This is a genomic window from Arthrobacter sp. Y3221048 (genome assembly GCF_059092685.1).
In genome coordinates this window covers 170,357-226,595 of sequence record NZ_JBNHHX010000006.1, presented here as the reverse complement: position 1 = coordinate 226,595, position 56,239 = coordinate 170,357, and the positions used below count along the sequence as shown (strand labels likewise).

50 protein-coding genes, 1 tRNA gene and 1 pseudogene (2 of these 52 cut by a window edge) are annotated in these 56,239 nt (G+C 68.6%); 31 read left to right on the top strand and 21 right to left on the bottom strand.

Annotation, left to right across the window (positions count from 1 at the left end; all coding sequences use genetic code 11):
* From AC5RVS_RS16920 to AC5RVS_RS16900, 5 genes are all read right to left on the bottom strand, one after another.
* Positions 1–2,457 carry the 5' portion of an ATP-binding protein gene (locus tag AC5RVS_RS16920; protein WP_494108984.1) on the bottom strand. The gene continues 870 nt to the left of window position 1, outside the view, so 2,457 of the gene's 3,327 nt are visible here — the first part of the coding sequence; it begins with the start codon at positions 2,455–2,457; its stop codon lies off the left edge, out of view.
* Position 2,458: 1 nt separating this feature from the next.
* Positions 2,459–3,259: a DUF4194 domain-containing protein gene (locus AC5RVS_RS16915; RefSeq protein WP_494108983.1), complete on the bottom strand. Its 801-nt coding sequence runs from the start codon at positions 3,257–3,259 to the stop codon at positions 2,459–2,461.
* Complete coding sequence (locus tag AC5RVS_RS16910; protein WP_494108982.1) at positions 3,256–4,719, bottom strand: DUF3375 domain-containing protein; 1,464 nt, start codon at positions 4,717–4,719, stop codon at positions 3,256–3,258. Before AC5RVS_RS16910 ends, AC5RVS_RS16915 begins: the two co-directional genes overlap by 4 nt.
* Positions 4,720–4,957: 238 nt before the next feature.
* Positions 4,958–7,069, bottom strand: coding sequence for an acyl-CoA dehydrogenase family protein (locus AC5RVS_RS16905; protein WP_494108981.1), 2,112 nt, complete (start codon positions 7,067–7,069; stop codon positions 4,958–4,960).
* A 94-nt stretch (positions 7,070–7,163) separates the two neighbouring features.
* Positions 7,164–7,949 carry a TetR family transcriptional regulator gene (locus AC5RVS_RS16900; protein WP_494108980.1) on the bottom strand — a complete coding sequence of 262 codons (786 nt, stop codon included), beginning with the start codon at positions 7,947–7,949 and terminating at the stop codon, positions 7,164–7,166.
* 79 nt (positions 7,950–8,028) lie between these two features.
* On the opposite strand from AC5RVS_RS16900, the gene AC5RVS_RS16895 reads away from it, so the two are divergent.
* The 3 genes from AC5RVS_RS16895 to AC5RVS_RS16885 are packed head-to-tail and all read left to right on the top strand — an operon-like array spanning position 8,029 to position 11,599.
* Positions 8,029–9,366, top strand: a complete 1,338-nt coding sequence (locus AC5RVS_RS16895) for an acetyl-CoA C-acetyltransferase (RefSeq protein ID WP_494108979.1) — start codon at positions 8,029–8,031, stop codon at positions 9,364–9,366.
* A complete protein-coding gene (locus AC5RVS_RS16890) occupies positions 9,366–10,706 on the top strand; it encodes a 3-oxoacyl-ACP reductase (RefSeq protein WP_494108978.1) in 1,341 nt (446 codons plus the stop codon). Before AC5RVS_RS16895 ends, AC5RVS_RS16890 begins: the two co-directional genes overlap by 1 nt.
* Positions 10,703–11,599 carry a MaoC family dehydratase gene (locus tag AC5RVS_RS16885; protein WP_494108977.1) on the top strand — a complete coding sequence of 299 codons (897 nt, stop codon included), beginning with the start codon at positions 10,703–10,705 and terminating at the stop codon, positions 11,597–11,599. The genes AC5RVS_RS16890 and AC5RVS_RS16885 overlap by 4 nt, the downstream gene beginning before the upstream one ends.
* Positions 11,600–11,619: 20 nt before the next feature.
* On the opposite strand, the pseudogene AC5RVS_RS16880 reads toward AC5RVS_RS16885, so the two are convergent.
* Together AC5RVS_RS16880 and AC5RVS_RS16875 are read right to left on the bottom strand one after the other, a co-directional pair.
* Positions 11,620–12,929, bottom strand: a pseudogene (locus tag AC5RVS_RS16880) (RNA polymerase sigma factor).
* A complete protein-coding gene (locus AC5RVS_RS16875) occupies positions 12,887–13,330 on the bottom strand; it encodes a YciI family protein (RefSeq protein ID WP_493987236.1) in 444 nt (147 codons plus the stop codon). The pseudogene AC5RVS_RS16880 and the gene AC5RVS_RS16875 overlap by 43 nt, the downstream one beginning before the upstream one ends.
* Before the next feature lie 153 nt (positions 13,331–13,483).
* Between AC5RVS_RS16875 and AC5RVS_RS16870 the strand changes: the two genes are divergently transcribed.
* Complete coding sequence (locus AC5RVS_RS16870; RefSeq protein WP_494108976.1) at positions 13,484–14,713, top strand: kynureninase; 1,230 nt, start codon at positions 13,484–13,486, stop codon at positions 14,711–14,713.
* Here AC5RVS_RS16870 and AC5RVS_RS16865 read toward each other — a convergent pair.
* From AC5RVS_RS16865 to AC5RVS_RS16845, 5 genes are all read right to left on the bottom strand, one after another.
* Positions 14,710–15,222, bottom strand: a complete 513-nt coding sequence (locus tag AC5RVS_RS16865; RefSeq protein WP_494108975.1) for a GNAT family N-acetyltransferase — start codon at positions 15,220–15,222, stop codon at positions 14,710–14,712. The genes AC5RVS_RS16870 and AC5RVS_RS16865 overlap by 4 nt on opposite strands.
* Before the next feature lie 58 nt (positions 15,223–15,280).
* Positions 15,281–16,513, bottom strand: a complete 1,233-nt coding sequence (gene mshA, locus AC5RVS_RS16860) for a D-inositol-3-phosphate glycosyltransferase (RefSeq protein ID WP_494108974.1) — start codon at positions 16,511–16,513, stop codon at positions 15,281–15,283.
* Positions 16,514–16,629: 116 nt separating this feature from the next.
* Complete coding sequence (locus tag AC5RVS_RS16855) at positions 16,630–17,877, bottom strand: FAD-dependent oxidoreductase (RefSeq protein WP_494108973.1); 1,248 nt, start codon at positions 17,875–17,877, stop codon at positions 16,630–16,632.
* On the bottom strand, positions 17,870–18,595 hold the full coding sequence (locus tag AC5RVS_RS16850) for a class I SAM-dependent methyltransferase (RefSeq protein WP_494108972.1): 726 nt from the start codon (positions 18,593–18,595) through the stop codon (positions 17,870–17,872). The genes AC5RVS_RS16855 and AC5RVS_RS16850 overlap by 8 nt, the downstream gene beginning before the upstream one ends.
* A gap of 17 nt (positions 18,596–18,612) precedes the next feature.
* Positions 18,613–19,788 carry a type III polyketide synthase gene (locus AC5RVS_RS16845; protein WP_493987230.1) on the bottom strand — a complete coding sequence of 392 codons (1,176 nt, stop codon included), beginning with the start codon at positions 19,786–19,788 and terminating at the stop codon, positions 18,613–18,615.
* A gap of 131 nt (positions 19,789–19,919) precedes the next feature.
* Here AC5RVS_RS16845 and AC5RVS_RS16840 point away from each other — a divergent pair, with 131 nt between their 5' ends.
* A complete protein-coding gene (locus AC5RVS_RS16840) occupies positions 19,920–20,426 on the top strand; it encodes a hypothetical protein (RefSeq protein WP_493987229.1) in 507 nt (168 codons plus the stop codon).
* 27 nt (positions 20,427–20,453) lie between these two features.
* Here the strand turns inward: AC5RVS_RS16840 and AC5RVS_RS16835 are convergent, their stop codons facing one another.
* Positions 20,454–21,005, bottom strand: coding sequence for a flavin reductase family protein (locus AC5RVS_RS16835; RefSeq protein ID WP_493987228.1), 552 nt, complete (start codon positions 21,003–21,005; stop codon positions 20,454–20,456).
* A gap of 122 nt (positions 21,006–21,127) precedes the next feature.
* Between AC5RVS_RS16835 and AC5RVS_RS16830 the strand changes: the two genes are divergently transcribed.
* Both AC5RVS_RS16830 and AC5RVS_RS16825 read left to right on the top strand, forming a co-directional pair.
* On the top strand, positions 21,128–22,951 hold the full coding sequence (locus AC5RVS_RS16830) for a thiamine pyrophosphate-requiring protein (protein WP_493987227.1): 1,824 nt from the start codon (positions 21,128–21,130) through the stop codon (positions 22,949–22,951).
* Between the two features lie 16 nt (positions 22,952–22,967).
* Positions 22,968–23,594 (top strand): DNA alkylation repair protein, encoded by a 627-nt coding sequence (locus tag AC5RVS_RS16825; RefSeq protein WP_494108971.1) that lies wholly within the window; start codon positions 22,968–22,970, stop codon positions 23,592–23,594.
* Between the two features lie 80 nt (positions 23,595–23,674).
* Here the strand turns inward: AC5RVS_RS16825 and AC5RVS_RS16820 are convergent.
* Positions 23,675–23,758: transfer RNA gene (locus AC5RVS_RS16820), tRNA-Leu, on the bottom strand.
* Between the two features lie 239 nt (positions 23,759–23,997).
* Here AC5RVS_RS16820 and AC5RVS_RS16815 point away from each other — a divergent pair.
* Entirely contained in the window at positions 23,998–25,302 is a 1,305-nt protein-coding gene (locus tag AC5RVS_RS16815) for a M20/M25/M40 family metallo-hydrolase (protein ID WP_493987225.1), read from the top strand.
* Positions 25,303–25,350: 48 nt separating this feature from the next.
* Positions 25,351–26,508 (top strand): acyl-CoA dehydrogenase family protein, encoded by a 1,158-nt coding sequence (locus tag AC5RVS_RS16810; RefSeq protein ID WP_494108970.1) that lies wholly within the window; start codon positions 25,351–25,353, stop codon positions 26,506–26,508.
* A 27-nt stretch (positions 26,509–26,535) separates the two neighbouring features.
* On the opposite strand, the gene AC5RVS_RS16805 is transcribed toward AC5RVS_RS16810, so the two are convergent.
* Positions 26,536–26,769: a DUF5703 family protein gene (locus AC5RVS_RS16805; protein ID WP_493978464.1), complete on the bottom strand. Its 234-nt coding sequence runs from the start codon at positions 26,767–26,769 to the stop codon at positions 26,536–26,538.
* 52 nt (positions 26,770–26,821) lie between these two features.
* Here AC5RVS_RS16805 and AC5RVS_RS16800 point away from each other — a divergent pair, with 52 nt between their 5' ends.
* Positions 26,822–27,100: a hypothetical protein gene (locus AC5RVS_RS16800; RefSeq protein WP_493987223.1), complete on the top strand. Its 279-nt coding sequence runs from the start codon at positions 26,822–26,824 to the stop codon at positions 27,098–27,100.
* A 7-nt stretch (positions 27,101–27,107) separates the two neighbouring features.
* Here the strand turns inward: AC5RVS_RS16800 and AC5RVS_RS16795 are convergent, their stop codons facing one another.
* The gene (locus AC5RVS_RS16795) at positions 27,108–28,043 is read right to left on the bottom strand and encodes an aldo/keto reductase (protein ID WP_493987222.1); all 936 of its coding nucleotides are present in this window, start codon (positions 28,041–28,043) and stop codon (positions 27,108–27,110) included.
* 131 nt (positions 28,044–28,174) lie between these two features.
* On the opposite strand from AC5RVS_RS16795, the gene AC5RVS_RS16790 reads away from it, so the two are divergent.
* Complete coding sequence (locus AC5RVS_RS16790) at positions 28,175–28,999, top strand: undecaprenyl-diphosphate phosphatase (RefSeq protein ID WP_494108969.1); 825 nt, start codon at positions 28,175–28,177, stop codon at positions 28,997–28,999.
* 110 nt (positions 29,000–29,109) lie between these two features.
* Positions 29,110–30,372, top strand: coding sequence for a cysteine--1-D-myo-inosityl 2-amino-2-deoxy-alpha-D-glucopyranoside ligase (gene mshC / locus AC5RVS_RS16785; protein ID WP_494108968.1), 1,263 nt, complete (start codon positions 29,110–29,112; stop codon positions 30,370–30,372).
* 123 nt (positions 30,373–30,495) lie between these two features.
* On the opposite strand, the gene AC5RVS_RS16780 is transcribed toward mshC, so the two are convergent.
* The gene (locus AC5RVS_RS16780) at positions 30,496–31,356 is read right to left on the bottom strand and encodes a PAC2 family protein (protein WP_494108999.1); all 861 of its coding nucleotides are present in this window, start codon (positions 31,354–31,356) and stop codon (positions 30,496–30,498) included.
* A gap of 211 nt (positions 31,357–31,567) precedes the next feature.
* Between AC5RVS_RS16780 and AC5RVS_RS16775 the strand changes: the two genes are divergently transcribed.
* From AC5RVS_RS16775 to AC5RVS_RS16690, 18 genes are all read left to right on the top strand, one after another.
* The gene (locus AC5RVS_RS16775) at positions 31,568–32,296 is read left to right on the top strand and encodes an HAD family hydrolase (protein WP_494108967.1); all 729 of its coding nucleotides are present in this window, start codon (positions 31,568–31,570) and stop codon (positions 32,294–32,296) included.
* Entirely contained in the window at positions 32,293–33,450 is a 1,158-nt protein-coding gene (locus AC5RVS_RS16770; RefSeq protein ID WP_494108966.1) for a site-2 protease family protein, read from the top strand. Before AC5RVS_RS16775 ends, AC5RVS_RS16770 begins: the two co-directional genes overlap by 4 nt.
* 112 nt (positions 33,451–33,562) lie before the next feature.
* Positions 33,563–34,603, top strand: a complete 1,041-nt coding sequence (locus tag AC5RVS_RS16765) for a tRNA (adenine-N1)-methyltransferase (protein WP_494108965.1) — start codon at positions 33,563–33,565, stop codon at positions 34,601–34,603.
* Positions 34,604–34,808: 205 nt separating this feature from the next.
* Positions 34,809–36,497: a proteasome ATPase gene (arc, locus tag AC5RVS_RS16760; protein ID WP_493987534.1), complete on the top strand. Its 1,689-nt coding sequence runs from the start codon at positions 34,809–34,811 to the stop codon at positions 36,495–36,497.
* A gap of 14 nt (positions 36,498–36,511) precedes the next feature.
* Positions 36,512–38,110 (top strand): depupylase/deamidase Dop, encoded by a 1,599-nt coding sequence (gene dop / locus AC5RVS_RS16755; protein ID WP_493987533.1) that lies wholly within the window; start codon positions 36,512–36,514, stop codon positions 38,108–38,110.
* A gap of 42 nt (positions 38,111–38,152) precedes the next feature.
* Complete coding sequence (locus AC5RVS_RS16750; RefSeq protein ID WP_493978456.1) at positions 38,153–38,356, top strand: ubiquitin-like protein Pup; 204 nt, start codon at positions 38,153–38,155, stop codon at positions 38,354–38,356.
* Between the two features lie 3 nt (positions 38,357–38,359).
* Positions 38,360–39,196, top strand: coding sequence for a proteasome subunit beta (gene prcB, locus AC5RVS_RS16745; RefSeq protein WP_493987216.1), 837 nt, complete (start codon positions 38,360–38,362; stop codon positions 39,194–39,196).
* 2 nt (positions 39,197–39,198) lie between these two features.
* A complete protein-coding gene (gene prcA, locus AC5RVS_RS16740; RefSeq protein WP_494108964.1) occupies positions 39,199–39,930 on the top strand; it encodes a proteasome subunit alpha in 732 nt (243 codons plus the stop codon).
* A gap of 2 nt (positions 39,931–39,932) precedes the next feature.
* Positions 39,933–41,294 carry a Pup--protein ligase gene (pafA, locus tag AC5RVS_RS16735; RefSeq protein ID WP_494108963.1) on the top strand — a complete coding sequence of 454 codons (1,362 nt, stop codon included), beginning with the start codon at positions 39,933–39,935 and terminating at the stop codon, positions 41,292–41,294.
* 85 nt (positions 41,295–41,379) lie between these two features.
* Positions 41,380–42,288 (top strand): FKBP-type peptidyl-prolyl cis-trans isomerase, encoded by a 909-nt coding sequence (locus AC5RVS_RS16730; RefSeq protein WP_494108962.1) that lies wholly within the window; start codon positions 41,380–41,382, stop codon positions 42,286–42,288.
* Between the two features lie 73 nt (positions 42,289–42,361).
* Positions 42,362–42,757: an FKBP-type peptidyl-prolyl cis-trans isomerase gene (locus AC5RVS_RS16725; protein WP_493978452.1), complete on the top strand. Its 396-nt coding sequence runs from the start codon at positions 42,362–42,364 to the stop codon at positions 42,755–42,757.
* Positions 42,758–42,868: 111 nt separating this feature from the next.
* Complete coding sequence (locus tag AC5RVS_RS16720; protein WP_494108961.1) at positions 42,869–44,866, top strand: helix-turn-helix transcriptional regulator; 1,998 nt, start codon at positions 42,869–42,871, stop codon at positions 44,864–44,866.
* Between the two features lie 10 nt (positions 44,867–44,876).
* Positions 44,877–45,212, top strand: a complete 336-nt coding sequence (locus tag AC5RVS_RS16715; RefSeq protein ID WP_494108960.1) for a hypothetical protein — start codon at positions 44,877–44,879, stop codon at positions 45,210–45,212.
* A 42-nt stretch (positions 45,213–45,254) separates the two neighbouring features.
* Positions 45,255–45,539 carry a Sec-independent protein translocase subunit TatA gene (gene tatA, locus AC5RVS_RS16710; protein ID WP_493987210.1) on the top strand — a complete coding sequence of 95 codons (285 nt, stop codon included), beginning with the start codon at positions 45,255–45,257 and terminating at the stop codon, positions 45,537–45,539.
* Between the two features lie 5 nt (positions 45,540–45,544).
* Positions 45,545–46,405, top strand: coding sequence for a twin-arginine translocase subunit TatC (gene tatC / locus AC5RVS_RS16705; RefSeq protein ID WP_493987209.1), 861 nt, complete (start codon positions 45,545–45,547; stop codon positions 46,403–46,405).
* Positions 46,406–46,470: 65 nt separating this feature from the next.
* A complete protein-coding gene (locus AC5RVS_RS16700; RefSeq protein WP_494108959.1) occupies positions 46,471–49,290 on the top strand; it encodes a DEAD/DEAH box helicase in 2,820 nt (939 codons plus the stop codon).
* A 74-nt stretch (positions 49,291–49,364) separates the two neighbouring features.
* A complete protein-coding gene (locus AC5RVS_RS16695; RefSeq protein ID WP_493987207.1) occupies positions 49,365–50,999 on the top strand; it encodes an amidohydrolase in 1,635 nt (544 codons plus the stop codon).
* Positions 51,000–51,507: 508 nt separating this feature from the next.
* On the top strand, positions 51,508–52,239 hold the full coding sequence (locus AC5RVS_RS16690; protein ID WP_493987206.1) for a polyprenol monophosphomannose synthase: 732 nt from the start codon (positions 51,508–51,510) through the stop codon (positions 52,237–52,239).
* 96 nt (positions 52,240–52,335) lie between these two features.
* Here AC5RVS_RS16690 and AC5RVS_RS16685 read toward each other — a convergent pair whose 3' ends face one another.
* The 3 genes from AC5RVS_RS16685 to AC5RVS_RS16675 all read right to left on the bottom strand — a co-directional run bounded on the left by AC5RVS_RS16685 (position 52,336) and on the right by AC5RVS_RS16675 (position 54,423).
* Positions 52,336–52,683 (bottom strand): RNA polymerase-binding protein RbpA, encoded by a 348-nt coding sequence (locus tag AC5RVS_RS16685; protein WP_493987205.1) that lies wholly within the window; start codon positions 52,681–52,683, stop codon positions 52,336–52,338.
* Between the two features lie 272 nt (positions 52,684–52,955).
* On the bottom strand, positions 52,956–53,888 hold the full coding sequence (locus AC5RVS_RS16680) for an SPFH domain-containing protein (RefSeq protein ID WP_493987204.1): 933 nt from the start codon (positions 53,886–53,888) through the stop codon (positions 52,956–52,958).
* Positions 53,889–53,949: 61 nt separating this feature from the next.
* Positions 53,950–54,423, bottom strand: a complete 474-nt coding sequence (locus AC5RVS_RS16675) for an NfeD family protein (protein ID WP_493987203.1) — start codon at positions 54,421–54,423, stop codon at positions 53,950–53,952.
* A gap of 267 nt (positions 54,424–54,690) precedes the next feature.
* Between AC5RVS_RS16675 and yczE the strand changes: the two genes are divergently transcribed.
* Positions 54,691–55,335 (top strand): membrane protein YczE, encoded by a 645-nt coding sequence (gene yczE, locus AC5RVS_RS16670; RefSeq protein ID WP_493987202.1) that lies wholly within the window; start codon positions 54,691–54,693, stop codon positions 55,333–55,335.
* Here yczE and AC5RVS_RS16665 read toward each other — a convergent pair.
* Positions 55,332–56,239, bottom strand: partial view of a methyltransferase domain-containing protein gene (locus tag AC5RVS_RS16665; protein WP_493987201.1) — the 3' portion only. It continues 4 nt past the right edge of the window; 908 of the gene's 912 nt are visible here — the last part of the coding sequence; its start codon lies off the right edge, out of view; the stop codon is at positions 55,332–55,334. The two genes, yczE and AC5RVS_RS16665, sit on opposite strands and share 4 nt — an antisense overlap.

Genomic DNA, 56,239 nt, shown 5'->3' with positions numbered 1-56,239 from the left:
GATCTTTACCAGCTGGTTGCCGGCCTCCAGTTGGGTCCGCTCCAGCACGCCGCGGGAGGTCAGGAGTGTGCGCTCCACCCGGGTGCAGACGTCCCCCAGGAAGGCCAGGTCGGTGATCTCCCCGTACGGGGCAAAGAGGGCGTCCAGCTCGGCGGCCAGTTCGTCCGTCAGCTGTCCGGCGGTTCCGCCGGTGGCGGCCAGGGCGTCGCGGCGCCCGCGCGCGGCATCCAGCTCCGCGGACAGCCGGGCGGCGTCGCCCTTGAGCACACCGATCTTCTCCGTGGCGGCGGTGAGGTCCAGTTCGGCCGTCTCCAGTTCGAACCGCAACTGCTCCAGGTCCGCGTTGGCGTCCCGGGCGTGCTCCAGGCGTTCCGCTGCCGCGGCCACGGCGGCGGCGTGTGCTTCGGCGGAAACCTCCTCCCAGTCGCGGGTCTCGGCCGCCACGGACTTGGCTGCGGCCAGCCTGCGGCCCAGATCCTGCTGCTCGCGGGCCCGTTCGGCGGATTCGGCATCCGCCGTGCCGTACGTCTCGCGCAGTTCCAACAACCGGGCGGCGAGGGCGGCGATCTTGTCCTGGTTGTCGAAGCCGAGCAGATAATCGGACGCCCCGGTGTGCCGGTCGTCCTTTTCCGTGGTGCTGCTGCTGCGCTTTACCGCGCCGCCCAAGGTGACGCCGCGGGCGACGTGTGCCAGCTGGTCCGGGTCGTCGACGCAGACGTAGTCGTAGTGCGCCGTGATCTTGCGCCGGACCCAGTGCCCCATGGCGGTGTCCTTGGTGACCAGCTTGGTGACCAGGTCGTCGTCGCCGGCTTCGGCCTTTCCGTCCAGCGGGGCGCTGACGTCAATGATCCGCAGGAAGCCACGGATATTGTGCTCGTTCAGGTAGCGGGTGACCGCTGTCATCCGGTCGCCCGGAACCAGCATCGCCGAGGCCAGCGACCGCAGCGCGCGTTCGGCGGCCGGACGCCAGCGGGCCTCGGCGGCGACCATGTCGATCAGCTCGCCGGCAAACGGAAGTTCCTCTTCCGCGATGCCCGTGGCGGCACAGATGTGCCGGCGGCGCTCCAAACTGTCGGGACGGATGTTGCTGGTGCGGCGGCGGAAGGACTCGATCTCTTCCTCCAGCGCACGGATCCCGCCCTTGAGGGTCCAGGCCTCGCCCTGGGCGTCGTTGCTGCGTTCGCGGGCCGACTCGGCTTCCTTGGCCAGATCCCTGGCCAGCACGGCGGCACGGCTGCGCGCGGCAGCGAGCCCGGCGGGACTGAAATCGGCCTCAATCCCTGCGGCCGCCATCTCGCCCCGGACGGCATCTTCGACGGACTGGCGGGCCCGCAGCTCGGCCTGGGCCGCGGCAAGCTCCCGTTCCAAGGTCGCGACGGCGGAGCCTCCTTCGCTGCCGTACCGCGCCCGCAATGCCGCCGCCTTCTCCCTGAGGCCGTCCCGTGCTGCTTCAGCCGCTGCCAGCGCAGCCGCCGCTGCCGTTGCTTCCGCTTCCAGCCGGTCGATCTGCCGGCCGTGGCAGTCCAGCGCCAGGCGGCGCCGGTAGAGCGGCAGGGCCTGGTCCGCCAACACGCGGTTGTGCTCCAGTTCGGACTGCGTCTGCTGCAGCTCCTGATGCAGCTGTGGGACGGGGGCCAACAGGTCCCGCTGCTGCCGCGCGCGCTCCAGTTGCCGCCTGATGCTGCTGAGGTGGCTGAAGTCTTCCACGGCCTCCTCGGCGGCGGCCAGCGTCCGAGGCGTGTCCAGCACGTGGTTGCGGAAGAAGTCGTTCACGGTGCCGCCCAGGCCCCTGCCCGTCTGCAGCGTCCGTAGCAGGCCGAAAGCCTTGTCCTGGTCGATGCCCAGCGCTTGCCGGAAACGCTCCGCGAACGCCTTGTGCGAATCGAAGACCTGGCTGCCCGGCAGCAGCGCCTCCAGCGACGTCTTGCTGAACCGGCCGAGCATGCCGGCCTCCAGCGCGGGAATGTCCAGCGCCTTGTTGTGCAGCGCGTAGAAGCGGCCCACGTTGTGTTCGGTGCCGTTGGCCGGCAGGTCCAGGAGCACGGACAGGCTGGTGGTCTGGCCCAGGGCGTTGTCGAAGGTCAGGCAGACCGCCGACCAGGTGGCACCGGGACGCTGGTAGAACGTGGCGGTCCGTGAGCCGTCGCCGTCCGCCGGCGTGGCGCCCAGCCGCCCGCGCATGTAGCTGAACGCGGTCCGCCGTTCCTCGGCGGCGCTGCCGGCGCTGGTTTGGGCCGCCTCGTTCATCTTTGGCCGGGCGTCCAGCACCTGGAGCATGCCGTCGAAGATGGTCGACTTGCCCACGCCGGAGCCTCCGGTCAGCAACGTTCCGGCACGGTCCACGCGGATGGTGTGCGCTCCGTCGAAGGTACCCCAGTTGACCAGCTGCACGCGGCTGAGGCGGTGCTGGCCGGGATTCAGCAGCCCGTCCATGGGAAGGATCGTTTCGATGCTCATGTCAGGCCTCCTCGCCGTCGAAAGCCGACTGGTCCGTCTCCGGTGCCTCGCCCGCCTGCGGGAGCGTGCCGGCCAGCGAACCGATCACCGCCGGTATGTCGCCGATGTTCTCGAAGGGCAAGGCCAGCGGCAGCGCCGGGGAAATGACCCACACGTCGGGAAGTTCGGTGGCTTCCAGCAGCCGGCGCTCGTTGGACAGCTTGCGGATGGAGGCGTCGGCCAGATCCTCCACGTGCTTGGCGTCGCGCTGTTCCGGGTCCACGTAGTCCTGCAGTACGTCGATCACGTCGGCCCGGCTGATCAGCGGCTCCGTCCCGGTGCCGGCATGCCGGTCCTGGATGAGCCGCATGCGCAGCAGCAGCAGGGTCTCTTCGCGCGTCATTTCCCGCTGCCGCTGCAGGGCGTTGGTGTGGGGCTCGGCCATGGGGACCGGCCGCAGCATGGCGACCTTGCGGTCTTCGTCGATGACCAGTTGCAGGAACAACTCGCTGAGCCGGGAGGCGAGGACACGGCGGTGTTCCACCACGGTGTCGTAGACGCGGTCGGTGGAGCCGCCGTGCAGGTAGGGGCCGCGCAGCAGCCGGATCAGGGCCTGGCGCAGTTTCAGGGGCAGCTTGCCGGTATCGCCGTCGAAGAGTTCCGGCCCGTCCACGATCTCGTCGCGGGCGGGCTCCTCCCAAGCCTCGTCGGGATTCGATTCTTCCAGCGGGCCGTGTTCTTCTTCCGGCGCAGCCGCCTCGTCCGGCCCTGCGGGCGATGCGAGGAAAACCTCGGCCACCTCGTCCTCGGTCAACTCGTTCATGAATCTGCAGCTTTCGTGAAGGTAACGGCAGGCAGCACTGCTGTGCGTTCGCTGCCGTCGATTTGGATCAGGGTGACGCTCTCGGTCGCGTCCGGATCGAGCACGCCGCCGGAATTCAAGGCCCGGTGCAGCAGCCAGCGCAGGCTGTTCAGGTGCCGGTGTTCCGGTTCAAGCTGGTCATAGACCGCCGACAACGGCGCCGGCCCGCGGGACTCGACGGCGGTGCGCACCGCACGGGAGAGCACCGCGGCGTCTGCTTGCGGTGTGCGGGCCACGTGGCGGATGTCCGCCTCGGTGAACTCCGGCGGTGGCGGCAACTTGGCCGGCGCCTGGTGATCCTGCGGATCGTAGAGCCGGATCATGCTCACCGATTCAAAGCCGGAGCCGTAGAGCTGGGGCGCCGGTACCACCGCCCGCCGGCCAGGCAGGCCGTGCCGGGACTTGAAGATGGCTGCCTCGGCCGCCCGGATCGCTTGGCGCAGCTGGACCGATTCGCGGTAGTCGTCCGACTGCACGAAGGTGTGCATGCTCTCCGAGAGCCGCCCGTAGATGCGGTGGATCTCGGCCGATTGGGCCCGCAGCTGGGGCATGAGCTGCTGCAGGGCCTTCCGGTCCTCCGGCTCCAGGCCGTCGGCGAAGTCCCGCTCGAGCACGTCGGCGATGGCCTGCCGGAAGCGCTGCTGCTGGTCTTCGTCGTTCAGGAACGCCGTGAAGCTCTCGTACGTCCGGCCTTCGCTGGTGCCGCGCAGCCGCTTGTCCGCGTCGAGCAGCTCGCCCATGGTGATGCCTTTGGTGGCATTCGACTCGACGATTTCGGCGCGCAGCGTGTGCAGCATGCGCTCCAACCCGTCGCGCATCCGCTTGAAGTCCGCCGGCAACCCGGCCGCCAACGCCAGGATGTCGCGTGCGGCCTCCGCGGCCGCGGCCTCGGGCAACGACGCCGGCGCGTCGCCGTCTTCCAGCGCTCGGATCTTTTCCTGCCGTTCGGCGATTTCGGCCCGCAGCACACCGATGCGCGCCTCGGGATCCGGATCGGTCTCATGGGCCAGGGCCTCGACCCGGGTGAGCAGTGTGGCCAGGCGGGAGCTGTTCAGGGAGGAGGAAGCCCCGGTCAGGCCGTCCAGGTACTCCAGGAACCGCACCGTTGCTTCGGTGGGCTCGTAGACGAACCGGCCTCCCTCGCGCAGGCGGGACAGGAACCTGCGGGCCACCCAGTCGTCGGCGTACTGGCGGGCGGACCAGTCCTCGCGCAGCGGTGCTCCGGCGCGCCGCAGCTCGGCCAGGAACGAGTCGGTGTTCCGATGGAACTCCTCTAGCGGCAGCTGCGGCCGGGAGCGGGTGAAAGCGGTCCGGAACAGCGCCGGCACCCAGGGGCTGGCGGCGGCGAGCTTGAGGCCCGGCGTCGCGGACAGAGCCTGCAGCTCTTGCCAGCGGGCAAGGGCATTCTGGGTGAAGGACATGCTTTGCTTTCCGCCCGCGGAAGGGAAGAGCGGGCCCAGAAAATCTTAGCCGCTCCCGCTCCGCTGCCGCGGCGGTGCCCGCCACGGGTGCGCCGTGTCGCCCGGGCTTCACCCGCTGACGACGGCGGTGTGCCCGCCACGGGTGCGCCGCCTCGCCCGGGCTTCACCCGCTGACGACGGCGGTCCCCGCCGTGGCGATCCGGATCGACACCCCCGGCTGGGCCCCGCCGTCGTGCTCCTAGCTGTTTGCCGGCAGCTTCCGGCGGTTCCGGGCGAGCTTTTCGGCGGCTTTCCGGCGGGCGACGAGCACCTTCTCGTCCACCGGGGCATCGCCGCTGGCCCGCCGCGACCGGGCATAGGCCATGGCTTCGGCCTGGCGTTCCTGCTCGGCGCCGGTGGCAATCTTCGCGCGCAGATGCTCGGGCCCATAGCCGAAGGCGTCCACCAGGTCGCGGGCGTGCGGGCGCAACCGGGATAGCAGGCGGTTGATGTACCCGCCGAGGATGCGGGCGCGCTGGGTGGAAAGCCGGCCGTACGTGAGATACCAGCCCAGGTTCTTCTCCACCAGCGACAGGCCGAACAAGTCCCGCAGCCAGGTCAGCACCTGGCGGGTACCGTCGTCGTCGATCTGCGCGAGTGCGGCGGTGAAGGCTTCCCACTGCAGCAGTTCCGCATGTGCGCGGGCGGCCTCGATCAGCTCATGCTGGTGTTCGTTGAACAGCGCCGCGGCCTCGGCTTGCGGCAGCCTGGTGGCGTTGCGGAGCGCGCCGCCGATGCCGGCGACCATGGTGGAAACCCGGTCGGTGAGCAGTTGTCGCTGTGACTCCGGATCCTTGAGGTAGTTGGCGCTCTTGCGCTCCGAACCGGTGTCCGCGAAGGTCTGGGCCACCTGGCGCAGGCCGGTGCGGTGGAAGGTGGCGTCGGCCGCCTGATGGGCAACCCACCGGGCCATCACGCCGAAGTCTGCGTGGCGGAATTCCCTGGCGTAATCCGCCAGCAGCCGCTTGGCAACCAGCTGCAGCAGCACCGTGTTGTCGCCTTCGAAGGTCGCGTAGATGTCCAGGTCGGCGCGCAGTGCCGCGAAGCGGTTTTCGGCCAGGAAACCCGCCCCGCCGGTGGCCTCGCGGCACTCCTGCAGCGTGTCCAGCGCGTGCCAGGTGCTGAGCGACTTCAGGGCGGCAGCCAGGGTTTCCAGATCCTGCCGGTCCTCGTCGGTGTCGTGGGCGCCGGAGAAGACGTCGTCGAACTTCTCCAGCAGTTGTTCGTGCGCGAAGGACGCCGCGTAGGTGGTGGCCAGCCGGGGCAACAGGCGCCGTTGATGACGCTGGTAGTCCAGCAGTACCTCTTCGGCGGTGTCGGAAGACGCGTTGAACTGCCGGCGTTCGGTGCCATAGCGCACGGCGATGGCCAGGGCTACCTTGCTGGCGGCCACGGCGGCGCCGTCCAGCGAAACGCGGCCCTGCACCAGGGTGCCGAGCATGGTGAAGAAGCGGCGGCCCGGGCTGGCGATGGGGGAGGAGTAGGTGCCGTCCCCGGCCACGTCGCCATACCTGTTCAGCAGGTTGGTGCGCGGGACGCGGACGTGGTCGAAGTGCAGCCGGCCGTTGTCGATGCCGTTGAGGCCGCCCTTGTAGCCGTCGTCTTCGCCGCCGATGCCGGGCAGGAAGTCATGTTGTTCGTCCCGGATGGGCACATAGAACGCGTGGACGCCGTGGTCGACGCCCTGGGTGATGAGGTGGGCGAACACCACGGCGGCGAGGCCGTCGTTGGCGGCGTTCCCCAGGTAGTCCTTCCACGCGGCCCGGAAAGGCGTGTGGATGACGAATTCCTCCGTGCCCGGATCGTAGGTGGCGGTGGTGGCGATGCTGGCCACGTCGGATCCGTGGCCGGTCTCGGTCATGGCGAAGGCGCCGGGAGTCTTCAGGCTCATGATGTCCGGCAGCCACCGGTCATGGTGTTCCCGAGTGCCCAGGTGCAGCACCGCCGCGCCGAACAGGCCCCATTGCACACCGGCCTTGATCTGCAGCGAGGGGTCGGCGGTGACGAGTTCCTCGAAACCGGCCACGTTGCCGCCGTGATTGTCTTCGCCGCCGAGCCGTGCGGGGAAGGCCCGGTGCACGGCGCCCGTGTCCACGAGGTACTTCAGCTGTCCGGAGACCCGCTGCCGGTGCTCCTCCATCGTCAGGCCGTCGATGCGGTGGAGTTCCGGGCGGCCGGCCAGGTCACGGGCCGCCTGGCGGATGTCGGCCCAGCGGCCCAGCAAGAGCCGGCCGAGTTCGGCCACATCAACGGCGGCTCCGTGGTCTTCAACCGGTTCCGGGGTTTCCAGGGCGGGCGGCGTATACGTCATCGGATGTTCCTTCGGTCGTCAGGTGTGAGTCGGGTGGCCGGGGGAGGGGGCGGCCGGGGGAGGGGGCGGCCGGGCGGCCGGGTGCAGGGCCGGTTCAGTCCTTGCCGGTGGTCGTGTCGGCCCGGCCGGGTGGCCCGGAGCCCGCTGCGGGGGCGCTGTGGCCCGGGGCGACGCCGCCCAGCAGCCATTGGGTGAGCAGGCCCGTCATGAGCTCGCGGCTTGGTTTGGTTTCATCGTCGGGAGCCGCCAGCCAGCATTCCCCGGCGGCCCGCACCATGCCGATGGCGGCGCGGGGCCAGTAGGATGCGGCCGCCAGTTCTGCGGTACTGCCCGCTGCCGCGGCCAGGTGGCCGCGCAGGGGCGCCTCGATCATGGCGGTGACGTTGGCGAAAAAGTCGTGGAGGACGGCGGAACTTCCGTCCTCGGGTGCGGCGTCCGGCCGGGCCCCCTTCGCGCCTGGCTGCTGCGCAACCGGTGGCTCGGACGGTGCGTTGCGGGTGACGAACGCGTACACGTGCGGCGAGGATTCGGCCATCTGCAGGTAGACCGAAACCATGGCGTGCAGGCCTTCCCGGGCTGTAGTCGCGGTCGCGGCGGCCTCCTGGAGCCGGGCCTGCATCCGGCCGATCACCACCTCGCCCATGGCCTGCTGCAGCCCCGCCTTGTCGCCGAAGTAGCGGTAGAAGACGGGCTTGGACGTCCCAGACGCTGCCGCGATCTCCTCCATGGAAGCATCGGGGCCAAGCCGGTGCACCGCGTGGCGCGCAGCCCGGATCAGCTCCCGGCGGCGTTCCGTCCGGTGACGGTCCCAGCGGGCGGAGCGGCCGTCCGCCGGCGTCGCCGGATTCGATGCGGCCTGGCGGCCTGTGGCGGTGTTCACGTAACTCAGCGTATCAGGTACGCTTGGTTACGGTAACTGTCTTTGTCCCGTCCGCACCCGAACCACGAGGAGAGCCCACATGGCCACTTCATCTGACGCCACCGGCACCCGCTCCGCCAACGGACTGCGCAGGGCAGTAGTCGTCGGCGGCAACCGCATTCCCTTTGCCCGCGCGAACGGGGCCTACACGCAGGCAAGCAACCAGGACATGCTCACCGCGGCCTTGGACGGGCTGGTGGCACGGTTCGGGCTGCAGGACGAACGCATCGGCGAGGTGGCCGCCGGCGCTGTCCTCAAGCACTCGCGCGACTTCAACCTCACCCGCGAGGCGGTGCTCGGTTCCGCGCTTTCGCCTCAAACGCCGGCCTACGACCTGCAGCAGGCGTGCGCCACCGGTTTGGAAACCGTGATGGGCCTGGCCAATAAGATCAAACTGGGGCAAATCGACTCCGCCATCGCCGGCGGCGTGGACTCTGCCTCCGACGCACCGATCGCGGTCAGCGAAGGACTCCGGTCGGTACTCCTGGAACTGAACCGCGCCAAGAGCATGCAGCAGAAGCTGACCGCCGTCGCCAAGCTGCGTCCCAAGGACCTGGCACCCAACGCGCCGGGCACGGCCGAACCGCGGACCGGGCTGTCGATGGGCGAGCATCAGGCGCTGACCACCGCCGCCTGGAACATCACCCGCGATGCGCAGGACGAACTCGCCCTGGCCAGCCACCACAACCTTGCGGCAGCGTACGAGCGCGGGTTCTTCGATGACCTCATGACGCCCTACCGCGGCCTGGCCAAGGACTCCAACCTGCGCGCCGACACCACCCTGGAGAAGCTGGGCAAGCTGCAGCCGGTGTTTGGCAAGAACCTCGGCGCCGAGGCGACCATGACGGCCGGCAACTCCACGCCGCTGACCGACGGCGCCTCCACCGTGCTGCTGAGCTCGGAAGAATACGCCCGGAGCAATGACCTGCCGGTGCTGGCAGAGGTGGTGGACTCCGAAGCCGCGGCCGTTGATTTTGTGCACGGCAAGGAAGGACTGCTGATGGCGCCGGCCTACGCGGTGCCCCGGCTGCTGGCCCGGCAGGCCCTGACCTTCGCCGATTTCGATTTCTTCGAAATCCACGAGGCCTTCGCCGGAACCGTGCTGTGCCACCTGGCGGCGTGGGAAAGCGAGGAGTTCTGCCGCAACAAGCTGGGCCTCGAGAAGCCGCTGGGCGCCATCGACCGCACCCGCCTTAACATCAACGGCTCCTCGCTGGCGACCGGCCACCCGTTTGCGGCGACCGGCGGGCGGCTGGTGGCCAGCCTGGCCAAGATGCTGCGTGAGAAGGCCGACGCCGAGTCCCGCACCACCCGCGGCCTGATTTCCGTCTGCGCCGCTGGCGGCATGGGCGTCGTCGCCATCCTGGAGGCGAACTGATGGCCCACCGGTACCTGGATTTGGTTAATGCCGGACCGGTGAAGAGCCTGGCCAAGAAGCTGGGGCTGCCGCAGCCTGCCGTTCTGCGCCGCTACCGGCCCGGCGCACCGTTGCTGCCCGGACCTGTCCTGGTGCTCGGTGCGGGCGCCGGCGCCGACACCGTGGCCAAGGAAATGCTCGGGTGGGACCTGGACGTCCGCCGGCATGCGGCACCGAAGGAACGCCTCGGCGGCATCGTGCTGGTGCTCGACGAACTGGCCGCGCCCGAGGACCTTTCGGGTCCGCTGCTCGGCGCCGGCGCCAGCCTGCGGGATCTGGCGCCGGGCGGCCGGGTCATCACCGTCTCCCGCCCGGCCGCCGGCGCCGCCCGGCCTGCGCAGGCCGCCGCCCGCCAAGCCGTGGACGGGTCGTTGCGGTCGCTGGCGCACGAGCTGCGCGGCGGTGCCACCGCCAATGGCATCCTCCTCGGGGAAGGCGTTGACGCCGGTGCGCCGGCCGTCCTCGGGCCCCTGCGTTTCCTGCTCTCGGCCAGGAGCGCCTACGTCAACGGCCAGTTCCTGCTGGTTGGCTCCGACGAGGGCTTGCTCCCCGCGGATCCGGACCGTCCGCTGGCCGGCAAGGTCGCCGTCGTCACCGGCGCCGCGCGCGGCATCGGCGCTGCCATCGCCGAGACCCTGCACCGCGACGGCGCACAGCTCATCGTCGTCGATGTCCCCGCGGCCGGGGAGCAGCTGGCACAGGTCGCGAACCGGGTGGGCGGCACCGCCCTGCAGCTGGACATCACCGCGGCCGATGCCGGCGCGAAAATCGCGGCCCACGCCGTGGAGCGGCACCACGGGCTGGACATCGTGATCCACAATGCCGGCATCACCCGGGACAAGCTGCTGGCCAACATGGATCAGGCCAAATGGGACTCCGTGATCGCCGTCAACCTCTCGTCCCAGCTGAGGATGAACGGGCAGCTGTTGGCCTCCGGTGCCTTCCGCGGGCGGCCGCGCGTGGTTTCGCTGGCCTCTGTCAGCGGCATTGCGGGCAACCGCGGGCAGACCAATTACGCTGCGTCCAAGGCGGGAATCATCGGCATGGTCCGGGCATCGGCTGCCGAACTCGCCGAGGCCGGCGGCAGCATCAACGCCGTCGCGCCGGGCTTCATCGAGACGGACATGACCGCCCGGATGCCGTTCGTGACCCGGGAAGTGGCACGCCGGCTCTCCTCGCTGCAACAGGGCGGACAGCCGCGCGACGTCGCCGAGGCCGTCTCCTTCCTGGCCAGCGATGCCGCGGGCGGCATCAACGGGCAGACCCTGCGGGTCTGCGGGCAAAGCATGGTCGGCGCATGAACGAGGTGATCCTGGGGGAGATGCCCACGCTCTCGCGCCTCTACCTGACGGCCGCGTCGACTGCCGCGCGGCATAAGCTGGGCGTGGGCCAGCACGCCGAGCAGGTCCCGCCGGTACGGCATACCCTGGACGGGGTGCAGATCACCCCTGAGCGGATCAGCGGGTTCCAGCAGCTGGTCAACGGCACCGTCCGGGATACCTTGCCCTCCGTGTTCCTGCACTCGGTCGCGTTCCCCGTGGCCATGAGCGTGATGACGCGGCCGGACTTTCCGCTGCCGCTGCTCGGCATGGTCCACCTGGCCAACCGGGTGCGGCATTTGCGGCCGGTCCACTTCGCCGAGCCCCTGACCGTGACCGCCTGGGCCGAGGGCCTCCGCGGCCACCACGCGGGTACGCAGGTCGAACTGCATACCCGGATCGAGGCCGGCGGCGACGCCGTGTGGGAAGGCGTCTCGGACTACCTGGCCAAGGCGGTCTACCTGCCCGGGCTGGACAAGGCGTCCCGGCCTGAACGCGTCGATTTCACGCCGCCGCAGCCGACGGCCCGCTGGCGGCTCGGGCCGGAGGCCGGGCGCGAGTACGCCGGGGTCTCCGGCGACTTCAACCCGATCCACCTGAGCGCGGTATCCGCCAAAATGCTGGGGCTCAAGCGGTCCATCGCCCACGGCATGTACCTGGCGTCCCGGGTCCTGACCAGTGTGGAAGCAACGGCCAGCGAACCCTTCAGCTGGCGCATCGACTTCGCCGCTCCGGTCTTCCTGCCCGCCACGGTGGCCGTCAGGATCCATGACACGGAACGCGACGGGTCGTGGGAAGCTTCCGAATTCACCGGCTGGGGGGAGCGCAGCCACCGGCTGCACTTCACCGGCAGCGTCCATACACTCGCCGGCTGACCGGCGCCTGGTCGGACCGGTCAGGCGGTGGCGGCCCGGCGTTCGAGTACCTCCCGTTCGCGCTCGTTCTTCGCCAGGGCGGCGGCGGCGGCGAACTCGGCGCGGGCCTCGTCCGCCCGGCCGAGCCGGGCCAGCAGCTCGCCGCGGACGCTGGGGAGCAGGTGGGAGCCGCTGAGGGCGCCCTCCGAGACCAGGCGGTCCACGATGGCCAGGGCCGTGGCGGGCCCGGTGGCCATGGACACGGCCACAGCACGGTTGAGCTCCACCACCGGGCTCGGCGCCACCCGGCCCAGCGCATCGTAGAGCAGCACGATCTGCGCCCAGTCGGTGCCGGCGACGCTGGGGGCGGCCGCATGGCATTCGGCGATGGCTGCCTGCAGGGCGTAGCTGCCCCGGCCCCGGCCCAGCGCGTCGGCCCTGGCCAGTGCGGCGCGGCCGCGTTCAATCTGGGCGGGTCCCAGCGCGTCCGGTCCTGGTCGGCGAGCAGGACCGGACTGCCGTCGGACCCGGTGCGGGCGCCGAAACGCGAGGCCTGGAACTCCATCAGGGCCACCAGCGCGTGCGCTTCGGGCTCCCGGGGCACCAGTGAAACCAGGACGCGTCCGATCCGCAGGGCTTCGCCGGCCAGGTCGGGCCGGATCCAACGGTTCCCGGAGGTCGCCGCGTACCCTTCCGTGAACAGGAGGTAGACCACCCGCAGGACGCCGCCCAGCCGCGGGCCCCACTCATTGGGTTCGGGAACTTCGAAGGGCACCTTCGCCGCAGCCAGGGTTTTCTTGGCCCGGACGATGCGCTGTTGAACCGTTGCGACCGGAATCACGAACAGCCTGCCGATCTCCTCGGCGGAAAGGCCGGCGACAATCCGCAGCGTCAGGCACACCTGCGCTTCCCGCGAGAGCACCGGGTGGCAGGCGGTGAAGACGAGCCGGAGCACGTCGTCGGGTACGGGGTCCCAGTCCACGCCGTCTGCGTCCCGCAGCCCGCGAGCCAGCACCTGGTAACGGTCCTCCAGTCGTTCGGCACGCCGCCAGGCGTCAATCGCCCGGCGCTTGGCCACCGTGGTCAGCCACGCCGCCGGGTTGCGGGGGACACCGGTGCGCGGCCACTGGACCAGCGCATCGGCCACGGCTTCCTGCGCGATGTCCTCGGCGAACCCGACATCCCCGGTGGCACGGGCCACGGCGGCGACAATCCGGGCGCCTTCGATCCGCCACAACGCATCGATCCGGCGCCGGATTGCCGCTTGGGCTTGGGCGCCCGTTACCGCGGGCTCCTGCGCTCCGGGGGTCAGGCGTTCTCCGAGCGGAGCTTCGCCTCTTCCTCGCGCCATCCTTCTTCCTTCCGGATGTACTCGTTGTCGGCAAACTCCGCGAAATCGGCGGCCTCGGTCACGCGGCGGACCTCCAGCTTCGAGCCCGGTCCCAGCGGGCAGCGGCTGGCCCACTCCGCGGCTTCCTCCTTGGATGCCACCTGGACAATCCAGAAACCGTTGAACAGCTCGTGGGTCTCGCCGTACGGGCCGTCGGTCACGATCGGCGGTTCCTCCGAGAAGTCCACAACGAAGCCGCTGCCGTCGGAAAGATCCGCCAGGCCCTCTCCCGCCAGCATGACGCCGGCGTTGATCATCGCCTCGTTGTAGGCGCCCATTTTGTTGATCATTTCTTCGAACGGCATGGATTTGGACGCCTCAAGGGCTTCATCCGTGGACCGCATGATGAACATGTACTTCATGGCTTTCTCCTTCTGAGTACGAGGACGCGGGCGTGCGCCTTCTACTATGCCGTCGAATGGCGGGGGTGGATATCGACAGCCACGGAGTATTTTTTTCGGAATCTTCGCGCCGCGGTTCGGCGGCGCCGCGGCAGCCGCCTCTATGCTTGCCGTATGACCAACGACGATCAGTTGCGTGACCGCGCCCGGATGCTCGACGCCGCAGACCCGCTGGCCGGATACCGTACCCGGTTTCTGGGCCACGACGACGGCTCCGTCGTGGCCTACCTGGACGGCAATTCGCTGGGCCGGCCGCTGGCCGCCAGCGTCGAGCGGGTCCGGGACGTCATGACGCGGCAGTGGGGCGGCCGGCTGATCCGTGCCTGGGACGAGGTCTGGCTCCAGTTGCCGGAGCAGATCGGCGACGAGCTCGGACGGGTCGTGCTGGGAGCCGCCCCCGGCCAATGCGTGGTCGCGGACTCCACCACGGTGCTGCTGTACAAACTGGCCCGCGCCGCGATCGCCGCCCGCCCGGGCCGCCGGCGCATCCTGGTGGACCGGGACAATTTCCCCTCCGACCGCTTCATCGTAGAAGGCATCGCCGCCGAGTGCGGGCTGGAGCTGGACTGGCTCGAGCCCCCGCACGCCGGGGGAGTGACGGCCGAGGCGGCCCGGGCCGCCGTCGGGCCCGACACTGCGCTCGTGTTGCTCAGCCACGTGGCCTACCGCTCCGGCTATGTTGCGGACATCCCGGCCATCACTGCCGCGGCGCACGACGCCGGTGCCCTGGTTTTGTGGGATCTGTGCCATTCCGCCGGGGTGCTGCCCGTGGAACTGGACCGCTGGGGCGTTGACCTGGCCACCGGCTGCAGCTACAAGTACCTCAACGGCGGGCCCGGCGCCCCGGCCTGGGCCTACGTGCGGACCGAGCACCAGCACCTCAGCCAGCCGATCCAAGGCTGGCTGGGCAGTGCCAAACCCTTCGAGATGGGTCAGGGGTACCAGCCGGCCGGCGGCATCCGCCGGTTCACGTCGGGTACTCCGCCGATCATCGGCATGACCGCCCTGCAGGACATGGTCGCCCTGATCGACGAGGCCGGGCTGGCAGCGGTCCGGGAAAAGTCGATCGCCCTGACCGGGTTTGCCGTCGAAGCCGTGCAGGAGGCGTTGGGCGGGTTCGGCGTCGCCATCGCCTCGCCGCTCGATCCGGCCGAACGCGGCGGCCACGTCACCATCGACCACCCGGACTTCAAGCAGATCACCGGCAGGCTCTGGGAGCAGGGCGTGATACCGGACTTCCGCGAGCCCGACGGCCTCCGGCTGGGGCTCTCGCCGCTGTCCACCAGCTTCCAGGAAGTGTGGCGCGGCATCGCCGCCATTCGCGCCGAGCTGGAACGGGTCTAACCGCCCCGCCTGACCATCCGGATCTCGTACAGGCCCTCCCACAGGCCGGTCAGCGGCTCGCGGCGCCCGTCCGGACCGAATCCGTTCTTGCGGTAGAACGCCTGGGCGCGCGGGTTGTCCTCGAGGACCCAGAGCAGCGCCGGCCCGCCGCCGATCGCCGCCTCCAGCAGCCGCTGGCCGAGCCCGGTCCCGTGGGCCTCCGCCAGCACATAGAGCATCTGCAGTTCGTGCGGCACTCCGGCGTCGGCGTCGTCGTGCTGCACGGGGCCGCCGCCCGAGCATCCGATGATCCGCCCGCCGGGATCTTCGGCCACCCACAGCTCGGCGCCAGCCGCCAGCCCGCGCGTCCACCAGTCGATCTGCTGCTCCCGCCGGGCCTCTTCGGCGGCGAAGAAGCTCTCGGGACGCTGGGATGCGTAGGTTTCCCGCCAGGCGGCGAGCTTCATGTCGAGCGTGGCGGGGATGTCGTCGCGGGTGGCGCGGCGGATGCGGAAATCATGAAGTGGCACCCATGAATCCTAGCCGTGCGGCTGCCCGATCCCTTGTCCCGCCGGCCCCGGCAGGCTCTCAGCGGCGGAAGTGGTCGACCGCCAGCTGGTAGCTGTGCGCCGTCAGCGCGGCGGTCTGCTCCCAGCCGAAGGACGAGGCGTGCACCGCCGCATTTGCGCCGAGGCGCTGGCGGAACTCCGGATATTCATGCAGCTCGCGGAGGGCACCCGCCCACCGGGCCGGGTCGTGACCATCCACCAGCAGGCCGGTGAGCCCGTGGCTGACCGCCACCGGCAGCCCGCCCACGTTGGTGGCAACGACGGGCGTACCGCACGCCTGCGCTTCCAAGGCGACCAAGCCGAAGGATTCGCTGAAGGACGGCACCGCCACCACATCGGCGCTGCGGAAGGTGGCCGCCAGTTCGCGCGGCTCCACCGGCGGCGAGAGCGCCACCATGTCATCCAGCCCCAGCTCGCTGGCAAGCGCCGGCAGGTCCAGCCCTGCGGCTCCGCTGATCTCGCCGATGATGGACACCCGCAGCCGGATGTCGGGCCGTTGCCGGCGCAGTTCCGCCGCGGCGGCCAGCAACACCTGCGGTCCTTTCAGCACCTGGAGGCGGCCGGCGAACACCAGGTGGAAGGTATCCGGACCGATTCCCGCCGCCTCCCGGTCCGCGCGCCGGCCGTCGGGGCGGAAGGTGTGCAGGTCGACGCCGGGCGGGATCACGTCGACCGTCCCCTCGTCCGCGCCGTAGAGATCGACCAACTCGGCCGCCTCGGTCAGGGTGTTGGCGATCAGCCGGCCGGATCCGGAGGCTATGGCTTGTTCCCCGCGGATCCGGGAGTCCGGCTCGGGCGGTTCGCCGGGCTGCAGGTGCAGGTTCTTGACCAGCCCCATCGTGTGCATCGAATGCACCAGCGGAATGTGCCAGTCGTGTTGCAGCCGCAGCCCCACTGCACCCGAGAGCCAATAGTGCGAGTGCAGCACGTCATACCGTGCCCCGTCCCGCTGCGTGAACTGCCGCAGCGAGGCCTCCAGCGCGTCCAGCCGCTGCGGCAGGTCTTCCTTTGCCACCGTGTCGGCCGGGGCCCCGTCGAGGTGGATCACGCGGACGCCGGCGCGGGGATGTTCCACGGGTTCCTGCCCGTCATGCAGGGAGCGGGTGAAAACGTCGACGGCGGTGCCCAGCGCCGCCTGTTCGCGCGCCAAGGCGCGCACATAGACGTTCATGCCGCCGGCATCGCCTCCACCGGGGAGGGCCAGCGGCGAGGTATGCAGCGACAGCACGGCGATGCGGTCCGCGCCGACCATGCCCACCTCCAAACCGTGCCGCCGGGACGTCTCCGGCTTGGGAAAATCGACGTGCTGCCGAATTTGTCTAGAGCCACTTTAGCCGTCCGGATAAGCCGCAGCCGCTTGATGACGGATCAGTGCATGGTGAAGCGGCTGGCCACGGTGTCCTGCACGCCGGGCACGCGGGTGAGCGTGCTGAACAGGCGGTTGCGGGCGGCGAGCACCGGCGCCGGCAGGGGCCGGCCCAAGGCCATGTTCAGGTGCGCCTGCCAGATGGCGGTGTTGGCCGCCCGCCGCCGGTCCGCCTCGAACCTGCGCAGCGCCGTGCCGGTCGGTTCGCCCGCCAGGGCTGCGGCCACGATTGGAGCCAAGGCGGCCGCGTCCAGCCAGCCCAGGTTCATGCCCTGCCCGCCGATCGGACTGACCTGGTGTGCTGCGTCGCCGATCAGCGCGATGCGCCCGGCTATCAGCCGCCGTGGCATCCGGGAGCTGACGGAGAAGGCGCTGAGCATGGAACAGCTGCCGGGGTCCGGCCCGGTGCCGGTGCGTCGCGCGACCAGGGAGGCGAGGCCGCCAGCGGTCGGGTGGCTGACCACGCCGGGCATCCTGGCCACCCAGCGCCGGGTACCGCCGGGGAGCGGAAAGGATTCGACGATTCCGCCCGCCTCCAGATAGAGCACGGCGGTGCTGCCGTCGCCGGTGGTGTCGGCGAAGTCTCCCATCAGGTAGGCGTCGGGATACACCCGGGTCCGCACCCCGACGCCGAGTTGATGGCGCAAGGCGGAATATGCGCCGTCGGCCGCCACCACGAGCCGGGCCCGCACCGTGGCCGCACCCGCCGCCGGGTCAGGTCCCGCGTCCACGCCCCGCGCCGGCGCCGTGCCCGCACCCGCGCCCGCGCCCACGCGACAGGACAACGTTACGGCAGCTGCGTCGTCGTGCGCCGCCTGCACCGCCACTGCACGCCGCAGGGCCCCGGGACGCAGCGCCTCCAGCCGTTCTTCCAGCAGCCGTTCGGTGATGACCTGCGGCACGGCCAGCACATAGGGATGCGCATCGGGAATGGCATCAAACGACAGCGACGCGACTTCCCGGCCGCGGCTGCGGGCCACCCCCCGGCGGATGCGGATGCCGGCCGCCAACAGCTCCGGGCCCACCCCGGCGTCGTCGAGCACGGCCAAGGCCGGCGGATGGATCCCGATCGCCCGGGAGTGGCTGCTGCGTGCCCGGCGCCGCTCCAGGACCGCCACGTCCACTCCGCGCCGGGCCAGCAGGATGCCCATTAACAGTCCCACCGGGCCGCCGCCGACCACCGCGACATCGAGCACGCGGTCCCCGGGCGCTTCGTCGGGCCGGCTCTCGGGGAGCGCTGCCTCAGGCATTGGTCTCATGGATCAACAGCTGCCGGAAGCGTGAATCAGGCAGCACCCGCCAGCCGGGCGGGACGGCGGCGCGCAGCTCGTCCGGGGTGTAGCTGCGCCGGATGGAGGTCAGGCCGTCCCGGCGGATGAAGGAGCGGTGGAAAAACGGCAGCGTCCCGGCGGCGAACAGCACGTACGCCGTCCGGCTGCGGATGATGTCGCTGTGCACTGCGAGGGTGCGGGACAACCGCTGCGAGTCGGCCAGCAACCCGGCCAGCTCGGGGGCGGTCAGGTGGTGGAGCAAGTGGTTGGACACCACGGCGTCGAAGCTGCGTCCTTCGGCGACCAGCTCCGAGCTGAAGGCCTGCCGGAACTCCAGGCCGGGCGACTGCGGCCGGGACACGGCGAAGGCATGCGCGCGCGGGTCGGGGTCGATGGCGGTGATCCGCAGGTCCAGGCCGTCCCGGGCCGCCAAGCGGGCGAGCAGCCGGGGAACGTCGCCGCCGCCGGAGCCGATATCCAGCAGGGTGGGGGCCTCGATGCCGGCCAGGCGCGGGCGAAGCAGGCGCCGGTAGATGCCGTGCCAACCGGACACCGCCCGGTTGATCAGCGGAAACTGGGCATAGGTGCGCCGCAGCATGGCGGGATCGCAATCCGGCCTGTCCATTTCCTCCACGGCGTCCGTGGCGCGGCGGGCCAGGAACGTTGACGCATTGCGTGCCGGTGGGCGTGCGGCCACGGCGGTCCGTTCCCGCCCTACACCGCCGCTGCCGCGGGGACCTGGCGGGCCTGGAGGGTCGCGGCCGGCACGGTCTTGGTGAACAGCCCGGTTTCCACTGTCAGGCCCGGGCCGAACGCCATCGAGCAGATCCGCTCCTCGGCGGACCCGGCCGGCTGTTCCAGGATGTGCTTGAGCACAAACATCACGGTGGCGCTGGACATGTTCCCGTACCGCCGCAGCGTTTCCCGGGCCGGCACGAGCTGTTCCCCGGTCAGCTCCAGCTTGGCCTCGACCTTGTCCAGAATGCTGCGGCCGCCCGGATGGATCGCCCAGTGTTCAATGTCGCGGTACGGTTTGGCGGCCAGGGCCGGTTCACGGGCCAAGAGGGGTTCAAGGGCGCCAACGATGTGATCGTCGATGATGTGCGGCACATAGGTCCCCAGGACCATTTCGAAGCCTTCGTCGCCGATGTTCCAGGCCATGGATTCCTCGCCAACCGGGGTCAGCACGGTTTCGAAGTGGTCCAGCCGGATGGCCGGTCCGGTCTCTGCCAGGCCGCGCGCGGTGATGATCGCGGCCGCCGCCCCGTCCGCGAACAGCGAGGACCCCACGATGGTGTCCGGGTCGTTGGACGTACGCACGTGCAGGGTGCAGAGTTCGGCCGATACCACCATCACCACGGCGTCCGGATCCGCGTCGCAGAACGACTTGGCCGCGCGCAGGGCCGGGAACGCCGCGTAGCAGCCCATGAAGCCAAGGTGGTAGCGCTGGACGGCAGGATTGAGCCCGAGTGCGCGCACGATCTTGTAGTCCGGGCCGGGGTTGAAGAAGCCGGTGCAGGAGACGGTGATGAGATGCGTGATGTCCGCCGGGCCGATCCCCTCGCAGGAGGCCAGCGCCTTGCCGGCGGCCTCGATGAACAGCGGGGTAGCCTTGTCCGCGAACACGTCGTTCCGCACCTTGGTGCTCGGCGAGAGCAGCCGCCGGGAATCGGCGTCGAAAAACACCGGGTTGTCCGTTCGCCTGGCCATCGTGAGTTCGTCGACGGCGGTGTACCGGGTGTCGATGCCTGACTGGTCGAACGATGTGGTCACCAGGCGCTGCCCCAGGCGCGTCAAGCCCGGCTGCGTGGAAAACACGTCCCGCACCTCCGACTGGATCAGGATGGTATCCGGAACAGCGGTTTCGAGGGACCTCAGCGTGACCGTCATAGTCCATTCATAGAGCAGGCGGCTGGGTAAGACAATGGACCGGCGGCCGGACGCCCGGCTGAACCGCAACGTCAGGCGGACGCGTCTTACCGGGTGATGGGCCATGCCTGGAACACAAGGAGCGGATCCCGGTGGAGTACGAAATCAATTCCCTGCCGCTGCACGTGCTCCTGGTCCACGCCACCGTCGTGTTCGTTCCGCTCGCCGCGCTGTGCGTTGCGCTCACCCTGCTCTGGCCGGCGGCGCGGCGCCGCCTGGGGATTGCCACCCCGCTGATCGCCCTGCTGGCCCTGGTGCTGGTGCCGGTCACCCAGCAGGCCGGCCATTGGTTGTTCCTGAGGATCGACCAGACGCCGCAGGCCGTCGAACACATGCGGTTGGGCGACATGATGCTGCCCTGGGTGGCCGGCCTTTTCGCCGCGGCGCTGGGGCTTTGGCTGTGGTTCCGCTACGGAACGACGGCGGCCGCCGCCTCGCGGCGCAAGCTAGGCGCCGGGTACCGCATCATCGCGGCGGTGGTCGCCGTTGCCGTGCTGGCCGTGTGTGCCGGCGCCACGGTGGCGGTGGTGCTGACCGGTGAATCCGGATCGCGGGCCGTCTGGGAAGGCGCCTATTCCGAGCCGCCGGCGCTGCCCTAGCTTGGCGCTCACGGGTCCGGCCCCCTCCTACCGGCCCAGGCGCTGGTAGGAGGAGGCGAAGTGGATGAGCGGATCGGCGCTTTCCGAACCGGCGGCGTCCCGGCCCATGGCCAGCACCTCGCCGACGATCAGCAGGTGGGTGGCCGCCGGGTGCACCGCCGTCGTCTTCAGCTCAAACCACGCCGGGGCTCCGGCGATCACCGCGGTACCGGTGGCAGGGCCGCGCCGGTACGGCACCTGGTTGAGCAGGCCTTCCACCGGATTGCCCGGGCTCGCCAGCCAGTTCGCCGTGCCCTGGTGCTGCGACGCCAGCAGGCTCAGGGCCCAGGTCCCCGAGTTGGCCACGGCGTCGCAAATCCTCGACTCCTCGAAGAGGCTGACCAGCATGGTGGGCGGATCGTAGGACACCGAGAGATAACCGCTGACGGTCGCCGCGTAGTCCCGGTTCCGCCATCGCGTCGACACCACCGCCACACCGGCAGCGATGTCGGCGCTCAGCGTGCGGTACAGGTCGATGTCCCGCTGAACCACCGCACCCTGCTGGATGGGATGGGCCGCCAGTTCTCCGTCCAGTTCCATGCCGCCATCCTTGCATGCCGGCCGCAGGGCGGCGGTAGGCTCCGGGAAGGGTTCAAAACGCCGGCAGCGGATGATAGGGATGAGAGACAGTAAGCACCCTGGCTATTGCGAGTGGAGTGGACATGGCCCAGCGGCTCGTTGCAGACCTTATCGTCGATCGGCTTCGCGCCTGGCGGGTCCCGCGGATCTTCGGCTACAGCGGGGACGGCATCAACACGTTCATGGGCGCGCTGCGGCGCGCGGGGACGATCGAATTCATCCAGGCCCGGCACGAGGAAAATGCCGCCTTCATGGCGGTGGGGCACGCCAAGTACACGGGCGGGGTGGGGGTGGTCACGGCCACCCAGGGCCCCGGTGCCGTGCACCTGCTCAACGGCCTGTACGACGCCAAACTGGACAGCGTTCCGGTCGTGGCCATCGTCGGGCAGCAGTCGCGCACCGCGCTCGGCTCCGGGTACATGCAGGAAGTGGATCTGGCCAACCTCACCAAGGACGTCGCCACCTTCCGGCAGCAGGTCAGCACCCCGGAGCAGGTTCCGCTGGTACTGGACCGGGCCTTCAAATCGGCCCTGTCCGGCCGCGGCCCCGCCGTGGTGATCATTCCGCACGACATCCAGAAACTGCCCGCTCCCGAACTCGAGCACACCCACGGCGTGGTGGCCACCGCGCCGATCTGGCGCCCCGCGCACGTGGTCCCGGACCCGGACGACCTGCGCGCCGCCGCGGACGTGCTCAACGCCGGGCAGCGGATTGCCCTGCTGGTGGGACAGGGAGCGCGGGACGCCCGCGGGCAGGTGGTGGCGGTGGCAGAGAAGCTCGGGGCCGGCATTGCCACCAGCCTGTTGGGCAAACCCTATGTGGACGAGTCGCTGCCCTTCGCGGCCGGAACGATGGGGCATCTGGGCACCGCCGCCAGCGGCCAATTGCTGGCAAACTGCGACACCTTGCTGATCGTTGGCTCCAATGATCCCTGGACAGAGTTCTACCCGCCGCCCGGCGCTGCCCGGGCGGTGCAGGTGGACAACGATTCCGGTGCCATCGGCAACCGGTATCCGGTCGAGGCGGCGCTCACCGGCGACGCCGCGACCACCTTGGAGTCGCTGCTGCCGCTGCTTGAGGACCGCCCGGCGGGCCCATGGCGGGCGCAGGTGGAGGGCTGGGTCCGGCAGTCGCGCGAGCTGTCGCGGCAGCGGGCGATGACCCCGGCTCAACCGGTCAACCCCGAACGGGTGGTCTCTGAGCTCAGCGAAAGATTTCCGCCGGACGGCCTGCTCGCCGTCGATGTAGGCAGTTCCGTTTACTGGTATGCCCGGCAGCTGCGGCTGCCGGCCGGCGCCCAGGCGCACCTCTCCAGCACCCTGGCAAGCATGGGCTGTTCCTTGCCGTACGGCATTGCCGCCAAGCTGGCCGCCCCGGAACGGGTTGTTGTCGCCCTCACCGGGGACGGGGCCATGCAGATGAGCGGCCTGGCCGAACTGATCACCGTCGGCCGGCTCTGGCAGCGGTGGATGGACCCGCGTTTTGTGGTCTGCGTGCTGAACAACCGGGAACTCGCCGAGGTGACCTGGGAACAGCGGGAGATGGAGGCCGAGCCGCGTTTCGCGGACAGCCAGGCCCTGCCCGATGTCGACTACGCGGGCTATGCACGCCTGCTGGGACTGCACGGGAAGCGGGTTGAGGACCCCGAGCAGCTCGGCACCGCGTGGGAGGAGGCACTGGCCGCCGACCGGCCGTATCTCATCGAGGTGCTCACCGATCCCGATGTTCCGCTCCTCCCGCCGTTCCCCGCCGGCCGGGAAAACGCCGAAACCATGCAGCGGTCACTGGACCAGGAAGGCCCGGCCGCCGACGGCGCGAAGGACCTCTTGCGCACCTACACCGGGCAGGAAGAAGCCGGTAACGACCCGGCACCCGGGCAGGGGGAGTCCGGCCGGGACACCGAGTAAATGAAAGAATCAATGGATGAGTGCGGTGGCAGAATTCATCGACTTCACTCTGCAGCGGGAAGCCTCCTGGGAACGGGCGGAAGCGCAGAATGCGGCCGGCGAAGGATTGCGCTATTACGGTGCGTCGGTGGGCGCGGTCAGGGGTACGGTCCGGGACGCCGGGCGGAAGTTCCGGCCGCTCTCGCACGACGACGTAACCGCGCTCAGCTCCGAACTATGGGCCCCGCCGGTCTTCGAGCGGCGCCTGGCCGCCGTGGTGCTGCTGCAGTCGAACCAAGGCCTCTTGCGGAGCTCGGACCTGACGCGGCTGGAAGGTTTCCTGCGGGACGCGCGCACGGCGGCCTTGGCGGACCCGCTCGCCGTTGACGTCGTCGGCCCCTTGATTCAGGGGCTGACCGGCCAGCCCCGCTCGCGCGGCGAAGCGATCCTCGATCGCTGGGCGGAAGAAGAGACTCCCTGGCTGCGCAGGGCTGCCCTCCTGGCACCCTTGCGGGCGGTGCGTGCCGGCCGGGGCGATACCGGCGCTTTCATCCGCCGGGCCCGTGCGGCGGAGGACGACGACAGCGGCATTGTCCGGGAGGCGGCCGCCGTGGTGCGCGCCGAATCGTTCGCGATCGGTCAGGGGTGGATGCCGTCTCCCTAGGGCGCGGCGGCCAGAGCCGCCCGGTGGCCTGCCGCGCTGCGAGGGCACAAAAAAGCCCCGGATTACCGGGGCTTTCTCTGTGCGCAGGAAGGGACTCGAACCCTCACCCTCAATAAGAGGACTAGCACCTCAAGCTAGCGCGTCTACCATTCCGCCACCCGCGCAGGTGGACTTTCGCAGGATCTCCGGAGGCCCTCAGGCGAACCGATTCCGTCGAAAGCAGCGAGAAAAACTCTAACATGTTTTGCCCGAACTGTTGAATCGTGCCCGCCGCCGGCCCGACGGCGCCGGCGGCGGGCACGGATCCGTCCGCGCCCTGCCGCGGCGCCTCCGCGGAACAACTGCTGCCTTCGGCCGCTCCCGCTCGTTAGGCTGGGAGAGACATCGATTTCGAGGAGCCTTCATGACTGTACCGAGCCCGCACGAAGAAGTGGTCGAGATCTGCCGGCAATTGATCCGGATCGACACCTCCAACTACGGCAGCAACGACGGGCCGGGGGAGAGGCTGGCCGCCGAGTATGCGGCCGGACTGCTGGAAGAGGCCGGACTGGCGACCGAAGTGTTCGAGTCCGCGCCGGGCCGGGCATCCGTCGTCACGAGGATGGCCGGCACGGACCCCTCGGCTCCGGCGCTGGTGGTGCACGGGCACCTCGACGTGGTGCCGGCACAAGCCGATGACTGGCAGGTGGATCCGTTCAGCGGCGAGGAGCGGGACGGCCTCATCTGGGGCCGGGGCGCCGTGGACATGAAGGACATGGACGCGATGATCCTCTCGGTGGCGCGGCACATGGCCCGCAGCGGCATCCAGCCGCGCCGGGACATCGTCTTCGCGTTCTTCGCCGACGAAGAGGCCGGCGGCACGTACGGGGCGCGCTGGGCGGTGGAGAACCGTCCCGAGCTTTTCGACGGCGCCACCGAAGCCATCTCGGAAGTGGGCGGCTTCTCGGCCACCATTGGCGGCCGCCGCGCCTACCTGCTCCAGACCGCGGAGAAGGGGATCGCGTGGCTGCGGCTCGCAGTCGCCGGCCGGGCCGGGCACGGTTCCCAGATCAACACGGACAACGCGGTGACCACGCTGGCGGCCGCCGTTGCCCGGATCGGGGCCCACCAGTGGCCGATCGAGCTGACGGACACCACCCGCCAATTCCTCGACGGCGTGACCGAGCTGACCGGCGTCGAATTCGATCCGGACAATCCGGAGATCCTGCTCAAGGAACTGGGCACCCTGGCCCGCTTTGTGGGCGCCACCCTGCAGAACACGTCCAACCCGACGGTGTTGAAGGCCGGCTACAAAGAAAACGTGATCCCCGGCCTGGCCGAGGCGCGGATCGACGCGCGGACACTGCCCGGACAGGAAGAGCTGGTGCTGGCCACCATCCGCGAACTGGCCGGCCCCGATGTCCAGGTCAGCTACGTGCACCAGGACAGGTCGCTGGAGGTGCCGTTCGCCGGCAACCTGGTGGACGCCATGATCGACTCGCTCGCACATGAGGATCCTGACGCCGTGGTGCTGCCGTACACACTCTCCGGCGGGACGGACAACAAGGCGCTGGCCCGGCTGGGCATCACCGGCTACGGCTTCGCTCCGCTGCGGCTGCCCGACGACCTGGATTTCACCGGGATGTTCCACGGTGTGGACGAACGGGTTCCGGTGGAGTCGCTGCAATTCGGCACCCGCGTCCTGCAGCGCCTGCTTACCACCTACTGACTTCTTGGACGACCTGACTTCTTGGACGACGACGAAAGGACCACAGGCATGCCCGCCAGTGTTGAAGAACTGCTCCCGGACGACCTGCTCGAGACCATCAGGGGCCGGGCCGCAGGCTACGACGAAGCGAACAGCTTCTTCCATGAAGACTTCGCCGATCTCGTCGAGGCTGGCTACTTGAAAATGTTCGTCCCGGAGGAAGACGGGGGCCTGGGCTACACGCTGGAAGAGGTGGCCAGGGCGCAGATGCGGCTCGCCACGGCAGCGCCGGCCACGGCGCTGGCGGTCAACATGCACCTGGTCTGGACCGGCGTCGCCCGGGTCCTCAAGGCCCGCGGCGACGACTCCATGGACTACGTCCTGGCCGAGGCCGGCCGCGGCGAAGTCTTCGGCTTCGGCGTCTCCGAGGCCGGCAACGACCAGGTCCTCTTCGATTCGCGCACCGTCGCCGCACCCCGCGGGGACGGCGGTTATGAGTTCACCGGTACGAAGGTGTTCACCAGCCTCTCGCCCGCCTGGACGCGGCTCGGCGTCTTTGGCCGCGACGAGTCCGGCACCGAACCGCAGCTGGTGTGGGGGTTCATCGACCGGGACAAGCCCGGCTACCGGATCAAGGACGACTGGAACACCCTGGGCATGCGCGCCAGCCAGTCCAACACCACGGTGCTGGAAGGTGCGGTTGCCGCGCCGGAGAGGGTCTTTCGGAAACTGCCGGTGGGACCCCATCCGGATCCGTTGATCTTCGGCATCTTCGCGTGCTTCGAAATCCTGCTCTCGTCGGTCTACGCGGGGATCGGCACGCGCGCCCTGGACCTTGCGGTGGAAGCCGTGCACCGCCGTCGTTCGCTGAAAACGGGCAAGAGCTACGCGCAGGATCCGGACATCCGCTGGCGGGTGGCCGATGCCGCCCTGGCCATGGACGGGCTGTATCCGCAGCTGGCGTCCATTGCCCGCGACGTGGACACGCTGGCCGACCACGGTAAGTTCTGGTTCGCCAAACTGTCCGGCATCAAGATCAGGGCCACCGAGACCGCCAAGGACGTGGTGGAGAAGGCGGTACGCGTCTCCGGCGGCGGCGGATACTTCCGCGGCCGCGAACTGGAGCGGCTGTACCGCGACGTGCTGGCCGGGCTGTACCACCCCTCGGACGACGAGTCCGCGCACAGCACCGTGGCAACGGCCTGGCTGGGGCCGTTGGAGGACTGACGCGGGCCGCGCGCCGCCTGCCGGGGGTCAGGCGGTGCGTTCGACCTTGAGCACCCTGCGGCGGAGCCAGTACTTGCGGCTGCCGCCCAGGTACAGCCGGGTACGGACCAGATCCCACTTGCCGTACTCGGCGTGCTCGGTCAGCGCGCGGCGGGCTTCGCCCACGGATTCGTCTTTATTCACGGTCAGGACCAGGTATTCGTACTGCCGGGCGTAGTCGCGTTCGCGGGTGACGGCGGCACCCAGAAATTGTTCTCTCATTGCCCTCCTGTTCTCTTCACTTATTCTCCACATTGCGGCTAACGTCTACAGCATGAGCATTGATCCGCGCGTCGCACTTGAGTCATTGGTTTCCGCCCTGCAGGAGCATCTGGCCGCCGCCTCCAGCCGCCGGGGTGATGACGATCCTGCCGTGGAAGCAGCGTTCTCGTCCATCATGGAATCGTTCGAGACCTACGAGGACGCGCTCTACGATGCTTACGGCGAAGTGACGCCGCTGGTCATTTACGACGAGTCGGACGACGAGGCCCTGGACGAACCCGACGACGTGGTGGACCCGTTCGACGACGATCTGGAGATCGAAGAAAAGTAGCACGCGTTCAGGGCGTGGAAATCTCGTCCAGCGCTTGGGCGATCGCGGCGGGCAGGGCGTCCAGCGGAGCCCGCAGAATGTCTTCCAGCTGTGCGGGAGTGCGGGGCCCCACCACTGCCGTGCCGACGGCGGGCCGCTGCAGCACCCAGCTCAGCGCCAGGTCCAGCGGCCGCACGTCCAGGCCGCGCGCCGCCGTGGCCAGGGCATCCACGATCCGGGCCGGCCGGCCGCTCAGGTACGGCTCCACGTAGCGGGCGTGCTGCTCCGAGGCGGCCCGGGAATCGGCAGGTATGCCGGTACGGTACTTGCCGGTCAGGACGCCGCGCCCCAGCGGCGACCAGGCCATCAAGCCCGGCCCGAGGGCGCGGGCAGCCGGAATGACCTCGTGTTCGGGCCGGCGGTGCAGCAGCGAGTATTCGTTCTGCACCGCGACCAGCGGAACCGGGCTGGTCGAGACCGCACGGGCCAACTGCCAGCCCGAGTAGTTGGACACTCCCACGTAGCGGGCACGGCCCGACGACACCGCGTATTCGAGGGCCGACAGGGTTTCTTCCAACGGCGCCCCGCCGTCGTCCCAGAGATGGACCAGCCACAGGTCCAGGTAGTCCGTGCCCAGCCGCGCCAGGCTGGCGTCCAGGCTGCGCAGCATGGCGCCGCGCGACGTGTCCACCTCGCGCCGGCCCTCGCTGCGCGTCACGCCCGCCTTGGAGACCACCAGCACTTCCTGCCGGGGGACCAACTCGCCCAGGAACGCGCCCAGCATGGCCTCGCTGCGGCCTTCGGCGTAGGGCGCGGCGGTGTCCAGCAGCGTGCCGCCGGCGTCCAGGTAGGCGCGCAGCATGGTGCCGGCCGCCTCCTCGTCCGTTTCCTCTCCCCACGTCATCGTTCCCAGCGACAGCTGCGGGACCTTCAGCCCGCTGTGACCCAAGCGATTGTGCTCCATAAAGCCAGCTTATGGCCTGCGGCGCCGCGCCCCTGGCAGCGGCCCGCCGTCCTCATGCCGTGGTCGGATCTTCGCCGCCGCGGCTGTGTCCGTTTCCGTTCCGCGGGCCTGCGTGCCATAAGGTCGAGGATGTGAATTGGCTAGAAGCAATCATCCTGGGGCTCGTGCAGGGCCTGACCGAGTTCCTCCCGATCTCGTCCAGCGCCCACCTGCGCATCGTCGGAGAGATCCTGCCCGGCGCCGCCGATCCCGGAGCTGCTTTTACCGCCATCACCCAGCTGGGCACGGAGACCGCCGTCGTCGTCTATTTTTGGCGCGATATCGTCAACATCATCAAGGCCTGGTTCGGCTCGCTCACCGGCAAGGTGCCGCGGAATGACCCGGACGCCCGGATGGGCTGGCTGGTGATCATCGGCTCGATCCCCATCGGCGTGCTCGGGCTGCTGTTCCAGGACCAGATCGAATCCACCTTCCGCAGCCTGTGGATCGTGGCCACCATGTTGATTGTCTTCGGCCTGTTCCTGGCCATCGCCGACTCCATCGGCCGCCAGACGCGCACGCTGGACAAGCTCACCTACAAGCACGGCGTCCTGTACGGGCTGGCCCAGGCGCTGGCCCTGGTCCCGGGCGTCTCGCGCTCCGGCGGCACCATCACCGCCGGCCTGCTGATGGGCTACACCCGCGAGGCCGCCGCCCGGTATTCATTCCTGCTGGCGATTCCGGCGGTCTTCGCCTCGGGCCTGTACCAGCTGGCCAAGAGCTTCGGCGAACCCGGGCCGTACGGGCTGGGGGAGACCGCGCTGGCCACGGTGGTGGCCTTCGGCGTGGGCTTCGTGATCATCGGCTGGTTCTTGAAGTACGTGTCCACCCGCAGCTACCGGCTCTTCGTCTGGTACCGGATCGCCCTGGGCGCGCTGTTGTTCGTGCTGCTGGGCTTCGGAGTCATCAACGCCTGACCCGCGGGAATTTATCCGGCTCCTGCATCCTTGAATGTTAGGAGCGTAATTTACGACGGCGGCCCGCCCGCCATCTGCATCCGTTCGCCTCATCGGAAGGAAACTCAAGAGTGCTTGGTTGGAATGCCCGTGCCGTACCCGAAATCCCGGGCGGCAAAGACGAACTGACCATCCACGACACCTCCGTGGGGTCGCTGGTACGGCTTGAGCCGTCTTCCACGGGAAGCCTGTACGTCTGCGGCATCACCCCGTACGACGCCACCCACATGGGCCATGCCGCCACCTACGTGGCCTTCGACCTGCTCAACCGCTACTGGCGCGACGCCGGCCGCACCGTCAAGTACGTGCAGAATGTCACGGACATCGATGATCCGCTGCTGGAACGCGCCGAGGCCACCGGCATGGACTGGCAGCTGCTCGCGAAGGACCAGACCGAGCTGTTCCGCTCGGACATGGAAGAACTCAACGTCATCCCGCCCGAGGAGTACGTCGGGGCGGTGGAATCGATCGAGTGGATCGTTCCGGTGGTGGAGGACCTGCTGGCCCGCGGCCTCGCCTACCGCGTCCCCGGTACCGGCGGTGAGCCCGACGGCGACGTCTACTTCGACTCCGTTGCCGCCGCGGGACCTGGCTGGCACAGCGGCGCCACGTCCAGGCTGACCGAAGCCGAGATGCTGCCGCTCTTTGCCGAGCGCGGCGGCGATCCGGAGCGCCCGGGCAAGAAGCACCCGCTGGACGCGCTGTTGTGGCGCGTTGCCCGCGACGGGGAACCCGAGTGGCCCGGCGCCTCCCTCGGCGCCGGCCGCCCCGGCTGGCACATCGAGTGTTCGGTGATCGCGCGCAAATTCCTGCCGGAAACCTTCGACGTGCAGGCCGGCGGCTCGGACCTGAGCTTCCCGCATCACGAAATGAGCGCCGGGCACGCCTATGCCATGACGGGCAAGCCGCTGGCCAAGCACTTCGTGCACGCCGGGATGGTCGGGCTCGACGGCGAAAAGATGAGCAAGTCCAAGGGCAACCTCGTGCTCGTCTCGGCCCTGCGGGAGGCGGGCGTGGAACCGGCCGCGATCCGCACCGTGCTGCTGGGCCAGCATTACCGCAGCGACTGGTTCTGGACCGATGATCTGCTCCGCCAGGCGCAGGCACGGCTTTCTGCCTGGCGCGCCGCCGCCCCCTGCGTGCAGGCCGAACAGGTACCCGAGCTGGCGCAGCAAATCCGCCGGGCGCTCTCCAATGACCTCAACGCACCCGCTGCCCTGGCCGAAATCGACGGCTTCGCCGAGCACTCCCGCGAGCAGGCCGCCGGGCAGACCCGGGACGGCGCCGAACAGTTCGCGGCGCTGCTCGACGCGCTGCTGGGCATCCGGCTCTAGTTTCGCAGCAGCCGGAGCAGGAACAGCCACGCCGGCGGGGCGGGCAGCGACCCCAAGTGGTGACGATGTCGACACGGGACTGCCGCCCCGGCCGCCGAGCGGTGGGCTGTTCCTGCCCGGGCGTTACTCTTTCCCGCGCTTCTTGAGGTAGCGCTCGAATTCGCGGGCGATGGATTCCCCGGTCGCTTCCGGCAGCTCGGCCGTGTCCTTGGCTTCCTCCAGCTGCCGCACATAGGCGGCGACTTCCGGATCCTCGGTGGCCAGTTCGTCCACGCCGCGCTCCCACGCTTCGGCTTCTTCGCTCAGGACCGACACTTCCAGCGGGACCTGCAGGATGTCCTCCAGCCGGTGCAGCAACGCCAGTTCCGCCTTGGGCGAGGGCGACTGTCCCACGTAGTGCGGCACCGCGGCCCAGACGGACATCGTGGGAATGCCGGCCAGTGAGGCGACATCGGACAACACCCCGACGATTCCGGTGGGGCCTTCGTATTGGCTGGATTCGGTATTCAGGGCGCGGCGGACGTCGTCGTCGTCGCTGGTGACCGTGACGGGGATGGGGCGCGTGTGCGGCACGTCGGCCAAGAGGGCGCCCACCAGGATGATGCAGTCCACGCCCAGCTCTTCGGCATGGGCCAACAGCTCCGCGGTGTAGGCACGCCAGCGGTAGGACGGCTCCACGCCGTGGACAAAGATGATGTCGAGCCGCGTGCCCGGGATGCTGCTGCGGGTCAGTTTCGTCGTCGGCCATTTGATCCGGCGTTCCCCGGAGCTGGTGCGGTGCACCACCGGCCGGGTGAACTGGAAATCGTAATAAAGGTCCGGGTCCACCGTGGCCACCTTGTGACTGTCCCACAGCCGGCTCAGGTATTTGACGGCGTCCGTGGCGGCTTCGCCGGCGTCGTTCCAGCCCTCGAATGCCGCCAGCATCACGGTGTAACGCCGCGGTGTCTCGCCGGGCTTCGCCTGCGGGAACAGCAGGTGCAAACCGCGCTGCTCGCCGTCGCCTTCCGTGGGCAGGTCGCCACTGTCCTGAGTACTCACGGTTTCACCCTAATCCTCCCGGCACGGCTTGTCAGTGAGCCAACATTCGATTCGCGCAGAGCATAGCCGCCCGATTCGGCTGCATAAGCCCGTGCCGGCGCCCGTGCCGGCGGCCGTGCCGGGGCCGGGCAGCAAGGGACCGTAGACTGGATGCATGCCCGTAATTGACCCTTCCCCCGCTGCGTCCAGCCACCCGTCGTCCGGCCTGCAGGCCGTTTTCTGGGACATGGACGGAACGCTCGTCGACACCGAGCCATACTGGATCGAAGCCGAATCCGAATTGGTTGCTTCGTTCGGCGGGGTGTGGAACGAGGAGCTGGGCAAGAAGCTGGTGGGCAATGCGCTGGAGACATCGGCCGCCGTGCTGCAGCAGGCCGGCGTCGACCTGCGTATCCGCGAAATAGTGGACCGGCTGATCGACGCGGTGACCGAACGCGTCCGCGGCCGCATCCCGTGGCGTCCCGGCGCACGGGAGTTGCTCGCGGAGTTGGCCGAGGAACGCATTCCGGCAGTCCTGGTGACCATGAGCGAGACCAAGCTGGCCGCCGAGGTGGTCCGCGCGCTGCCCGAGGGCAGCTTCCGGCACCTTGTCACCGGTGACATGGTCACGCGCGGCAAGCCGGACCCGGAACCGTACCAGCAAGCCTTCGACTGGCTCAGCAGCCAGCTGCCCGGCGCCGACAAGCGGAACGTCGTGGCGCTGGAAGACTCGATTCCCGGGGTTGCGTCGGCCGAAGCCGCCGGCCTCGTGACCGTGGCCATTCCGCACGTCGTGCCCGTTCCGCCGGCACCGGGGCGCCCGCACTGGGAGAGCCTTTCCGGGAGGGGCCTGAGGGACTTGGAGCGCGTCCTGGTGCGCGCCGCCCAGGAAGCAGGAGTATGAGCACGCAGACGCCCCGGCCGCCCGAGGAAAAGGAACGCAGCGAAGGGATTCCCCTGGGCCGCATGTTCGGTGTCCCGGTGGTGCTGGCCTGGTCCTGGTTCGTGATCGCCGCCTTCATCGTGCTGATCTTCGGCCCCCAGGTGCAGCGCCTGATGCCGGAAATCGGCGTGGGAGCCTACGCCGTGGCCCTCGGCTACGCGCTGCTGCTGCTGTTCTCCGTGCTGGTGCACGAACTCGCCCACGCCCTGACGGCCCGGACCTTCCGGTGGCCGTCGGCCAAAATCGTGCTCAACCTCTGGGGCGGCCATACGCAATTCGACAACTTCAACGCCACGCCGGGCAAGTCCCTGCTGGTGGCGTTGTCCGGGCCCGTGGCCAACTTTGCGCTGGCCGGCCTCGGCATGCTGGTCCTGCCGCTGTTCCGCGGCGAACCGATTCCGTTCCTGCTGACCGACATCTTCATCTGGGCCAACTTCCTGGTGGCCGTTTTCAATATCCTGCCGGGGCTCCCGTTGGACGGCGGACGGCTGGTGGAGACCGCCGTCTGGAAAGCGACCGGCAGCCAGGAAAAGGGAACCGTGGCGGCGGGCTGGGCCGGCCGCATCATCGTGGTGCTGCTGGTGATCGGCGTGATTGGCATCCCGCTGCTGCGGGGCGGAACACCGGATCTCCAGATGGTGGTGCTCATGGTGCTGGTGTGCGGTTTCCTCTGGATGGGCGCCAGTTCGGCCATCTCGCACGCCCGGATGCGGCTGCGCCTGCCCTCCGTCAGCGCCGGGCAGCTCAAGCTTCCGGCCACGTCGCTGCCCGCCACCGCCACGGTGGACCAGGTACAGCAGCTGATCCAGGGGCACCCCGGGCTCTCCGTGGTGCTCACCGCCGCGACCGGCCAACCCGAAGCAGTAGTGGACCGCAACGCGCTGGGCCAGGTGCCGCCGTCGGCTGCCGCCCGCACGCCGGCCGCGGCCGTCTCCCGGGCCTTGGCGCCGGGGGCCTACGTCCCGGAGGCGGCCGCCGGCCAGGAGCTGGTGCAGTACCTGGCCCGGCTGGCCGGCAGCGAGTATGCCGTGATCGACGGCGAAGGCCGCGTGACCGGGGTGCTCCAGCAAAGCACGGTGGTCCGGGCCATCACCGGCAAGGCCGGCAGGCTCTGACCCCGGCAGCCGCTGGCGCCGGGAACTTAACCGGCGGCCGGAATACAATCGACGAACCGGCCCGGCACGCACTGCCGCGGCCGCACCAACAACGACCGGAAGTGATCCACGCATGAGCTCCTCCACCAGCGCGCACGGCGCCGACCAGCGACGCGGGCCGTTCCGGCCCGGGGAACGGGTCCAGCTCACGGACGAAAAGGGCCGGATGAACACCGTCACCCTGACGCCCGGTGGCGCATTCCATACGCACAAGGGCTTCCTTCCCCATGACGAGGTGATCGGCCGGCAAGAGGGCACCGTCGTGGCAAACACGGTGGGCCACCGGTACCAGGCACTGCGCCCGCTGCTTTCGGACTTTGTGCTCTCCATGCCACGCGGTGCCGCCGTGGTCTACCCCAAGGATGCGGCCCAGATCGTGACCATGGCGGACATTTTCCCGGGTGCCCGGGTGGTCGAGGCGGGTGTCGGCTCCGGTGCCCTGAGCATTTCGCTGCTGCGCGCCGTGGGCGACGGCGGACGGCTGCACTCGTTCGAGCGCCGCGAGGAATTTGCCGACGTTGCCCGCGGCAACGTGGAAACGTTCTTCGGCGGACCGCACCCTGCCTGGCAGATCTCGCTGGGTGATTTCCAGGACGAAGTCATCAAGGCCGAGGAACCCGGCAGCGTGGACCGGGTGGTGCTGGACATGCTGGCGCCGTGGGAATGCCTCGACGCGGTGGCGACGGTGTTGTCGCCCGGCGGCGTGTGGATCAACTACGTGGCCACCGTTACACAATTGTCACGTACCGCCGAGGCGATCCGCGCCGACGGCCGGTTCACCGAACCTGACGGCTGGGAGTCGATGGTGCGCGGCTGGCACCTGGAGGGCCTGGCCGTCCGGCCCGACCACCGCATGGTGGCGCACACCGGCTTCCTGCTCACGGCCCGCCGGCTGGCCGGCGGCGTGACCGGCCTGACGCCCAAGCGCCGTCCGTCCAAGACCGGCTTCGCCGCCGAGGACGTGCAGGTGTGGACCGGCGACGAGGACGACTGGAATGCCGAGGCACTGGGGGAGCGGACCGTGTCCGACCGCCGGCTTCGCCGTGCTGCCAAAGATGCAGCATCCACCGTGCAGCGGGGAGCGTTCAAGGACATCAATCCCGAAACCGACTGAGGCCAGGCGCGGGCCGCTTCGGTGAAGACATTGGAACAACATGTCTCGGTTTGGCGTTTTCTTTCGTATACAGGTGCAGCCGGCTCGGGTGCCGGTTAGTGTCTAGGGAAGGAACCGATCACGGAAGCAGGTCGCGGTGATGAACGACCAGAACCAAAACAACCAACCGGCACCGGCTGAACGGCAAGACGACCAGCGCGACGCGTTGACGGTCGCCCAGCGCCAGATCAACGTACTGCGCGACAAACTGCGCCACCTGGACAAGCAGCTGGCCGCAGCCACGCAAAACAACTCCCGGCTGGTCTCCACCCTCGAGACCGCGAAGACCGAGATCGTCCGGCTCAAATCCGCCCTCGAACGCGACGGCGAAACCCCCTTTAGCTTCGCGACCATCACCCAGGTCAACAAGGCACAAAGGCCGCGGCCGGGCACGAGCAACGCTGCCATGGTGCAGGAGAGCGTGGACATTGTGCAGTCCGGGCGCAAGCTGCGCGTTGCGGTCAGCCCCTTGGTCAAGATGGACCACCTCGCTCCCGGCCAGGAAGTCCTGCTCAATGAATCGCTGACGGTGATCGCCGCGCTCGGCTTCGAGCGCTCCGGCGAGTTGGTCACCATCAAGGAAATGCTCGACGGCGACCGCGTGCTGGTGGTCGGACGGGCCGACGAGGAACGGGTCGTCAAGCTGTCCGGCGCCCTGCGGACCGAACGACTCCGGGTCGGCGACGCCGTGTCCATCGACGCCCGCAGCGGTTACGCCCTGGAAAAGATTCCGCGCAGCGAGGTGGAAAACCTCATCCTCGAGGAGGTGCCGGACATCTCCTACGAGGACATCGGCGGCCTGGGTCCGCAGATCGACCAGATCCGCGACGCCGTCGAGCTTCCCTTCCTGCATCCCGACCTCTACCGCGAGCACGGGCTGAAGGCACCCAAAGGCATCCTGCTCTACGGCCCTCCCGGTTGCGGCAAGACGCTGATCGCCAAGGCCGTGGCCAACTCCCTGGCCGCCAAGGCCATCGAGCGCAACGGCACCGACACCCGCAGCTACTTCCTGAACATCAAGGGACCGGAACTGCTGGACAAGTACGTGGGCGAGACCGAGCGGCACATCCGGCTGATTTTCGCCCGGGCACGCGAGAAGGCATCCGACGGCAGCCCGGTGGTGGTCTTCTTCGACGAAATGGATTCGCTGTTCCGTACCCGCGGCACCGGTGTCTCCTCCGACGTCGAAACGACCATCGTGCCGCAGCTGCTGTCCGAGATCGACGGCGTGGAGAAGCTGGAGAACGTGATCGTCATCGGCGCCTCCAACCGCGAGGACATGATCGACCCGGCCATCCTGCGCCCCGGGCGGCTGGACGTGAAGATCAAGATCCACCGGCCGGACGCCGAGGCGGCCGCGGACATCTTCGCCAAGTACCTCACCACCAATCTCCCCATCCACGCCGAGGACCTCGCCGAGCATGGGCAGGACCGTAAGGCCACCATCGACGCGATGATCCAGCGCACCGTTGAGGAGATGTACTCCACGGACAAGTCGAACGAGTACCTGGAAGTCACCTACGCCAGCGGCGACACGGAGATGCTCTACTTCAAGGACTTCAATTCCGGCGCCGTCATCCAGAACGTGGTGGACCGGGCCAAGAAGAACGCCATTAAGGACCTGCTGACCAACCAGCAGAAGGGCCTGCGAATCGAGCATCTGCTGAGCGCCGTGGTGGACGAATTCCGCGAGCACGAGGACCTTCCCAACACCACCAATCCGGACGACTGGGCGCGGATATCCGGCAAGAAGGGCGAACGGATCACCTACATCCGCACCATCGTGCAGGGCAAGGCCGGGCAGGAGGCCGGCAAGGCCATCGAAACAATGTCGAACACGGGGCAGTACTTGTGAGCGTCTACCGCGTGATGGGTTCGGAGACGGAGTATGGCATCCATGCTCCCGGCGAACCCCTGGCCAACTCCACGGTCCTCTCCTCGCAGGTGATCAACGCGTATGCGGCGACCATGCGAAAAGGCTTGGGAAACCTGGCCGGCACCCGTTGGGATTACACCGACGAGGAGCCGCTGCACGATGCCCGTGGATTCGACCTGTCGCGCGACCAGGCGGACCCGTCTCAACTGACCGACGTCCCGCCGATCCTCGACGCCGAGCAGATTGCACTGGCCGGCGGCCGCGCGGCCGGCAACGAGTTCTACACGGACGAAGCCTCCGGCGTGCTCATGAACATGGTGCTCAGCAACGGGGCCCGGCTGTACGTGGACCACGCCCACCCGGAATACTCCTCGCCCGAGGTGACCAACCCGCTGGATGCGGTGCGCTGGGACAAGGCGGGCGACGCCGTCGTGCTGACAGCGATGCGCAGGATCGCCGCCACGCCGGGGTTCTCACCGGTCAACCTGTACAAGAACAACACCGACAACAAGTCGGTCTCCTACGGCGCGCATGAGAACTACCTGATGCCGCGCAGCGTGCCGTTCAGCCGGATTGTCACGGGTCTGATTCCGTTTTTCGTGTCCCGACAGGTCGTGTGCGGTGCCGGGCGCGTGGGACTGGGCAGCAACGGCCGCACTCCGGGCTACCAAGTCAGCCAGCGTGCGGACTTCTTCGAGGCCGAAGTGGGGTTGGAGACCACCATCCGAAGGCCCATCATCAACACCCGTGACGAACCGCATGCGGTCGCGGACAAGTACCGGCGGCTGCACGTGATCATCGGCGACGCGAACCTGAGCGAGGTGTCGATTTTCCTCAAGATGGGCACCACCGCCCTGGTGCTGTCCCTGATCGAACACGGGGAAGTACCGGATCTCCAGCTGGCCGACCCGGTGCAGGCACTGCAGGCGATCAGCCACGATCCTTCCCTGCAGCAGAAAGTCCCGCTCAAGGACGGCAGCATGGTCACCGGTTTGGACCTGCAGGAGATCTACCTGCAGGCGGCGGTGGAGCATTGCCGCCGCCACGACACCGACAGCGGACAGACCGCGGACGTGCTTCGGCGCTGGGCTGAGGTGCTGGACACACTGCGCCGCGACCCGATGGACGCCGCCGACCAAGTGGACTGGGTGGCCAAGCTCAAGCTGCTGCAGGCGTACCGGGACCGGGACAGCATGGAATGGGGGGACCCGCGCCTGGGCCTGATCGACCTGCAATATGCCGACGTCCGGCCCGAGAAGGGCCTCTACCACCGCCTGGCCGCACGCGGCCGGATCCGGCGGTTGCTCTCGGACGCCCAGATCGAAGCCGCGGTGGGCGAGCCACCGGAAGACACCCGGGCCTACTTCCGCGGAAAGTGCATTCAGCACTTCCCCCAGGAGGTGGTCGGGGCCAGCTGGGACTCCGTGATTTTCGATCTTCCCGACCGGCGCCGGCTGCAGCGCATCCCCACCCGCGAGCCGTTGCGCGGCAACCGCGAACTCACCGGCAGGCTCTTCGAGGAAGCTTCGTCAGCGGAGGACTTCATCACGGCGTTGCTGGGCCCCGCGAACGAGCCCCACGTGGCAACATAAGCACTAGGACCGAGTCGATCGTCCCACCAGAAGGAGGCCATCATGGCAACCCAGGACCGCAAGAACGTGGACTCGCGCCGCGACGACGAAGAGTACGACGACGAGCCCACGCCCGAGCCTGCCGCCGCACCTGCCGCGCAGGCCGAGACCGAAGGCACCGATGATCTGCTGGACGAGATCGACGGCGTGCTGGAACAGAACGCGGAAGAATTCGTGCGCGGTTTCGTGCAGAAGGGCGGGCAGTAGTTGATGGACATGCCGGCCGGCGGTCCGGGCTCCGTTTTCGCCCAGATTTCCCACTCAGCCACCGCCTCCTTCAGCGAGTACCTGGCGCGCACCGCCCCGGACCTGCTGCCGGGCGCCCGCGGTGCCCAGCAGCTGCCGGCGGGGGCGGCACCGATGGTGCCGCACGGTACCACCATCGTGTCGATGACCTTCGCCGGCGGCGTGCTCATGGCCGGCGACCGACGGGCAACGATGGGCAACCTGATCGCCAGCCGGCACATCGAAAAGGTCTTTCCGGCCGATTCCCATTCGCTGCTGGGCATAGCCGGCACCGCCGGCATCGCCCTCGACATCACGCGTCTCTTCCAGGTGGAACTTGAGCACTACGAGAAGATCGAAGGCACGCTGCTCAGCCTGGACGGCAAGGCGAACCGACTGGGCGCGATGATCCGGTCGAACCTGCCGATGGCGATGCAGGGCCTCGCGGTCATTCCACTGTTCGCCGGTTTCGATGCCGAGCGCCGGGTGGGCCGGTTGTTCTCCTACGACGTCACGGGCGGACGCTATGAGGAGCAGGAGCACCACAGCGTGGGGTCCGGATCGGTCTTTGCCCGCGGGGCGCTGAAGAAGCTCTGGCAGCCAAACCTGGAGGAGGCGGCAGCGGTCCGTGTGGCCATCGAAGCCCTGTACGACGCCGCCGACGACGACTCGGCGACCGGGGGACCGGATGCCGTCCGGCAGGTGTGGCCCTTGATCTACACGGTCAACGCCGCCGGCGCCCGCCGGATCCCGGACCGGGAGCTGGCCTCCACGTCCGAGGCCGTCATCGGGGCGCGCGCCGTGGCCGGACGGGAGGCCTGAGCATGACGCAGCAGTTCTATGTCTCGCCCGAGCAACTGATGAAGGACCGGGCGGACTTCGCCCGGAAAGGCATCGCCCGGGGCCGTTCGGTGGTGGTGCTCAGCTGCTCCGAGGGGATTGCGCTGGTCGCCGAAAACCCCTCGCCGGCGCTGCACAAGATCGGGGAAATCTACGACCGGATCGCCTTCGCCGCGGTCGGCAAATACAACGAATTCGAAAGCCTGCGCCAGGCCGGTGTCCGCTACGCCGACGTGCGCGGCTACTCCTATGACCGGGACGACGTCACCGGCCGCGGCCTCGCCAGCGTCTACGCGCAAAGCCTGGGCGCCGTCTTCACCGCCGACAGCAAGCCGTTCGAGGTGGAGCTTGCCGTCGCCGAAGTCGGCGATACGCCCGCCGAAGACCGGCTGTTCCGGCTGACCTTCGACGGGTCCATCGCCGACGAACGCGGCTTCGTGGTGATGGGTGGCTCGGCTGAGGCAGTGGGCGAGAGGCTGCGCGGCAACTGGATTAACGAGCGGGACTTTCCCGGCGCGGTCCGCGCAGCGGTGGCCGCCCTGTCGGGCGGGACCGGCGAGCAGGACGCGGGGCAGGGCAGGGAACTGCGTCCCGAGGGACTGGAAGTCGCCGTTCTGGACCGCGACCCGCTGTCCAACCGGGGGAGCCGGCGTGCCTTCCGCCGGTTGCCAACCGCTGAGCTGACCCGGATTTTAGGCGAGGGAATGGACGGCTAGCCATGGATCGACGCATCTTCGGGATCGAGACCGAATTCGGCATCTCCTATTCGGCGCCGGATTCGCGCCCGCTCTCGCCCGAAGAGGTGGCACGCTACCTCTTCCGCAAAGTGGTCACGTGGGGCAGGTCATCCAACGTGTTCCTGACCAACGGGTCCCGGCTCTACCTGGACGTGGGCTCCCACCCGGAGTACGCGACCGCGGAATGCGACGACGTCGCCCAATTGGTGGCGCAGGACCGGGCGGGTGAACTGATCCTCGAAGACTTAATGAACGAAGCCCAGGAGCGCCTGGCGCGGGAGGGCTTCGGCGGCAGTGTCTACCTGTTCAAGAACAACACCGACTCGGCCGGGAATTCCTACGGCAGCCACGAAAACTACCTGATCCCGCGCAAACTCGAATTCTCCCGGCTGGCCGACATCATGATCCCGTTCCTGGTGACGCGCCAGATCCTGGTCGGGGCCGGCAAGGTGCTCAAGACGCAAAACGGGTCCATCTACGCCTTCTCCCAGCGTGCCGACCACATTTGGGAGGGTGTCTCATCCGCCACCACCCGTTCACGACCGATCATCAACACGAGGGACGAACCGCACGCAGATGCCGAGTACTACCGGCGCCTGCACGTCATCAACGGCGACTCGAACATGTCCGAGGCCACCACGATGCTCAAGGTCGGGACGGTGGACCTGCTCCTGCGGATGATCGAAGCGGGGGTCATCATGCGCGACCTCCGGCTGGAAAACCCGATCCGCAGCATCCGGGACATCTCGCATGACCTGACCGGCCGCAGGCCGCTGAAACTGGCCAGCGGGCGGGAGATGTCCGCGGTGGCCATGCAACAGGAATACCTGTCCAAAGCGCGCGGCTTCGTCGAGGCCAACGGGGCGCACAGCCCGCACGTGGAACGCATCCTCGATTTGTGGGAACGGACCCTGGCGGCGGTCGAATCCGGCGACCACCGCGGAATTGAGCGGGAGATCGACTGGGCCATCAAGAAGCGGCTGATCAACCGGATCATGGACCGCCAGTCCATCGATCTGGATTCGCCGCGCATCGCCCAAGTGGATCTGACCTACCACGACATCTCCAGCCGGCGCGGCCTCTACCACCTGTTGCAGGCCCGCGGGGAGGTGGCACGGGTGGTGGAGGAACAGGACGTCAAGGACGCCGTGGACCGGCCGCCGCAGACCACCCGCGCCAAGCTGCGCGGCGACTTTGTCCGCGCGGCGCGGGAAAACGGCCGCGACTTCACGGTCGACTGGGTGCACCTGAAGCTCAACGACCGCTCCCAGCAGACCATCCTCTGCAAGGACCCGTTCAGGAGCGAAGACCCGCGGGTCGAGGCACTGCTCGCCACCTTGTGACCTCCACCGCATATTCCAAGCGGACCACCAGATTTCTCTGCGAGAATGTCCCGTGCCCGCAAGTTCCGCGATAAGAAAGTCGATTGTGCGCAAAATATTCTCCATCCTCCTGCCGGCCGCCTTGCTGCTCACCGCATGCGGCGGTAACGGCGGTTCGGGCTCGGACAGCCTGGATGACATCTCCGTGACCTCCGGCGCCGCGGGCGCCGCCCCCACCGTCGACTTCTCCGCGCCGCTGGAGCTGCCCGAATCCCGGGCCGAAGTCATCACCGAAGGCGAGGGGGACGGTGCTGCCGCGGGCCAGTGGATCCGCTACCGTCTGCTGGCCAAGGACGCCGTCACCGGTGAACAGCTGGGCGAAACCTACTCGGGCGTGGCCGACCAGACGGTGGAACTGAGCGAGGGCTTCGAAACCGCCGACCCCGCCCTGTACGAGGCGCTGCTGGGCTCCAATCCGGGCAGCGAGATCGCCTACTACGTCCAGCCGCCGGAAGACGCCGGTGCTTCCGCGCCCGCCCAGAACCCGCAACTGCTCTTCCTGACCGTGCAGGACGTCAAAGACAAGGGCGTCAAGGCCGATGCCGCCGAGGTCGCCGAGCTGGAGAAGGCCGGCAAACTGCCGGAGATCACGCTCGACGACGACGGCGTCCCCTCGGTCAAGATCCCGGAAGGCAACGACGCACCGGACAACCTCATCGTCAAGGTCATCGAAGAAGGCGACGGCAAGGAAGCCACCGAGTCCAGCACGGTGAAGGCGAACTACGCCGGGTGGAACTGGGCCGAGGGCACCGAATTCGATTCCAGCTTCTCCCGCGGAGAAGCGACCGAGTTCCCGCTGGACGGCGTCATCGAAGGCTGGACCAAGGGCCTGACCGGCCTGAAGGAAGGCTCGAAGGTCATGCTGTCCATTCCCACCGAACTGGCCTACGTGCAGGGCCAGGGAGATGCTGTGGGAGACCTCATCTTCTATGTGGAGCTGACGGAAGTCCGGTAAGGGATGCCGCCGCCCGGTACGGTAACGTAGCCGACGGCAGCACCAGATACACGTCAAGCAAGAGAGGTTCAGCATGTCTTTCGGCAAGCGCGAATACGACCGCACCAAACCTGAAATCGACTTCCCCGGGACCGAAACCCCGCAGGACCTGGTGATCGAAGACATCATCGTGGGAGACGGCGCCGAGGCCAAAGCCGGTGACACCGTGTCCACCCACTACGTAGGCGTCGCCTGGTCCACCGGTGAAGAGTTCGACGCTTCGTGGAACCGCGGCGCACCGCTGGACTTCCGCGTCGGCGTCGGCCAGGTCATCCAGGGCTGGGACCAGGGCCTGCTGGGCATGAAGGTGGGCGGTCGCCGCCGGCTGGAGATCCCGGCCCACCTCGCGTACGGCGACCGCGGCGCCGGGTCCGCGATCGCGCCGGGCGAATCGCTGATCTTCGTGGTGGACCTGCTCGGCGTCCGCTGAGCCCACAGACCGGCAGCCGGGGGCGGAGCGACGGAGAACGTTAGTTCATCGTTACTCCGCCCTCCGGCGTTGACTTCACCCCGAAACCCTCCAGCCAGTAACGTTTCAACTATGTCCGCCTCCAAGACCGAACGCCTCCTCAACCTGCTGATCGCGCTGCTGGAACGCCGCCGGGGCTACAGCAAGGAAGAGCTGCGCGCGCTGATCCCGCCGTATCGCGAGGCGACCAGCGACGACGCCTTCAACCGGCTGTTCGAGCGGGACAAAGAGGACCTGCGGGAAATGGGCATCCCGGTGGAGACGTTCCCGGACGACACGCTCTACGAAAACGACAACAGCGGGCTGCGGTACCGGATCGACAGGCACAAGTACCGGTTGCCTGAACTCCACTTCAACGCCCGCGAGAGCGCCGTGCTCTCGCTGGCCTCCCGCTTGTGGCAGCAGGCCTCGCTCGGGTCGGCAGCCGCCCGGGCTGTGCGCCGGCTGGACGTCCAGGGCGCCCTGGCCGACGGCGATCCACTGATCGGGGTGGAACCGCGCATCCGCACCGCGGAGCCGGCCTTCGAACCGCTGCTCAAGGCGGTGCTGGACCACACCCCCGTCTCCTTCGACTACCGGTCGCCCAAGGACGGCCGGCCGCAGCCGCGCCGGGTCGAGCCCTGGGGGCTGGGCAACCGGTACGGCCACTGGTACCTGGCCGGCCGCGACCTGGACCGGGGCGCCCAGCGCACCTTCCGGCTGTCCAGAATCACCTCCACGATCAAGAAGCTGTCCGGGACGTACAGCATCCCGGAAGGCTTCGCCATGCGTACGGTGCTGGACGGGCTGCAGGCGCCGGAGGACAACGGGACGGCCGTGCTCCTGCTCCGGCAGGACAAGGCCAACTCGCTTCGCGCGGCCGCGGCCGCCGCCGAGGGCGTCCGGCCACCGGCGGGCTGGGACGCTGTCACACTTGGCTACGGCGACGCGGAGGTGCTGGCGGAGGAAATTGCCTCGCACGGCGCCAACGCCCTGGTACAGGGTCCGGACGAGCTGCGCGGCGCCGTGGTGCGCCGGCTGGAAGGCGCCCTGGCCGCCGCAACCCAGGCACCGCCGTCGTACGCCCTGCTGGAGGACAGCTCACGGCCGGCACGGAAGACGGGGTCCCTGGACCATCTGCCGCGGCTGCTGGACCTGGTCTCCTACGTCACGGCGAATCCGGGCGTGCCGCTGGACGCCACCGCCGAGAAGTTCAAGATCAGCAAGAACCAGCTGATCAAGGACCTGAACCTGCTGTTCGTCTGCGGGACTCCCGGCTACGGGCCGGACCAGCTCATCGAAGCCTTCTGGGAAGACGGCACCATCTCCATCAACAACGCCGACGAGATCGACAAGCCGGTGCGCCTGAGCCTGGACGAGGCGCTCTCGCTGGTGGTCGGCCTGCAGGCCCTCGAGACCGTGCCCGGGGTGGGGGAGCAGCCCGCCCTGCGCAGCGCGCTCAGCAAACTGCTGGCGGCGGCCGGCGGAGTTGCCGCCCGCCACACGGCCATCGCCGCGGATCTGGCGGCCGAGGACAGCACGCCCGAGGTGCTCGCGCTGCAGGAAGCCGCGGCCTCCCGGCGGAGCGTGGACATCGACTACCTCGTGCCATCGCGGGATGAGATGACGAACCGCCGGATCGATCCGCTCCGGGTCTTCGCCGTGGACGGCCACTGGTACACCGAGGCCTGGTGCCACCGCCAGCAGGCCGTGCGGCAGTTCCGGGTGGACCGCATGCGTTCCCTGGCCGCCACCGGCGAGCACTTTGAGCCGCCGGCCGAGCGGAGCAGCGAATTCCCCGACAGCCTGTTCACCCCGCAGGAGACGGACCAGGTGGTGGTGCTGCGGATCTCCGAGCGCTTGGCCGAACTGGCCGACCGGTACAACGCCCGGCGCCGAGCGGTCCTGGCGGACGGTTCGCTTGCGGCCGAAATCCGGCTGTCCAGCACGGCGGTGCTGCCCGGCCTGGCGGCACGCCACGGCGGCGAAGTCGCCGTGCTGGAACCGGCGGAGGCGGCCCACCACACCCGGGAATGGCTGCGGCAGGCGCTGGAGGCCTACCGCGCGGCGCCGGCTTCGGCCGGAAGCTAGAGTGGACAACATGCCCCTTTGGTTCTGGATCCTGCTCTGGGTTGCCCTCTGCGCGCTGGCCCTCGTGTTCATCGCCCTGCTCGGCTGGCGGATCTTCCGCCAGTTCGTGCGAACGTTGCGTGAATTCGAGGCGGCAGCCGCCCGGCTGGCCGGTGGACTCCAGACGGAACAGCAGCCCGCCGACCCGCACCGCCCCAAGCTGGCCCTCTTCGCCGATCCCGCGGTGCTCAAGGAGGAATACTCGCTGGGCAAGGAGCGGCGGCGCGAGGAGCGGAGGCAGCGCAGGTTCGCCCGGCGCGCGGCCCGCGGGCAGCGGCAGTCCCTCCGCGATCTGCGGCTGTCCTGACCCGCCGATGGCATAGGATGGACTAGACGAAAGGAACCACGCATGGGACGACTCTTCGATAACCCCTGGACCATCATTATTCTGGTCATCATTGTGCTGCTGCTCTTTGGCGCACCGAAGCTGCCCGGCCTTGCCCGGAGCCTGGGCCAGTCCATGCGGATCTTCAAGTCCGAGGTGAAGCAGATGAAGGACGACGACACGTCCGCTGCCGACCCGGAATCGGAACCCGTCGAGGGCCGCGTGGTCAACCCGCCGCGGAACAACACTGACAACCGCGGACAGCAGCCGAATGCGAACGGCGGATCCCCATCGCCGCACCAGCAGTAAGGGCCGTGGCCGGTAAAAAAGGCCGGAAGGCCAACCCTGAGGGGCGGATGCCGCTCAAGGCCCATCTGAAAGAACTCCGCAACCGGCTCATCGTTTCCGGCATTGCCGTCCTGCTCGGCGCAGTCGCCGGCTGGTTCCTGTACGACCCCGTGATGGTCGCGGTCCAGGCGCCGCTGATGGAAATCTCGGCCGAAGAGGGCCGGCGCGCCGAAATCAACTACGGCAGTGTCGGCTCGCCGTTCGACCTGAAGATCCAGGTCTCCATCTTCCTGGGGCTGCTGGTCAGCTCCCCGGTGTGGATCTACCAGGTGTGGGCGTTCATCACGCCCGGCCTGAAGAGCAAGGAACGCCGTTACACGCTCGGCTTCATGGTCGCCGCCGTGCCGCTGTTCCTGCTCGGGATCTACTTCGGCTGGATCGTGCTCCCGGAGATCGTCAAGGTCCTGACCATGTTCACGCCCGAAGGCGGCGTGAACCAGATCCTGGCCACCGACTACCTGACGTTCGTGATGCGGATGTTCCTCTCGCTCGGCATCGCATTCCTGCTCCCCGTGGTGCTGGTGGGACTGAATTTCGCCGGCCTGCTGTCCGGCCGCCGGGTGATCAAGAGCTGGCGGATCGTGGTGTTCGTGGTCTGCCTGGTGGCTGCGATGGCCGCCCCCGGCCCGGATGCCATGTCCATGTTCCTGCTGGCGGCCCCCTTGCTGGCGTTGTTCTTCGTGGCAACCGGCATCAGCCTGCTCAACGACAAGCGGCGGGAAAAACGGCGCAAGGTCCGCGAAGCGGAAGTCGCCGCCGGCGTCGACCAGGCCACGCCGCTCGATCAGCTGAAGGCCGACGACGGAGAGCAGGACGGGGCCAGATAGGCCGCGGCCGGTCCGGGTCGGCGGCACCCATCGGGCGGCCGGGATTAAGCGGATAGGCTTTTGCTATGAGTTCCCCCTCCGAACGCTACCTGGCGGCCGCCGAACGGGTGGCCTTCTCCAAGACCCGGTTGTACTCGTTCAGCCAGACGCTCGGATTCGAACTCGACCCCTTCCAGCGCGAGGCGTGCGAGGCCTTGGAACGCGGCCGCGGCGTGCTGGTGGCCGCACCCACCGGCGCCGGCAAGACCGTCGTCGGCGAATTCGCGGTCTACATGGCCCTGCAGCGGGGACTGAAGGCGTTCTATACGACGCCGATCAAGGCCCTGAGCAACCAGAAGTACAACGAGCTGGTGGCCACCTATGGCCCCGAGCGAGTGGGACTGCTGACCGGCGACACCTCGGTCAACCCGCATGCGGACGTGGTGGTGATGACCACCGAGGTATTGCGGAACATGCTGTACGCCAATTCCGACACCCTGCTGGACCTGGCCTATGTGGTGATGGACGAAGTCCACTACCTGGCCGACCGGTTCCGCGGTGCCGTGTGGGAAGAGGTCATCATCCACCTGCCCGACGACGTGCAGCTGGTCTCGCTGTCTGCGACCGTCTCCAATGCGGAGGAATTCGGCGCCTGGCTCGATACCGTCCGCGGCGACACCGATGTGGTGGTGTCCGAGCACCGTCCCGTTCCGCTGTGGCAGCACGTCATGGTCGGCTCGGACCTGTTCGATCTTTTCGCCGGCGACGTCGCCTTCGATGAGACCGCGCAGGACTCCGGCACCGGCAGCAGCCGCGCCTACGAAGTGAACCCCGAACTGTTGAAGCTGGCGTCGGCCGAGCAACGGCTCAACCGCAGCGCCAATTGGGGCCGTTCGGGCGGCCGGCGCGGCCGGCGCGCACCCGAACCCCCGCGGCAGGCGCTGACCCGGATCCGGCGTGCCAGCCGGCCGCAGGTCATCGCCAAGCTCGACAGCGAGGGACTGCTGCCGGCCATCACGTTCATCTTCTCCCGCAACGGCTGCGACGCCGCCGTCAAACAGTGCCTGGAATCCGGGTTGCTGCTCACCACGGAGAAGGAACGCGCCGTCATCGTCCGCCGCGTGGACGAGGCCGTGCAGGACATCGCCGAAGAGGACCTGGACGTCCTGGGCTTTTGGACCTGGCGCGAAGGCCTGTCCCGCGGGTTTTCGGCCCACCACGCCGGCATGCTGCCCACGTTCAAGGAAGTGGTCGAAAAGCTCTTCGCCGACAACCTGGTCCGCGCCGTTTTCGCCACGGAGACGCTGGCGCTCGGCGTCAACATGCCGGCGCGCTCCGTGGTGCTGGAGAAGCTGGACAAGTTCAACGGCGAGGCGCACGTCGACATCACGGCGGGGGAGTACACGCAGCTCACCGGTCGCGCGGGCAGGCGGGGCATCGACGTCGAAGGCCACGCCGTGGTGCTCTGGCAGCCCGGCACGGACCCGGGGGCCGTAGCGGGCCTGGCGTCGCGGCGGACGTATCCGCTGAACTCCAGTTTCCGGCCCACCTACAACATGAGCATCAACCTGATTGCGCAGTTCGGCCGCGGCCCGGCCCGCGAGATCCTGGAAACCTCGTTCGCCCAGTTCCAGGCCGACCGCTCCGTCGTGGGCCTGGCCAAGCAGGTGCGCAACCGGGAAGAATCGCTGGCCGGCTACGAGAAGGCCATGAGCTGCCACCTGGGCGACTTCAACGAATACGCGCGCCTGCGCCGGGACCTGAACGAGGTCGAGAAACGCGCCTCCCGCACCCAGTCCCGGCACCTCCGCTCGGCGGCGGCTTCCTCCCTGGACCGCCTGCGCCGCGGCGACATCATCGATATCTCGGCCGGCCGGAACCTCGGCTATGCCGTGGTGCTCGACCGGGACGAATCCGCCCGCGAGCCCCGCCCCACCGTGCTGACCCAGGAAAAGCACATCCGCCGCATCTCCGTTGACGACTTCCAGGGCCCGGTGGAGGTACTCTCCACCATCCGGATCCCCAAGACGTTCAATGCGCGCAGCCCCAAGGAACGCCGCGACCTGGCGTCCTCGCTGCGCAATGCCCTGCACGACAAGCGTCCGCCGCGGCGGGGGAGCGAGCACCGTGACTTCATCGTCCCCGGCGGGACACAGGCCGAGCGGCAGATCAACGACCTGCGCCGCAAGCTCAAGGCCCACCCCTGCCACGGCTGCAGCGACCGGGAAGACCATGCCCGCTGGGCCGAGCGCTGGTGGACCCTCCGCAAGGAAACCGACCAGCTGGTGACACAGATCCAGGGCCGCACCAACACCATAGCCAAAACCTTCGACCGGGTCTGCCAGGTGCTCGACAGCTATGGCTACCTGGAGACCGGTGGCGACGGTGTCGCCATCAGCCCCGCCGGAGAACGGCTCCGGCGGATCTACGGCGACCGCGACCTGCTGGTGGCGCTGTGCCTGGAGCAGGACGCCTTCGATGGGCTGACCGCCGCGGAACTGGCGGCCTTCGTGTCCTGCCTCGTGTATCAGGCCAAGCGGGAAGAAGCCGGCATCCGGCCCAAGATGCCCTCGTCCGCCATGGAAGCGTCGGTCATGGTCGCCGTCCGGGAGTGGTCGCAGCTGACCGATCTTGAGGAACAGCACCGGCTGCCGCTTACCGGCGAGCCGGAGCTGGGACTCGCCTGGCCGATGTACAAGTGGGCCAGCGGCCGGTCCCTGCAAACCGCGCTCAAGGGCACGGACCTGGCGGCCGGCGACTTTGTCCGGTGGGCCAAGCAGGTCATCGACCTGCTGGACCAGCTGATCAAAGTACCCGCCCTCGATCCACAGCTCGCGGCCCGCGGCAGGCAAGCCATTGGCTTGGTCCGCCGGGGCGTCGTCGCCTACGCGGCCGTTGCCGAATAGCCCGGCCCCGCGCACCAGCGCGCCCGGCCCCGCGCACCAGCGCACCAGCGCACCACCATGTTGAAAGGATTTCCATGAGCGACTCTGTCCTGCCCGCCTCCACGGGCCTCACGCTGTACCGCAATGGCAGCGTCTACAGCGCGGCGGACCCGTACGCCACGGCGATGCTCGTCGACGGCGGCACCGTGGCCTGGATCGGCTCGGAGCATGCCGCCACGTCCATCGCCGACAGCAGCATGCAGGTCGTCGACCTCGATGGACGCCTGGTGGCGCCCGGCTTCGTGGACTCGCACGCCCACGTGACGCAGACGGGGCTCGCGCTGTCCTCGCTCAACCTGACCGGCTGCGCATCGCTGGCGGAACTGCTCGACGCCGTTGCCGCCGCCTCACGGCAGGACGGCGGCCCCGTCGTCGGTCACGGCTGGGACGAAACCCGCTGGCCCGAGAACCGGGCTCCCTCCGCCGCCGAACTGGATCGCGCGACGGGCGGAGCGGATGTCTTCCTGACGCGGGTGGATGTCCATTCCGCGGCCGTCTCGGCGGCGCTGGCGTCCCGCCTGTCGCTCTCGGAGTTGCCGGGCTGGTCGGGCACCGGAACGGCCAGCGGGCCGGCCCTCGAACGGGTCCGGGCAGCGGTGCAGACCCCTGCGGCCGGCCGGCGTGAAGACCTCCAGCGCCTGGCCCTGCAGCACGCAGCGTCCCGCGGCTACGTCGCCCTGGCGGAAATGGCCGCCCCGCAGCTGGGGCCCGCCGAGGACCTGCTGGGGCTGCTGGCGCTCGGCGAGGCCGAGCCGGGACCCAGGATCCTGCCGTATTGGGGCGAGCTGATGACCTCCGCCGAACAGGTCAGGGAAACCGTGCACTTCTTCTCCGGACGCCTGCGGGGGCTGGCCGGGGACCTGACCATGGACGGGTCCATCGGATCGCATTCGGCGGCCATCAGCGCCGGTTATGCCGACCTCCCCGGGGCACACGGGACGCTCTATCTCGACACCGAGGCTGCCGCGCGGCACGTGGAAGTGACAGCCGAGCAGGGCATCCAGGCGGGTTTCCACGTGATTGGCGACGCAGGGCTGCTGCGGGCGCTCGACGCCCTGGACCTGGCCGCCGAACGGATCGGGCACGCCGCGGTGCGTTCGGCCCGCCCGCGCCTCGAACACGTGGAAATGGTGCCGGAGGGGGCGCTGGAGCGGCTGCTTCAACACGGGGTCACCGCCAGCATGCAGCCCCTCTTCGACGCGTATTGGGGAGGAGCGGAAGGAATGTACGCCACCCGGCTCGGCGCCGAGGCCGCACTCGCCATGAACGCAGTGGGAAGCTTGCAGACTGCGGGCGTTCCGGTCGCGATTGGCTCGGACTCCCCGGTTACGGAACAAAGCCCGTGGGCCGCCGTGAAAGCGTGCCTGGAGCACCATAACCGGTCTGAGCAGATCTCCGCCCGGGCGGCGTTCCTGGCGCACACCAGGGCCGGTTGGCGGGCCGCAGGGGAACGGAATCCCATGGAGGGCCAGTTGGCTCCGGGAACTCCCGCGACGTTCGCCGTCTGGGACGCGGACGAACTTTCCATCCAGACCCCCGACTCGCGGGTGTCGGCCTGGAGCACCGATGCGCGTGCCGGAACCCCCATGCTGCCTTCCCTGGACAGCGACAGGTTGCCGGAGTGTGTCCGCACGGTGATGAATGGAATAACCATTTTCGATGCGTTCTGAGGCCCGCACCGTCCGGGCCGGGGCCCATAAATGTGAACGAATTGTTTGATTTCGGCAACTTTCGGCCGCCGGGAGCCCCGCTCTGACGTGCAGGTATGGACAAAACCGCAGGTCAGAGCGGTATTGACACATCCCGCAGAGACAGTAGGCTGAACTCTCAATGGGCCGGTATTTCTTCGCGGATTCCGGTCCGTGCCGGGGAGAGAGGCTGCAGGCGCCACCTGCCTGAGTGCAGTTGCGCCCGTTGTCCCTCGACGAACCGGCACTTTCCAGGGTAGGTCCGCACGTCAGTAGAAAACATGTCTGCGTTCCCCCACAGGTTTGCTTTCGTGGCCCGAAGGCGTGCGGACCTACCCTTCCTTTCACCGGAGGCCGCGCGGCAGGGTTTGCCCGCCGGCCGCCCGTTCAAACTCATGGCCTATACTGGACCGTCGATGCGGAAGCCCCCGGGGCATCTCCTGCACGAGGAAATCTGCGGTTTGCAGCACAACGTTCGAAAGGCCACTGAGTGCGGGTCGTCACCATCATCCCGACGTACAACGAGATTGAGTCCCTCCCGAAGACAGTAGCCCGCCTCCGCACCGCCGTACCCGGCTCGGACATCCTGGTGGTCGACGACAATTCCCCGGACGGCACCGGAACCTTGGCCGACCGAATGGCGGCCGACGACTCCGCCATCCACGTCCTCCACCGCGAGGGGAAAGCGGGTCTGGGCGCAGCCTACATCGCCGGCTTCCGCTGGGGGCTCGACGCCGGGTACGACGTCCTGGTGGAGATGGACGCCGATGGCTCCCACCAGCCTGAGGAACTGTCCCGGTTACTGGGCGCACTCAATGACGGCGCGGACATGGTCAAAGGCTCTCGCTGGATTCCCGGCGGTAAAGTGGTCAACTGGCCCCTCCACCGCAAGGGCATTTCCTTGGCCGGCAGCCTGTACTCCCGCCTCATGCTCGGCGTGGCCATCCGGGACATCACCGGCGGCTTTAACGCCTTCAAGGCCGGGACCCTGCGCACCATCGACCTGGACAGCGTGGAATCGGTCGGTTACTGCTTCCAGATCGACCTCACCTGGCAGACCCTGAAGGCAGGACTGGCGGTCCGCGAAGTGCCGATCACCTTCGTCGAACGCGAATACGGCGACTCGAAAATGAGCGGCGGCATCGTGCTGGAGTCCATCGCGCTGGTCACCAAGTGGGGGATCGCCGACAAGTGGCGGAAACTCCGCGCCCGGAAACCCTGACCGGCCCGACCGACCGCACAGAGACCCGACCGCACAAAGAGAGGGAGCGCACCCTGGCGGGTGCGCTCCCTCTCTTGACGGATGAACAGTCGGACTCTAGGCCGTGCGCCGTTCGCCGCGGCGTTCGCGCAGCTTGGTCAGGCGGTCCTCGAGGATCTGTTCGAGCTCCTCAACGCTGCGGCGTTCCAGCAGCATGTCCCAGTGGGTGCGCACCGGCTTGGCGTTCGGGTCGACGGGCCTTTCCCCGTTGACCAGAAGTGCTTCCTTGCCCGACTTGGAAACCCATACCGGGGGGATCTCTGCTTCTGCGGCAAAGGTCACGAACACCTGCTCGCCGTCCTCGCAACGGTATTCAACGCGCTGGCGCGGAGCCGGCTCGACACCGGATTCAGTCTCCATACTCTGCGCTCCGAGGCGCATACCCCGCAGGCTACGATCGCTCATGATCTCTCCCTCTTGTCTTGTGGCGGACCGGCGGATGGACCGCGTCCGCGATGGCTCGCTAACATTCTCAACGTCGGCGGTCGGCCGTCTGTTCCCGGCCGCGATGATAACGCCAATCCTGCCAGCGTCAAGGATGGTTGTAGGCGGCAACTTCCCGGCAAACCACCCATTATAGTCCGGGCCGCGGTTTCGGGTAAACCAAAGCCGGGAGCATGGAGCATCCCAAATGGGCGGACACTCCGGACTCCCGGCCCGTGCTTGCCGCTGCGGTCTTAGCCGCGGGGTTCGCCGACGGCAGTTGAGACCGGCGCGGTCTCGCTGTCCGGTGTAGCCGTCCCCAGCACGCTGCCAATGCTCTTGAGCGCTTCGCCGACCTCGCTGGGGATGATCCAGAGCTTGTTCGACTCGCCCTCGGCGATCTTGGGCAGCGTCTGCAGGTACTGGTAGGCCAGCAGCTTCTGCGTGGGGTTGCCCTTGTGGATGGCGTCGAACACCTTCTGGATTGCCTGGGCCTCGCCGTCCGCACGCAGGATCGCCGCCTTGGCGTCGCCTTCGGCCGCGAGGATGGCCGCCTGGCGCTGGCCTTCGGCGGTCAGGATTTGGGACTGTTTGGTGCCTTCGGCGGTCAGAATGGCCGCCCGGCGGTCACGCTCGGCCCGCATCTGCTTTTCCATCGAGTCCTGGATGGAATGGGGCGGATCGATCGCCTTGAGCTCCACGCGGGACACGCGGATGCCCCAGCGTCCGGTTGCTTCGTCCAGGACGCCGCGGAGCTGGCCGTTGATCTGGTCGCGTGAGGTCAGCGCCTCTTCCAGGTTCAGGCCGCCCACCACGTTGCGCAGCGTGGTGGTGGTCAATTGCTCGACCGCCTGGATGTAGTTGGCGATCTCATAGGTCGCGGCGCGGGCATCGGTCACCTGGAAGTAGACGACGGTGTCGATGGAGACCACCAGGTTGTCTTCGGTGATGACAGGCTGCGGCGGAAAGGACACGACCTGTTCGCGCAGATCCAGCAGCGGCAGCAACCGGTCCACGAAGGGGATCAGGATGGTCAACCCGGGGTTCAGCGTGCGCTGGTACTTGCCCAGCCGTTCCACGACGCCTGCCCGTGCCTGCGGGATGATCCGCACGGCGCGGACCAGCACGATCACGACGAAGATGATCAGGACCAGCAGCACGATCCAGATTCCGATATTGCTATCCATGGTTCCCCTCTAAGAGTGGTGTCGGTGGCTCACGGTGCCGGCGCGGTTCCCGGCCCGGGTCTTACTGGGCCGGCAGCGGCCCGTCTGCGCGCTGCGGGGTCACGACGGCGGTTGCACCCTCGATCCGGGCCACCGAAACGCGCTGGCCGGCCGGGATGGCCGACCCATCCGCCGACCGGGCGGACCAGGTGTCGCCGCCGATCTTCACCACGCCGGAATGGTCGGTGACGGATTCGAGGGTCATTGCCGATTCGCCGATCAGCCGGTCCACATTGGTGGCCAGGTCCCGCGGTCCGCTGCGGAGATGCCGCAGCGCTACCGGGCGGACGAAAAGCACCATCAGCAGCGCGACCACGCAGAAGATGACCACCTGCATCCAGAACGGCAGGCCGAGCAGTGCCCCGAACAGGGCCACGAGTGCACCGGAGGACATCATGATGAAGAACAGGTCCAGCGTCATCATTTCGACGATGGCCAGGATCAGGAACACGGCCAGCCAGAGTACCCAGCTGTTGGCGACGAGCCATTCGATCATCAGTACCCCCTGATGTTGGAGCAGCCGCCGTCTCCCGAGCCTGCCTCTTGCACGCATGCATCAAACCGCGGGCTGCTGGTGCCCTTAATACCTCCATCATGCCCGACGACGGCGCGTGGCGGAGTGAAATCCACCACTTCCGGGCGGTCGGGAGCGTTTCGTGGCCAAGTTGTGACCAGAAAGGCCCTTCGGCGGGCCGCTGGCCATTGCTGGATAGGATGATCCAGTGCTGAACACCGCGCCCTGCCGCGCCCCCCGGAACCGGCCATGCGAACCCTGCTGACCAGCGATCGGCTGTCCCTGCGGACGCTGCGGCTCTTTGCCGGCCTCTTCGCCTACGGGATCGCCATCGCGCTCATGGTCAGGGCCAATCTTGGCTCTGCGCCGTGGGATGTGCTGAGCCAGGGCATCGCCAGGGCCACGGGCATCAGCTTCGGCTGGGCCACGGTGGCGATCAGCGCGGCCGTGCTGCTGTTGTGGATCCCGCTGCGGCAAAAGCCGGGCGCTGGAACGATCGCGAACGCCATCCTCGTCGGCTTTTTCGCCGACTTCGGGCTGCTGCTCATTCCGCTCTGGGATCATCTGGCCGCGCAGGTTCTCTCGTTCGGTGCCGGCCTGGTCCTGCTGGCGGCGGCCAGCGCGTTGTATATCGGGGCAGGCCTCGGTCCCGGCCCCCGGGATGGCTTGATGACCGGCCTGCATGCGGCCACCGGTTGGCAGGTCTGGATCGTCCGCACCGGGATCGAAGCAGGTGCAACCCTGGCCGGGTGGCTGCTCGGCGGCGTCGTGGGTCTGGGCACGCTGGTGTTCGTCCTGGCCATCGGCCCCTTGATTCAGCTGTTCCTGAAGTGGATGTTCGTCGACCTGAATCCGGCCGTGCGCAAGCAAACGCCGGCCACCCCGCACGGCTAGCGGGCGGGGCGCACGGGCTCCCCACCGCGGCCGCGGCGCCGGTACGTGGTCACGGTGAAACGCGCGGTGACCTGGAGCGGGCCCCCGGCATCCCCCACGGCCGCGCGCACGGCGTCGGCATCGGTGTGGTGGGCGTTGGGCCCCATCATGACCAGCCGCACGATGTCCTCCGTGCCCAACTGAAGCGGCACCTGCAGCGGATCGGCCGCCAGCTCCTCGAATTCGTCGCCCAACGCCGCACCCAGCCGGTCAGCCTTGTCGGTTTCGACGGCCAGCAGCGGGACCACCTCGCGCAGCTCGTCCAGGTGCCCCGGCGCGGCGGTGGCGACCACCAGGTGTCCGTTCGGCTTCAGCACCCGGGCGAATTCGGCCGGGTTGCGGGGGGCAAAGACGTTGAGGATCAGGTCCACGGTCCCGGCCGCCAGCGGCAGCGGCTTCCAGAGGTCCCAGACCAGGCACAGGGCATCCGGCAGCATCCGGGCCGCGCGCCGGAGGGCGAACTTGGACAGGTCCAGCGCCACGGCCCGCCCGCCGGCCAGTTGCTTCAGCACGGCTCCGAGATAGTATCCGGTGCCGGCGCCGGCATCCAGCACCACGGGACCCTGAGAGCCGGGGGAGCCGGGCTGGAGGGCGCGGGCCGTCCGGGACAGCTGCTCCGCCAAGGGGGCGTAGTGGCCGGCGCCCAGGAACGCATCCCGCGCGGAGACCATCTCGGCGCTGTCCGGAATGAACCGGGTGCCGCGCCCGGTGAGCATATTGACGTAACCCTGCCGGGCGCCGTCGTACTGGTGGCCCTCCGTGCAGCGGAGCCCCTCGGCCGGGGACTGCCCCGCGGCCACCAGGCCTTCCCCGCAGACCGGACAGAGCAGCAGCGGAATCAGGTCCAGGAAGTGCGGGGCGGAGG

Excerpts from the sequence above, each read along its gene's own strand:
- AC5RVS_RS16915 (WP_494108983.1), bottom strand. The coding sequence starts at position 3,259 with ATGAACGAGTTGACCGAGGACGAGGTGGCCGAGGTTTTCCTCGCATCG.
- AC5RVS_RS16910 (WP_494108982.1), bottom strand. The coding sequence starts at position 4,719 with ATGTCCTTCACCCAGAATGCCCTTGCCCGCTGGCAAGAGCTGCAGGCT.
- AC5RVS_RS16905 (WP_494108981.1), bottom strand. The coding sequence starts at position 7,069 with ATGACGTATACGCCGCCCGCCCTGGAAACCCCGGAACCGGTTGAAGAC.
- AC5RVS_RS16895 (WP_494108979.1), top strand. The coding sequence starts at position 8,029 with ATGGCCACTTCATCTGACGCCACCGGCACCCGCTCCGCCAACGGACTG.
- AC5RVS_RS16890 (WP_494108978.1), top strand. The coding sequence starts at position 9,366 with ATGGCCCACCGGTACCTGGATTTGGTTAATGCCGGACCGGTGAAGAGC.
- AC5RVS_RS16885 (WP_494108977.1), top strand. The coding sequence starts at position 10,703 with ATGAACGAGGTGATCCTGGGGGAGATGCCCACGCTCTCGCGCCTCTAC.
- AC5RVS_RS16875 (WP_493987236.1), bottom strand. The coding sequence starts at position 13,330 with ATGAAGTACATGTTCATCATGCGGTCCACGGATGAAGCCCTTGAGGCG.
- AC5RVS_RS16870 (WP_494108976.1), top strand. The coding sequence starts at position 13,484 with ATGACCAACGACGATCAGTTGCGTGACCGCGCCCGGATGCTCGACGCC.
- mshA (WP_494108974.1), bottom strand. The coding sequence starts at position 16,513 with ATGGTCGGCGCGGACCGCATCGCCGTGCTGTCGCTGCATACCTCGCCG.
- AC5RVS_RS16855 (WP_494108973.1), bottom strand. The coding sequence starts at position 17,877 with ATGCCTGAGGCAGCGCTCCCCGAGAGCCGGCCCGACGAAGCGCCCGGG.
- AC5RVS_RS16845 (WP_493987230.1), bottom strand. The coding sequence starts at position 19,788 with ATGACGGTCACGCTGAGGTCCCTCGAAACCGCTGTTCCGGATACCATC.
- AC5RVS_RS16835 (WP_493987228.1), bottom strand. The coding sequence starts at position 21,005 with ATGGAACTGGACGGAGAACTGGCGGCCCATCCCATCCAGCAGGGTGCG.
- AC5RVS_RS16830 (WP_493987227.1), top strand. The coding sequence starts at position 21,128 with ATGGCCCAGCGGCTCGTTGCAGACCTTATCGTCGATCGGCTTCGCGCC.
- AC5RVS_RS16825 (WP_494108971.1), top strand. The coding sequence starts at position 22,968 with ATGAGTGCGGTGGCAGAATTCATCGACTTCACTCTGCAGCGGGAAGCC.
- AC5RVS_RS16815 (WP_493987225.1), top strand. The coding sequence starts at position 23,998 with ATGACTGTACCGAGCCCGCACGAAGAAGTGGTCGAGATCTGCCGGCAA.
- AC5RVS_RS16810 (WP_494108970.1), top strand. The coding sequence starts at position 25,351 with ATGCCCGCCAGTGTTGAAGAACTGCTCCCGGACGACCTGCTCGAGACC.
- AC5RVS_RS16805 (WP_493978464.1), bottom strand. The coding sequence starts at position 26,769 with ATGAGAGAACAATTTCTGGGTGCCGCCGTCACCCGCGAACGCGACTAC.
- AC5RVS_RS16800 (WP_493987223.1), top strand. The coding sequence starts at position 26,822 with ATGAGCATTGATCCGCGCGTCGCACTTGAGTCATTGGTTTCCGCCCTG.
- AC5RVS_RS16795 (WP_493987222.1), bottom strand. The coding sequence starts at position 28,043 with ATGGAGCACAATCGCTTGGGTCACAGCGGGCTGAAGGTCCCGCAGCTG.
- AC5RVS_RS16775 (WP_494108967.1), top strand. The coding sequence starts at position 31,568 with ATGCCCGTAATTGACCCTTCCCCCGCTGCGTCCAGCCACCCGTCGTCC.
- AC5RVS_RS16770 (WP_494108966.1), top strand. The coding sequence starts at position 32,293 with ATGAGCACGCAGACGCCCCGGCCGCCCGAGGAAAAGGAACGCAGCGAA.
- AC5RVS_RS16765 (WP_494108965.1), top strand. The coding sequence starts at position 33,563 with ATGAGCTCCTCCACCAGCGCGCACGGCGCCGACCAGCGACGCGGGCCG.
- dop (WP_493987533.1), top strand. The coding sequence starts at position 36,512 with ATGGGTTCGGAGACGGAGTATGGCATCCATGCTCCCGGCGAACCCCTG.
- AC5RVS_RS16750 (WP_493978456.1), top strand. The coding sequence starts at position 38,153 with ATGGCAACCCAGGACCGCAAGAACGTGGACTCGCGCCGCGACGACGAA.
- prcB (WP_493987216.1), top strand. The coding sequence starts at position 38,360 with ATGGACATGCCGGCCGGCGGTCCGGGCTCCGTTTTCGCCCAGATTTCC.
- prcA (WP_494108964.1), top strand. The coding sequence starts at position 39,199 with ATGACGCAGCAGTTCTATGTCTCGCCCGAGCAACTGATGAAGGACCGG.
- pafA (WP_494108963.1), top strand. The coding sequence starts at position 39,933 with ATGGATCGACGCATCTTCGGGATCGAGACCGAATTCGGCATCTCCTAT.
- AC5RVS_RS16725 (WP_493978452.1), top strand. The coding sequence starts at position 42,362 with ATGTCTTTCGGCAAGCGCGAATACGACCGCACCAAACCTGAAATCGAC.
- AC5RVS_RS16720 (WP_494108961.1), top strand. The coding sequence starts at position 42,869 with ATGTCCGCCTCCAAGACCGAACGCCTCCTCAACCTGCTGATCGCGCTG.
- AC5RVS_RS16715 (WP_494108960.1), top strand. The coding sequence starts at position 44,877 with ATGCCCCTTTGGTTCTGGATCCTGCTCTGGGTTGCCCTCTGCGCGCTG.
- tatA (WP_493987210.1), top strand. The coding sequence starts at position 45,255 with ATGGGACGACTCTTCGATAACCCCTGGACCATCATTATTCTGGTCATC.
- AC5RVS_RS16700 (WP_494108959.1), top strand. The coding sequence starts at position 46,471 with ATGAGTTCCCCCTCCGAACGCTACCTGGCGGCCGCCGAACGGGTGGCC.
- AC5RVS_RS16695 (WP_493987207.1), top strand. The coding sequence starts at position 49,365 with ATGAGCGACTCTGTCCTGCCCGCCTCCACGGGCCTCACGCTGTACCGC.
- AC5RVS_RS16685 (WP_493987205.1), bottom strand. The coding sequence starts at position 52,683 with ATGAGCGATCGTAGCCTGCGGGGTATGCGCCTCGGAGCGCAGAGTATG.
- AC5RVS_RS16680 (WP_493987204.1), bottom strand. The coding sequence starts at position 53,888 with ATGGATAGCAATATCGGAATCTGGATCGTGCTGCTGGTCCTGATCATC.
- AC5RVS_RS16675 (WP_493987203.1), bottom strand. The coding sequence starts at position 54,423 with ATGATCGAATGGCTCGTCGCCAACAGCTGGGTACTCTGGCTGGCCGTG.
- yczE (WP_493987202.1), top strand. The coding sequence starts at position 54,691 with ATGCGAACCCTGCTGACCAGCGATCGGCTGTCCCTGCGGACGCTGCGG.